General features: G+C 71.9%; 57 protein-coding genes and 3 pseudogenes (1 of these 60 cut by a window edge). 37 read left to right on the top strand and 23 right to left on the bottom strand.

All coding sequences use genetic code 11. From position 1 onward, the window contains the following. On the bottom strand, window positions 1-1,069 hold the 5' portion of the coding sequence (locus tag RNL97_RS03510; protein ID WP_030580534.1) for an ATP-dependent DNA ligase. It extends 467 nt beyond the left edge of the window; 1,069 of the gene's 1,536 nt are visible here — the first part of the coding sequence; its start codon is at window positions 1,067-1,069; its stop codon lies beyond the left edge, outside the window. Between the two features lie 56 nt (window positions 1,070-1,125). Beyond that, window positions 1,126-1,917 carry a metal-dependent hydrolase gene (locus RNL97_RS03515; protein WP_030580531.1) on the bottom strand — a complete coding sequence of 264 codons (792 nt, stop codon included), beginning with the start codon at window positions 1,915-1,917 and terminating at the stop codon, window positions 1,126-1,128. Window positions 1,918-1,995: 78 nt separating this feature from the next. On the opposite strand from RNL97_RS03515, the gene RNL97_RS03520 reads away from it, so the two are divergent. Further along, window positions 1,996-4,569 carry a DEAD/DEAH box helicase gene (locus RNL97_RS03520; protein ID WP_313750360.1) on the top strand — a complete coding sequence of 858 codons (2,574 nt, stop codon included), beginning with the start codon at window positions 1,996-1,998 and terminating at the stop codon, window positions 4,567-4,569. Window positions 4,570-4,603: 34 nt separating this feature from the next. Beyond that, window positions 4,604-5,476: an acyl-CoA thioesterase gene (locus tag RNL97_RS03525; RefSeq protein ID WP_030580525.1), complete on the top strand. Its 873-nt coding sequence runs from the start codon at window positions 4,604-4,606 to the stop codon at window positions 5,474-5,476. A 13-nt stretch (window positions 5,477-5,489) separates the two neighbouring features. On the opposite strand, the gene RNL97_RS03530 is transcribed toward RNL97_RS03525, so the two are convergent. After that, window positions 5,490-5,744, bottom strand: coding sequence for a DUF6011 domain-containing protein (locus RNL97_RS03530; RefSeq protein WP_243313300.1), 255 nt, complete (start codon window positions 5,742-5,744; stop codon window positions 5,490-5,492). 167 nt (window positions 5,745-5,911) lie between these two features. Between RNL97_RS03530 and RNL97_RS03535 the strand changes: the two genes are divergently transcribed. The 6 genes from RNL97_RS03535 (at window position 5,912) to RNL97_RS03560 (ending at window position 11,634) form a co-directional block, all read left to right on the top strand. Then, window positions 5,912-6,877, top strand: coding sequence for a DUF389 domain-containing protein (locus tag RNL97_RS03535; RefSeq protein ID WP_030580519.1), 966 nt, complete (start codon window positions 5,912-5,914; stop codon window positions 6,875-6,877). Between the two features lie 22 nt (window positions 6,878-6,899). Next, window positions 6,900-8,363: a DUF2252 domain-containing protein gene (locus RNL97_RS03540; RefSeq protein ID WP_030580516.1), complete on the top strand. Its 1,464-nt coding sequence runs from the start codon at window positions 6,900-6,902 to the stop codon at window positions 8,361-8,363. 186 nt (window positions 8,364-8,549) lie between these two features. Continuing rightward, window positions 8,550-9,893, top strand: coding sequence for a chloride channel protein (locus RNL97_RS03545; RefSeq protein ID WP_313750361.1), 1,344 nt, complete (start codon window positions 8,550-8,552; stop codon window positions 9,891-9,893). A gap of 34 nt (window positions 9,894-9,927) precedes the next feature. Continuing rightward, entirely contained in the window at window positions 9,928-10,506 is a 579-nt protein-coding gene (locus RNL97_RS03550; protein WP_030580510.1) for a helix-turn-helix domain-containing protein, read from the top strand. 64 nt (window positions 10,507-10,570) lie between these two features. After that, window positions 10,571-11,095, top strand: coding sequence for a GNAT family N-acetyltransferase (locus RNL97_RS03555; protein WP_030580507.1), 525 nt, complete (start codon window positions 10,571-10,573; stop codon window positions 11,093-11,095). A 50-nt stretch (window positions 11,096-11,145) separates the two neighbouring features. Continuing rightward, window positions 11,146-11,634, top strand: coding sequence for a glutathione peroxidase (locus tag RNL97_RS03560; protein WP_030580504.1), 489 nt, complete (start codon window positions 11,146-11,148; stop codon window positions 11,632-11,634). 64 nt (window positions 11,635-11,698) lie between these two features. Here RNL97_RS03560 and RNL97_RS03565 read toward each other — a convergent pair whose 3' ends face one another. Further along, a complete protein-coding gene (locus tag RNL97_RS03565; protein ID WP_243313305.1) occupies window positions 11,699-12,925 on the bottom strand; it encodes an acyl-CoA dehydrogenase family protein in 1,227 nt (408 codons plus the stop codon). Window positions 12,926-13,109: 184 nt separating this feature from the next. On the opposite strand from RNL97_RS03565, the gene RNL97_RS03570 reads away from it, so the two are divergent. Continuing rightward, window positions 13,110-13,784 carry a TetR/AcrR family transcriptional regulator gene (locus tag RNL97_RS03570; protein WP_030580498.1) on the top strand — a complete coding sequence of 225 codons (675 nt, stop codon included), beginning with the start codon at window positions 13,110-13,112 and terminating at the stop codon, window positions 13,782-13,784. A gap of 27 nt (window positions 13,785-13,811) precedes the next feature. Here RNL97_RS03570 and def read toward each other — a convergent pair whose 3' ends face one another. After that, on the bottom strand, window positions 13,812-14,357 hold the full coding sequence (def, locus tag RNL97_RS03575) for a peptide deformylase (RefSeq protein ID WP_030580495.1): 546 nt from the start codon (window positions 14,355-14,357) through the stop codon (window positions 13,812-13,814). 114 nt (window positions 14,358-14,471) lie between these two features. Between def and RNL97_RS03580 the strand changes: the two genes are divergently transcribed. From RNL97_RS03580 to RNL97_RS03610, 7 genes are all read left to right on the top strand, one after another. After that, a complete protein-coding gene (locus RNL97_RS03580) occupies window positions 14,472-15,710 on the top strand; it encodes a MurT ligase domain-containing protein (protein WP_069736161.1) in 1,239 nt (412 codons plus the stop codon). Window positions 15,711-15,744: 34 nt separating this feature from the next. After that, complete coding sequence (locus RNL97_RS03585) at window positions 15,745-16,470, top strand: type 1 glutamine amidotransferase (protein WP_030580489.1); 726 nt, start codon at window positions 15,745-15,747, stop codon at window positions 16,468-16,470. A gap of 211 nt (window positions 16,471-16,681) precedes the next feature. Then, a complete protein-coding gene (locus tag RNL97_RS03590) occupies window positions 16,682-17,707 on the top strand; it encodes a 6-phosphofructokinase (RefSeq protein ID WP_030580487.1) in 1,026 nt (341 codons plus the stop codon). 113 nt (window positions 17,708-17,820) lie between these two features. Next, window positions 17,821-18,771, top strand: a complete 951-nt coding sequence (locus RNL97_RS03595) for a cytochrome c oxidase assembly protein (protein WP_030580484.1) — start codon at window positions 17,821-17,823, stop codon at window positions 18,769-18,771. 66 nt (window positions 18,772-18,837) lie between these two features. Then, window positions 18,838-18,996, top strand: coding sequence for a hypothetical protein (locus RNL97_RS03600; RefSeq protein WP_032765283.1), 159 nt, complete (start codon window positions 18,838-18,840; stop codon window positions 18,994-18,996). A 174-nt stretch (window positions 18,997-19,170) separates the two neighbouring features. Beyond that, the gene (locus RNL97_RS03605; protein ID WP_030580481.1) at window positions 19,171-19,887 is read left to right on the top strand and encodes a lysophospholipid acyltransferase family protein; all 717 of its coding nucleotides are present in this window, start codon (window positions 19,171-19,173) and stop codon (window positions 19,885-19,887) included. 64 nt (window positions 19,888-19,951) lie between these two features. Beyond that, complete coding sequence (locus RNL97_RS03610; RefSeq protein ID WP_313750362.1) at window positions 19,952-21,004, top strand: NAD-dependent epimerase/dehydratase family protein; 1,053 nt, start codon at window positions 19,952-19,954, stop codon at window positions 21,002-21,004. Window positions 21,005-21,034: 30 nt separating this feature from the next. Here the strand turns inward: RNL97_RS03610 and RNL97_RS03615 are convergent, their stop codons facing one another. From RNL97_RS03615 to RNL97_RS03650, 8 genes are all read right to left on the bottom strand, one after another. Continuing rightward, window positions 21,035-22,618, bottom strand: coding sequence for an alpha/beta hydrolase (locus RNL97_RS03615; RefSeq protein WP_313750363.1), 1,584 nt, complete (start codon window positions 22,616-22,618; stop codon window positions 21,035-21,037). 151 nt (window positions 22,619-22,769) lie between these two features. Continuing rightward, window positions 22,770-23,555 carry an urease accessory protein UreD gene (locus RNL97_RS03620; RefSeq protein ID WP_243313307.1) on the bottom strand — a complete coding sequence of 262 codons (786 nt, stop codon included), beginning with the start codon at window positions 23,553-23,555 and terminating at the stop codon, window positions 22,770-22,772. Then, window positions 23,552-24,229: an urease accessory protein UreG gene (gene ureG / locus RNL97_RS03625; RefSeq protein WP_313750364.1), complete on the bottom strand. Its 678-nt coding sequence runs from the start codon at window positions 24,227-24,229 to the stop codon at window positions 23,552-23,554. Before ureG ends, RNL97_RS03620 begins: the two co-directional genes overlap by 4 nt. 59 nt (window positions 24,230-24,288) lie before the next feature. After that, a complete protein-coding gene (locus RNL97_RS03630; protein WP_313750365.1) occupies window positions 24,289-24,951 on the bottom strand; it encodes an urease accessory protein UreF in 663 nt (220 codons plus the stop codon). 15 nt (window positions 24,952-24,966) lie between these two features. After that, window positions 24,967-26,688 (bottom strand): urease subunit alpha, encoded by a 1,722-nt coding sequence (locus RNL97_RS03635; RefSeq protein ID WP_313750366.1) that lies wholly within the window; start codon window positions 26,686-26,688, stop codon window positions 24,967-24,969. Continuing rightward, window positions 26,681-26,992, bottom strand: a complete 312-nt coding sequence (locus RNL97_RS03640) for an urease subunit beta (RefSeq protein ID WP_030588539.1) — start codon at window positions 26,990-26,992, stop codon at window positions 26,681-26,683. Before RNL97_RS03640 ends, RNL97_RS03635 begins: the two co-directional genes overlap by 8 nt. A 15-nt stretch (window positions 26,993-27,007) precedes the next feature. Continuing rightward, window positions 27,008-27,310, bottom strand: a complete 303-nt coding sequence (locus RNL97_RS03645; protein ID WP_243313313.1) for an urease subunit gamma — start codon at window positions 27,308-27,310, stop codon at window positions 27,008-27,010. 138 nt (window positions 27,311-27,448) lie between these two features. Then, window positions 27,449-28,069 carry a TetR/AcrR family transcriptional regulator gene (locus tag RNL97_RS03650; RefSeq protein ID WP_030588533.1) on the bottom strand — a complete coding sequence of 207 codons (621 nt, stop codon included), beginning with the start codon at window positions 28,067-28,069 and terminating at the stop codon, window positions 27,449-27,451. Window positions 28,070-28,193: 124 nt separating this feature from the next. Here RNL97_RS03650 and RNL97_RS03655 point away from each other — a divergent pair, with 124 nt between their 5' ends. Next, window positions 28,194-29,168, top strand: a complete 975-nt coding sequence (locus RNL97_RS03655) for a hypothetical protein (protein ID WP_030588530.1) — start codon at window positions 28,194-28,196, stop codon at window positions 29,166-29,168. Between the two features lie 102 nt (window positions 29,169-29,270). Here RNL97_RS03655 and RNL97_RS03660 read toward each other — a convergent pair whose 3' ends face one another. Next, window positions 29,271-29,567, bottom strand: coding sequence for a type II toxin-antitoxin system Phd/YefM family antitoxin (locus tag RNL97_RS03660; RefSeq protein ID WP_030588527.1), 297 nt, complete (start codon window positions 29,565-29,567; stop codon window positions 29,271-29,273). Between the two features lie 92 nt (window positions 29,568-29,659). On the opposite strand from RNL97_RS03660, the gene RNL97_RS03665 reads away from it, so the two are divergent. The 3 genes from RNL97_RS03665 to RNL97_RS03675 all read left to right on the top strand — a co-directional run bounded on the left by RNL97_RS03665 (window position 29,660) and on the right by RNL97_RS03675 (window position 31,635). Next, window positions 29,660-30,265: an ATP-dependent Clp protease proteolytic subunit gene (locus RNL97_RS03665; protein WP_313750367.1), complete on the top strand. Its 606-nt coding sequence runs from the start codon at window positions 29,660-29,662 to the stop codon at window positions 30,263-30,265. A 50-nt stretch (window positions 30,266-30,315) separates the two neighbouring features. Beyond that, window positions 30,316-30,621 (top strand): hypothetical protein, encoded by a 306-nt coding sequence (locus RNL97_RS03670; protein ID WP_030588521.1) that lies wholly within the window; start codon window positions 30,316-30,318, stop codon window positions 30,619-30,621. Window positions 30,622-31,161: 540 nt separating this feature from the next. Further along, window positions 31,162-31,635: a C40 family peptidase gene (locus RNL97_RS03675; protein ID WP_030588518.1), complete on the top strand. Its 474-nt coding sequence runs from the start codon at window positions 31,162-31,164 to the stop codon at window positions 31,633-31,635. Window positions 31,636-31,689: 54 nt separating this feature from the next. Here the strand turns inward: RNL97_RS03675 and RNL97_RS03680 are convergent, their stop codons facing one another. Beyond that, window positions 31,690-32,361, bottom strand: coding sequence for a LysE family translocator (locus RNL97_RS03680; RefSeq protein WP_030588516.1), 672 nt, complete (start codon window positions 32,359-32,361; stop codon window positions 31,690-31,692). A 74-nt stretch (window positions 32,362-32,435) separates the two neighbouring features. On the opposite strand from RNL97_RS03680, the gene RNL97_RS03685 reads away from it, so the two are divergent. Next, window positions 32,436-33,377, top strand: a complete 942-nt coding sequence (locus RNL97_RS03685; RefSeq protein ID WP_243313316.1) for a LysR family transcriptional regulator — start codon at window positions 32,436-32,438, stop codon at window positions 33,375-33,377. Between the two features lie 131 nt (window positions 33,378-33,508). Here RNL97_RS03685 and RNL97_RS03690 read toward each other — a convergent pair whose 3' ends face one another. Further along, the gene (locus RNL97_RS03690; protein WP_030588511.1) at window positions 33,509-33,940 is read right to left on the bottom strand and encodes an ATP-binding protein; all 432 of its coding nucleotides are present in this window, start codon (window positions 33,938-33,940) and stop codon (window positions 33,509-33,511) included. Between the two features lie 237 nt (window positions 33,941-34,177). Here RNL97_RS03690 and RNL97_RS03695 point away from each other — a divergent pair, with 237 nt between their 5' ends. Together RNL97_RS03695 and RNL97_RS03700 are read left to right on the top strand one after the other, a co-directional pair. Continuing rightward, window positions 34,178-35,044 (top strand): helix-turn-helix domain-containing protein, encoded by an 867-nt coding sequence (locus RNL97_RS03695; protein ID WP_243313318.1) that lies wholly within the window; start codon window positions 34,178-34,180, stop codon window positions 35,042-35,044. A gap of 10 nt (window positions 35,045-35,054) precedes the next feature. Next, on the top strand, window positions 35,055-35,321 hold the full coding sequence (locus RNL97_RS03700; RefSeq protein WP_078652117.1) for a DUF397 domain-containing protein: 267 nt from the start codon (window positions 35,055-35,057) through the stop codon (window positions 35,319-35,321). On the opposite strand, the gene RNL97_RS03705 is transcribed toward RNL97_RS03700, so the two are convergent. After that, window positions 35,314-36,474 carry an 8-amino-7-oxononanoate synthase gene (locus RNL97_RS03705; protein ID WP_243313319.1) on the bottom strand — a complete coding sequence of 387 codons (1,161 nt, stop codon included), beginning with the start codon at window positions 36,472-36,474 and terminating at the stop codon, window positions 35,314-35,316. The genes RNL97_RS03700 and RNL97_RS03705 overlap by 8 nt on opposite strands. Before the next feature lie 148 nt (window positions 36,475-36,622). Here RNL97_RS03705 and bioB point away from each other — a divergent pair, with 148 nt between their 5' ends. From bioB to bioD, 3 genes are read left to right on the top strand one after another with little or no spacing between them, the layout of a single operon-like run. Then, window positions 36,623-37,891 (top strand): biotin synthase BioB, encoded by a 1,269-nt coding sequence (gene bioB / locus RNL97_RS03710; protein ID WP_313750368.1) that lies wholly within the window; start codon window positions 36,623-36,625, stop codon window positions 37,889-37,891. Beyond that, window positions 37,884-39,245: an adenosylmethionine--8-amino-7-oxononanoate transaminase gene (locus RNL97_RS03715; protein ID WP_030588499.1), complete on the top strand. Its 1,362-nt coding sequence runs from the start codon at window positions 37,884-37,886 to the stop codon at window positions 39,243-39,245. The genes bioB and RNL97_RS03715 overlap by 8 nt, the downstream gene beginning before the upstream one ends. A gap of 6 nt (window positions 39,246-39,251) precedes the next feature. Beyond that, window positions 39,252-39,950 (top strand): dethiobiotin synthase, encoded by a 699-nt coding sequence (gene bioD / locus RNL97_RS03720; protein WP_030588497.1) that lies wholly within the window; start codon window positions 39,252-39,254, stop codon window positions 39,948-39,950. Window positions 39,951-40,235: 285 nt separating this feature from the next. On the opposite strand, the gene RNL97_RS03725 is transcribed toward bioD, so the two are convergent. Then, on the bottom strand, window positions 40,236-41,636 hold the full coding sequence (locus RNL97_RS03725) for an NAD(P)-binding domain-containing protein (RefSeq protein WP_030588494.1): 1,401 nt from the start codon (window positions 41,634-41,636) through the stop codon (window positions 40,236-40,238). 108 nt (window positions 41,637-41,744) lie between these two features. On the opposite strand from RNL97_RS03725, the gene RNL97_RS03730 reads away from it, so the two are divergent. The 3 genes from RNL97_RS03730 (at window position 41,745) to RNL97_RS03740 (ending at window position 43,227) form a co-directional block, all read left to right on the top strand. Next, a complete protein-coding gene (locus RNL97_RS03730; RefSeq protein ID WP_313750369.1) occupies window positions 41,745-41,951 on the top strand; it encodes a hypothetical protein in 207 nt (68 codons plus the stop codon). A gap of 366 nt (window positions 41,952-42,317) precedes the next feature. After that, the gene (locus RNL97_RS03735; protein ID WP_030588490.1) at window positions 42,318-42,692 is read left to right on the top strand and encodes an ArsR/SmtB family transcription factor; all 375 of its coding nucleotides are present in this window, start codon (window positions 42,318-42,320) and stop codon (window positions 42,690-42,692) included. Window positions 42,693-42,741: 49 nt separating this feature from the next. Next, window positions 42,742-43,227 carry a GNAT family N-acetyltransferase gene (locus tag RNL97_RS03740; RefSeq protein WP_313751603.1) on the top strand — a complete coding sequence of 162 codons (486 nt, stop codon included), beginning with the start codon at window positions 42,742-42,744 and terminating at the stop codon, window positions 43,225-43,227. Window positions 43,228-43,287: 60 nt separating this feature from the next. Here the strand turns inward: RNL97_RS03740 and RNL97_RS03745 are convergent. The 3 genes and pseudogenes from RNL97_RS03745 to RNL97_RS03755 form a co-directional block, all read right to left on the bottom strand. Further along, window positions 43,288-43,823: pseudogene (locus RNL97_RS03745) on the bottom strand (FAD-dependent oxidoreductase); the annotation flags it as partial. After that, window positions 43,820-44,932 (bottom strand): ACR3 family arsenite efflux transporter, encoded by a 1,113-nt coding sequence (gene arsB, locus RNL97_RS03750; protein ID WP_313750370.1) that lies wholly within the window; start codon window positions 44,930-44,932, stop codon window positions 43,820-43,822. The gene arsB and the pseudogene RNL97_RS03745, both read right to left, overlap by 4 nt. After that, the gene (locus tag RNL97_RS03755; protein WP_313750371.1) at window positions 44,929-45,237 is read right to left on the bottom strand and encodes an ArsR/SmtB family transcription factor; all 309 of its coding nucleotides are present in this window, start codon (window positions 45,235-45,237) and stop codon (window positions 44,929-44,931) included. Before RNL97_RS03755 ends, arsB begins: the two co-directional genes overlap by 4 nt. 95 nt (window positions 45,238-45,332) lie before the next feature. On the opposite strand from RNL97_RS03755, the gene RNL97_RS03760 reads away from it, so the two are divergent. The 4 genes and pseudogenes from RNL97_RS03760 to RNL97_RS03775 all read left to right on the top strand — a co-directional run bounded on the left by RNL97_RS03760 (window position 45,333) and on the right by RNL97_RS03775 (window position 49,621). Continuing rightward, window positions 45,333-45,755 carry an arsenate reductase ArsC gene (locus RNL97_RS03760; RefSeq protein ID WP_313750372.1) on the top strand — a complete coding sequence of 141 codons (423 nt, stop codon included), beginning with the start codon at window positions 45,333-45,335 and terminating at the stop codon, window positions 45,753-45,755. Continuing rightward, window positions 45,752-46,097, top strand: a pseudogene (locus RNL97_RS03765) (NAD(P)/FAD-dependent oxidoreductase); the annotation flags it as partial. The gene RNL97_RS03760 and the pseudogene RNL97_RS03765, both read left to right, overlap by 4 nt. A gap of 356 nt (window positions 46,098-46,453) precedes the next feature. Then, window positions 46,454-46,894 (top strand): hypothetical protein, encoded by a 441-nt coding sequence (locus RNL97_RS03770; RefSeq protein ID WP_030588471.1) that lies wholly within the window; start codon window positions 46,454-46,456, stop codon window positions 46,892-46,894. Between the two features lie 9 nt (window positions 46,895-46,903). After that, window positions 46,904-49,621, top strand: coding sequence for an ATP-binding protein (locus RNL97_RS03775; RefSeq protein ID WP_313750373.1), 2,718 nt, complete (start codon window positions 46,904-46,906; stop codon window positions 49,619-49,621). A gap of 101 nt (window positions 49,622-49,722) precedes the next feature. On the opposite strand, the gene RNL97_RS03780 is transcribed toward RNL97_RS03775, so the two are convergent. Continuing rightward, window positions 49,723-50,331, bottom strand: a complete 609-nt coding sequence (locus RNL97_RS03780; protein WP_030588465.1) for an ABATE domain-containing protein — start codon at window positions 50,329-50,331, stop codon at window positions 49,723-49,725. A 93-nt stretch (window positions 50,332-50,424) separates the two neighbouring features. Here RNL97_RS03780 and RNL97_RS03785 point away from each other — a divergent pair, with 93 nt between their 5' ends. Continuing rightward, window positions 50,425-51,213, top strand: coding sequence for an MBL fold metallo-hydrolase (locus RNL97_RS03785; protein ID WP_030588462.1), 789 nt, complete (start codon window positions 50,425-50,427; stop codon window positions 51,211-51,213). A 193-nt stretch (window positions 51,214-51,406) separates the two neighbouring features. Beyond that, a pseudogene (locus RNL97_RS03790) lies at window positions 51,407-51,652 on the top strand (ester cyclase); the annotation flags it as partial. Here the strand turns inward: RNL97_RS03790 and RNL97_RS33035 are convergent. Next, window positions 51,551-51,859: a LexA family protein gene (locus tag RNL97_RS33035; RefSeq protein ID WP_390334293.1), complete on the bottom strand. Its 309-nt coding sequence runs from the start codon at window positions 51,857-51,859 to the stop codon at window positions 51,551-51,553. The pseudogene RNL97_RS03790 and the gene RNL97_RS33035 overlap by 102 nt on opposite strands. A gap of 330 nt (window positions 51,860-52,189) precedes the next feature. Between RNL97_RS33035 and RNL97_RS03800 the strand changes: the two genes are divergently transcribed. Both RNL97_RS03800 and RNL97_RS03805 read left to right on the top strand, forming a co-directional pair. After that, the gene (locus tag RNL97_RS03800) at window positions 52,190-52,525 is read left to right on the top strand and encodes an ArsR/SmtB family transcription factor (protein ID WP_030588457.1); all 336 of its coding nucleotides are present in this window, start codon (window positions 52,190-52,192) and stop codon (window positions 52,523-52,525) included. Further along, complete coding sequence (locus RNL97_RS03805) at window positions 52,525-53,253, top strand: cation efflux transmembrane domain-containing protein (RefSeq protein WP_032766209.1); 729 nt, start codon at window positions 52,525-52,527, stop codon at window positions 53,251-53,253. Before RNL97_RS03800 ends, RNL97_RS03805 begins: the two co-directional genes overlap by 1 nt. Window positions 53,254-53,354: the final 101 nt, after the last annotated feature.

The following is a 53,354-nucleotide window of genomic DNA, read 5'->3' on the forward strand; positions in this document are numbered from 1 at the left end:
CCAAGGTGTCGGCGAGGAACGCGTCGGCCGCCGCGCGGGCCTGCTGGTCCTCCGCGTCGGGGACGAGGGTGCGACGGACCCGAAGGTGCTCGGGGAGGAGCCGGGCCAGGGCCGCGTGGCGGTCGGTGAAGGGCAGGTCGAGCAGGTCCTCGTCGTCGACGAGGAGCGCGTCGAAGAAGACCGGGACGACGGGCACGTGCGCCGCCGCCTCCGCCACGTCCCGCCGTGAGCCCACCCGGGAGGCGGTCTCCTGGAAGGGCCGGGGCCTGCCGTCCTCCCCCAGGGCGATCACCTCGCCGTCCAGGATGAGGCGGCCGGCCGGAAGGGCGCCGACGGCGGCGGTCAGCTCGGGCAGCCGGTCGGTGATGTCGTCGAGGGTCCGGGTGTAGGCGCGGATCCGGTCGCCGTCCCGGTGGACCTGCACCCGGATGCCGTCGAGCTTCTCCTCGACCGCGCACGCCCCCAGTTTGTCGAGGGCTTCGCCGACCGAGGCGGCGGTGTGCGCCAGCATCGGCTGGACGGGCCGCCCGACCGTGAGCCGGAAGGCGGCGAGCGCCTCCGGTCCGTCCGCGAGGAGGGCCCCGGCGACCTCCTGGAGCGATCCGGCGAGCATCACGGCGCGCCGGACGTCGGCGGGCGGGGCATCGGCGGCGCGGGCCAGGGCGTCGGCGGCGACGGCGTCCAGGGCTCCCTGGCGTACCTCACCGGTGAGCAGGGCCCGCAGGAAGCGCTGTTCGTCCTCGGTGGCGGCGGCGAACAGGGCGCGCAGGTGCTCCTTGCGCCGGGCCTGGGAGCCGGGGCCCGAGACGGCGGCGAGGGCGGTCAGCCGGGCGTCGACGCCGGTGACGGTGAGGGTGGGTTCCGCCGCGGGCTCCACCGGGTCGCCGAGGGACCGCCATCCCACCCCGATCCGGCCCTGGGGCAGCCGTCCGGCGAGGTACGGGATGACGACGGGGACGTCCTCGGGACCGGCGTCCCGGAAGAGACCGGCGAGGAGGGCCACCTTCGTGGACCGGGCGGAGGTGGCGGCGACCTCCAGGGAGACCTGGGCGAGCTCGGCGAGCAACATGCGCCCATGGTGCTACGGGGCGGAGCGCGCCGCCCGCCCGCCGCGCGCCCGGTACGTCATATGTAGTTGAGGGCGGCGGCCCCGCCCACTCCCCCGAGGACCATGAAGGCGGGCATCAGCAGCTTGATCTCGACCCAGCTGCCGGCCCGGAAGCGCATGAACTTCGGCGGACCGAGCGGGTACCACCGCTTGCCGCCGATCGGGAGGGGCCACAGGATCGGGCAGCCGGAGATGGTCAGGGCGTCGCCGATGTCGTGGACCAGCGCTCCCAGCACGATGGGCAGGCCGAGCCACATGTACTCCTGGCCGGGGGCGTCGAACAGCCAGCCGGCCCCGTTGCCGGGCTGGTCGAGGACGCCCGCCAGGATCCAGGCGCTGGTCGCGCCGAGCAGCCAGACGAGCACGTCGCTGGAGACCCGGGCCGCCCGCCAGAGCAGGCCCTCCACGGCGAGCACCAAGTGGACGAAGAGGACCGCGAGGACCGCCCAACGCCCGCCGCTGACCGCGGCGAAGGAGCAGCCCGCGCCCATCAGGACGGCGAAGAACCAGGTGTGGGTGAGGGTGCGGTGGCCGCCGCTGCGGCGGGGGTCGGCGGTGCTCTTGGTCGCCTTGTAGACGGCGTAGGAGATCTTGTCGGTGATCTCGCAGAGGCCCTTGGACAGGGGGCCGAAAGCGCGCGAGATGGTCGCGGACTTGTGGTCGAGGTCGGGGGCGAGCGCGGCTCCCGCGCAGATCAGCGCCCCGACGACGAGGACGGGCCAGGGCATCGTGTGGCCCGCGGCGGCGGCCGCCGCGCCCACCCCCAGCCAGGCCGCTGCCCCTGACAGAGAGTGTGCCGGTCCCATCATGGCCTTTTCCCGCCCCCAGTGGTTCGTGCGCCCATCGCCGGTGCGGCGCGGGCAGGTTGAGACCGCAGCGTATCGCCCATGATCTTGGTCGCGTCGGCCGGTTCCCTCATCCGGGCGGAAGACAGGCAAGATGGGGCCGTGACCCTCATCGACCAGCTTCCCCAGACCGCCGACCCGGACGCCCTCTTCGAGGCCTTCTCCTCATGGACCGAGAGCCAGGGCATCACGATGTACCCGGCTCAGGAGGAGGCGCTGATGGAGGTGGTCTCCGGGTCGAACGTGATCCTGTCCACCCCGACCGGCTCGGGCAAGAGCCTCGTGGCGGCGGGCGCGCACTTCACGGCGCTGGCCCAGGACAAGGTCACCTTCTACACGGCTCCGATCAAGGCGCTGGTGTCGGAGAAGTTCTTCGACCTGTGCAAGCTCTTCGGCACCGAGAACGTCGGCATGCTGACCGGCGACGCCTCGGTCAACGCGGACGCCCCGGTGATCTGCTGCACGGCCGAGGTGCTGGCCTCCATCGCGCTGCGCGACGGGAAGTACGCCGACATCGGCCAGGTCGTGATGGACGAGTTCCACTTCTACGCCGAGCAGGACCGGGGCTGGGCCTGGCAGATTCCGCTGCTGGAGCTGCCGCAGGCGCAGTTCGTGCTGATGTCGGCGACGCTCGGCGACGTCTCGATGTTCGAGAAGGACCTGACCCGCCGTACCGGCCGCCCCACCTCGGTGGTGCGCTCGGCGACCCGCCCGGTGCCGCTGAGCTACGAGTACCGCTTCACGCCGATCACCGAGACGCTCACCGAACTGCTGGACACCCGGCAGTCGCCGGTCTACATCGTGCACTTCACGCAGGCGGCGGCCGTCGAGCGGGCGCAGTCGCTGATGAGCATCAACATGTGCACCAAGGAGGAGAAGGAGAAGATCGCCGATCTGATCGGCAGCTTCCGCTTCACCACCAAGTTCGGCCAGAACCTCTCCCGTTACGTGCGCCACGGCATCGGGGTGCACCACGCGGGGATGCTGCCGAAGTACCGCCGCCTGGTGGAGAAGCTGGCCCAGGCGGGTCTGCTGAAGGTGATCTGCGGGACGGACACGCTCGGCGTCGGCGTCAACGTCCCCATCCGTACGGTGCTGTTCACGGCGCTCACCAAGTACGACGGGAACCGGGTGCGGACCCTGCGGGCGCGGGAGTTCCACCAGATCGCGGGCCGGGCCGGGCGGGCCGGGTTCGACACGGCCGGGTTCGTCGTGGCGCAGGCCCCCGAGCACGTCATCGAGAACGAGAAGGCGCTGAAGAAGGCGGGCGACGACCCGAAGAAGAAGCGCAAGGTGGTCCGCAAGAAGGCCCCGGAGGGCTTCGTCGCCTGGTCGGAGTCGACGTTCGACAAGCTGATCCAGTCCGAGCCGGAGCCGTTGACCTCGCGCTTCCGCGTCACCCACACCATGCTCCTCGCGGTCATCGCGCGCCCGGGCAACGCGTTCGAGGCGATGCGGCACCTGCTGGAGGACAACCACGAGCCGCGCCGGGCGCAGCTGCGGCACATCCGGCGGGCCATCGCCATCTACCGCTCACTGCTGGACGGCGGGGTGGTGGAGCAGTTGGACACTCCGGACGCCGAGGGCCGGATCGTGCGGCTGACGGTCGACCTCCAGCAGGACTTCGCGCTGAACCAGCCGCTGTCCACGTTCGCGCTGGCCGCGTTCGACCTGCTGGACGCCGAATCGCCGTCGTACGCGCTGGACATGGTCTCCGTCGTCGAGTCGACGCTGGACGATCCCCGGCAGATCCTGGCCGCCCAGCAGAACAAGGCGCGCGGCGAGGCGGTGGGGCAGATGAAGGCGGACGGGGTCGAGTACGAGGAGCGGATGGAGCGGCTCCAGGAGGTCACCTACCCCAAGCCGCTGAGCGAGCTGCTGTGGCACGCGTACGACGTGTACCGCACAAGCCACCCGTGGGTGAACGACCATCCGGTGTCGCCGAAGTCGGTGATCCGGGACATGTACGAGCGCGCCATGACCTTCACGGAGTTCACCTCGCACTACGAGCTGGCCCGGACCGAGGGCATCGTGCTGCGGTATCTGGCGAGCGCGTACAAGGCGCTGGAGCACACGATCCCGGACGACGTGAAGTCGGAGGATCTCCAGGACCTCATCTCCTGGCTGGGCGAGATGGTGCGTCAGGTGGACTCCAGTCTGCTCGACGAGTGGGAGCAGCTGGCCAACCCCGAGGTGGAGACCGCCGAGGAGGCCCAGGAGAAGGCGGACGAGGTCAAGCCGGTCACGGCGAACCCGCGCGCCTTCCGGGTGCTGGTGCGCAACGCGATGTTCCGCCGGGTGGAGCTGGCCGCGCTGGACCGGGCCGGTGACCTGGGCGAGCTGGACGGCGAGTCCGGGTGGGACGAGGACGCGTGGGGCGAGGCCCTGGACGCGTACTGGGACGCGCACGAGGAGATCGGGACCGGTCCGGACGCGCGGGGCCCGAAGCTGCTGAAGATCGAGGAGGACCCGGCGCACGGGCTGTGGCGGGTCTGGCAGGCGTTCGCCGACCCGGCGGGCGATCACGACTGGGGCATCAAGGCCGAGGTGGACCTCGCGGCGTCCGACGAGGAGGGCCGGGCGGTCGTCCGGGTCACCGAGGTCGGCCAGCTGTGAACCGGCCCCTGACGCGTAACGGGAGAGGTACGGCATGACGAATCCGGCCGAGCGCTTGGTCGACCTGCTCGACCTGGAGCGGATCGAGGTCAACATCTTCCGCGGCCGCAGCCCCGACGAGTCCCTGCAGCGGGTCTTCGGCGGGCAGGTCGCGGGCCAGGCGCTGGTGGCGGCGGGCCGGACCACCGACGGGGAGCGGCCGGTGCACTCGCTGCACGCCTACTTCCTGCGGCCGGGGCGTCCCGGGGTGCCGATCGTCTACCAGGTGGAGCGGGTCCGCGACGGCCGGTCCTTCACCACCCGCCGGGTGACGGCGGTCCAGGAGGGCCGGACGATCTTCAACCTGACGGCGTCCTTCCACCGCCCCGAGGAGGCGGGCTTCGAACACCAGCTGCCGCCCGCCCGGATCGTCCCGGACCCGGAGGAGCTGCCGACGGTCGCCGAGGAGGTGCGCGAGCATCTGGGCGCGCTGCCGGAGGCGCTGGAGCGGATGGCCCGCCGCCAGCCCTTCGACATCCGTTACGTCGACCGGCTGCGCTGGACGAAGGACGAGATCCAGGACGCCGATCCGCGCAGCGCGGTGTGGATGCGGGCGGTGGGCCCGCTGGGCGACGACCCGCTGGTGCACACCTGCGCGCTGACGTACGCGAGCGACATGACGCTGCTGGACGCGGTCCGCATCCCGGTGGAACCGCTGTGGGGTCCGCGCGGCTTCGACATGGCGTCCCTGGACCATGCCATGTGGTTCCACCGGCCGTTCCGGGCGGACGAGTGGTTCCTGTACGACCAGGAGTCGCCGATCGCGACGGGCGGGCGGGGCCTGGCGCGGGGCCGGATCTACGACCGTGCGGGGCAGCTACTGGTGTCGGTGGTGCAGGAGGGGCTGTTCCGGCGGCTGGAGCAGTAGCCCCCCTCCCGGTTCATGTGCCGGGCAGCGGGTCCTGGTCGACCTCGTGGCGGCGGGTGCGGATGTCCGGCGGCGCCGGATGCAGCTTGGCGTCGCAGGACGGGCCGAGGCCGGCCCGCCGCGAGTCGGCCCCGGTCAGGGGCCGGCCGCAGAGACGGCAGCGGACGAGGCGGCGGCCCTCCGGCGTCCCCTCGTCGGCGGTTGACTCCTCGCGGACCGCTTCGTCGGCCCCGGGCAGCGGTTCGGGAAAGGCATCGGGTGTGTCCACCCCTCGATGATCCCAGCCCGGGCGGGCCGCCGCCCGCGGCCCAGGGCTTCCCGGCCGGGGCGCCCGGTTTGCCGAACCGTGCCGGGGCCGCGTTACTGGAGTGAGCCCCTGGCCGCCTGCCGGGCACAGCTCCGTGCGACGGGGCCGGGAGCCGCGGAGGTGCCGGGATGGACATGATCCACATCCGCGCGGTGAGCCCGCCGGACCTGACCGACGAGGTCGTCGGCCTGCTCTCGGCGGACCCTTGCGTGCTCAACCTGATCGTCCAGCGCGACGCCGCCCGCCGCCCCGACGGCGACGCCATCGCCTGCGACGTGCTGACGGGGGCGGCCAACGACGTGCTGCGCCGGCTGCGCGCCGTCCGCCTCGACCGGCGGGGCTCCCTCGTCATCGAACCCGTCGACATGGCCTTCTCCGGCGCGGCCACCGAAGGCGGGCAGCGCGAGCTGGGGCCGCTGAGCCGGGCGCCGGTCTGGGAACAGGTGGAGGCACGCATCAGGTCCGGGGGCCGGTACCCGCCGAGCTTCTACCTCTACCTGGTCATCGCGGGACTGATCGGTTCGGTCGGCATCGTCACCAACTCGCAGATCCTGATCGTCGGTGCGATGGTCGTCGGGCCGGAGTACGGCGCCATCGTCAGCGTGGCGCTGGGGATCGACCGGCGCCTCCCGCCCATGGTGCGCAGCGGGCTGACCGCCCTGGGCGTCGGATTCCTCCTCACCATCGTGGTCACCTTCCTCTTCGCCCTCCTCATCCGGGGTTTCGGGCTGGAGTCGGAGGCGTTCGACCGGGGGCTGCGGCCCGTCTCCAATCTCATCAACACGCCGAACTTCTTCTCCGTCGCCGTCGCGACCCTGGCCGGGACCGTCGGGATCGTGTCGCTCACCGAGGCCAGGACGAGCGCCCTGCTCGGGGTGTTCATCTCCGTGACGACGATCCCGGCCGCCGCGGACATCGCCGTCTCCACGGCGTTCACCAGCTGGTCCGATGTCCGGGGCTCGGCCATCCAGCTCGTCGTCAACATCCTCGTGCTGATCGCGGTGGGCACGGCCACGCTCAAGGCCCAGCGCGCGATCTGGCAACGGATCCGCCGACGGCGCGACCGCGACCGCGAGATCGCCGAAGAGGCCTGAGGAACACCGGAAGGGGCCCTCCATGGACCAGGAAGCCGAGGCGCCGCTGCGCGCCGCACCGCACGCGACGCCGGCCGAACGCGCGGCGCTGGGCAAGGCCGCCCGCCGGAAGGCACCCCGGTCGAGCCATGCGGAGTTCACCGCGTCGCCGCACCGGCCCGATCCGCTGACCGTCCTCGAGACGCAGTCGGCGGAGCGGGTTCCCGAGCTGGTCCCGATCCGCTATGCCCGGATGACCGAGTCCCCGTTCCGCTTCTACCGGGGCGCGGCAGCGGTGATGGCCGCCGACCTGGCCGGCACCCCGGTCTCCGGGATCCGGGCGCAGTTGTGCGGGGACGCCCATCTGCTGAACTTCCGGCTGCTGGCCTCTCCCGAGCGGAATCTGCTCTTCGACATCAACGACTTCGACGAGACGCTGCCGGGGCCCTGGGAGTGGGACGTCAAACGGCTCGCGGCGAGCCTCGTCATCGCGGGGCGGGCGAACGGCTTCAGCCACCGGGAGCGGGCCGGGATCGTCCGAGCCGCCGTCCGCTCGTACCGGGCGGCGATGGCCCGGTTCGCGGGCATGCGCAATCTGGAGGTCTGGTACGCGCGGACGGACGCCGAGCGGCTGCGCGCGGTGGCCGCGGAGCAGCTGGGCGGACGGGGGCGCAGGAATGTCGACCGGGCGTTGGGGAAGGCCCGGTCCCGGGACAGTCTGCAGGCGTTCGGGAAGCTCGCCGGGGTGGTCGACGGGCGGCTGCGGATCGCGGCGGACCCGCCGATGGTCGTCCCGCTGACCGACCTGGCGCCCGGGGTGGACCGGGATGCGGTGTTCCGGCAGTTCGGCGGCATGCTGGCGGGGTACGCGCGCAGCCTGCCGTCCGACCGGCGCAGCCTCCTGGAGGACTTCGCGCTGGTGGACGTGGCCCGGAAGGTCGTCGGTGTGGGCAGCGTCGGCACCCGGTGCTGGATCGTCCTGCTGCTCGGCCGGGACGGCGGGGATCCGCTGCTGCTCCAGGCCAAGGAGGCCGGTCCCTCGGTGCTGGCCGAGTACACCGGGGCGAGCCGGTACGCGAACCAGGGGGAACGGGTGGTCGCGGGGCAGCGCCTGATGCAGGCGGCCGGTGACATCTTCCTCGGCTGGGAGCGGGCCGACGGCCTCGACGGCCGGAGCCGGGACTTCTATGTGCGCCAGTTGCGCGACTGGAAGGGCATCGCCGAACCGGAGTCGATGGTGCCGAAGGGGATGCGGGTGTTCGGCGAGGTCTGCGGGTCCACGCTGGCCCGCGCGCATGCCAGGTCCGGGGACCGGATCGCCATCGCCGGCTATCTGGGCGGGAAGGATGTCTTCGACCGGGCGATCGCCACGTTCGCGGAGTCGTACGCGGACCGCAACGAGCTGGATCACCGGGCGCTGGTCGACGCGGTGGCGGCGGGGCGGCTGCCCGCGGCCGGCGTGAACGGCGCCTCCGGTGCGGACGGTCTTCCGGGGCCGGGCGGCTGACCTTTCGCACCGGAGGGTGTGTCCTGGGCGGCGGAGGGCGGCGCGGTCGGCTGCCGCGTGGTATCCCGGCGTGAAGCCGTGGGGGTGTGCGCCCCTGTCCGATGTCCGGCGGCCGGAGGTGTGCCCGTGCCCGGCGGCCGGGGGATGCCGCTTTCCCGACCGTCGTCACGCCGAGGAGCCGAGACCATGCCGACCACGCCTCCGGACATCCCCGCCGCCGAGCCGGAGGACCCGTACGCGGCGGTCCGTACGAGGAAGTACGCGGTGCTGCTGCTGATGGCGGCCGTTCTCGGGGTGCCGGTCTCCGCGATCGCGTTCGGCTTCCTGGCGCTGGTCTCGGAGCTCCAGTCGCTGACGTACACGGAGCTGCCGAAGGCGCTGGGGTTCGCGGCGACCCCGTCGTGGTGGCCCGTTCCGCTGCTCGGGGTCGCCGGGCTCCTGGTCGGGCTCGTCGTGCGCCGGCTGCCGGGCGGGGGCGGCCACCGCCCGGCGGAGGGGCTGGTGTCCACCGGCGCCCCGCCCGCGGCGGATCTGCCCGGGATCGTGCTCGCGGCGCTCGTCTCGCTGGGCGTGGGCGCGGTGCTGGGTCCGGAGGCGCCCCTGATCGCGCTGGGCGGCGGGCTGGCGGTCTGGGCGGCGGGCCGCGTCAAGCGGGACCTGCCACCGGATGCGCGGGCCCTGGTCGGGGCGTCCGGGAGCTTCGCCGCGGTGAGCGCCCTGCTGGGGTCCCCGCTGCTGGGCGCGTTCCTGCTGATGGAGGTGGCGGGTCTGGCCGGGCCGATGCTGGGCGTGGTCCTGGTGCCCGGGCTGCTCTCGGCGGGGATCGGCGCGCTGATGTTCACGGGGCTCGGTTCCTGGACGGGGCTGGGCACGTACTCCCTGGCGCTGGGCGAGGTGCCGTCGGCGGCCACCCCGGATGCCGCCGGGTTCGGATGGGCGCTGGTCCTCGGGGGCGCGGCGGCGTTCACGGGCGCGGGCATCCGCCGGCTGTCGCTGGCCCTCCAGGAACGCGTGGAGCGGCGGACGGTGGTGGCCACGGCGGTGATGGGCCTGGTCGTCGGAGCGCTGGCACTGGTGTACGCCGAGACGTCGGGCAAGGACGGTTCCGAGGTGCTGTACTCGGGCGAGCACGAACTGGGCCACCTCCTGTCCGCGGGCGCGGAGTACTCGGTCGGCGCGCTCGTGCTGCTCATCGTCTGCAAGTCGCTCGCCTACTGCGCCTCGTTGAGCTGCTTCCGGGGCGGCCCGGTCTTCCCCGCGATGTTCGTGGGCGCGGTGGGCGGTATCGCGCTGTCCCATCTGCCGGGGCTGCATCTCACGGCGGGTTTCGCGATGGGCGTCGGGGCCATGTGTGTGGCGATGCTGCGGCTGCCGATGACCTCGGTGCTCCTGGCGACGCTTCTGCTGGGCAGGGAGGGGCTCACCGTGATGCCTCTGGTGATCGTGTCGGTGGTGGTCGCGTACGTGGTCACTCTCCGGCTGACGCCCGCGCCGGTGGACCGGGACGGGGCACGGACCGGGGCCACCTAGAATCTCTTCCCTGATCAGGGATACGATCCCGAATATGGGAGATGTGATCGAGGAGCCGGACCCCCTGGGCGTCCGGCTCGCCGTGCGACTGGCGGACCTGCGCACCGAGCACGGCTGGTCCCTGGACGAGCTGGCCCGCCGCAGCGGGGTGAGCCGGTCGACGCTTTCGCGGCTGGAGCGCTGCGAGGTGAGCCCGACCGCCGCACTGCTCGGGCGGCTGTGCACGGTCTACGGCCGGACGATGTCCCGCCTCCTGATGGAGGTGGAGGCCGAGCCCCCGCCCCTGGTGCCCGCGGCGCGGCAGACGGTCTGGCGCGACGAGGCGGCCGGGTTCGTCCGGCGGTCGGTCTCGCCGCCGCATCCCGGGCTGCGCGCCGAGGTCGTCGAGTCCGTCCTCGAACCGGGTGCGTCGATCGCCTACGAGAACGCGCCGGTGCCCGGTGTCGAGCAGCACATCTGGGTAGGGGAAGGCACGGTGGAGGTGACGGTCGCCGAGGTGGCGCACACCGTGCGCACCGGGGACTGCCTCCGCTTCAGGCTGCACGGCCCGTCCCGCTTCCGCTGCGCGGGACCGGAGCGGGCCCGCTACGCCCTGGTGATCGTCCTGCCCTGACTCCGGCTCCGTGCCTCTTTCCGTTCCGCGCCCGTCGACCGTTCCACGCGAAAGGACCCCGCCCATGACCGAGATCGTCCACGTGTCCGCCCCCGAGCTGGTCACGTACGCCGACGACCTGGCCGGCCTGCTGGTCGAGACCGTCGAGGAGGGGTCCTCGGTGGGCTTCCTGGCCCCGTTGGACCGGGAGGCGGCCGCCATCTGGTGGCGGGAGCGGGCCGCCGCCGTGGAGGCCGGGAGCATCGGCATCTGGATCGCCCGCGAGGGCGGCCGGGTCTCCGGGACGATCGCCCTGGTCCGCGCGCCGCTGCCGAACGCCCGCCACCGCGCGGAGGTCGCCAAGCTGATGGTCCGCCCCTCCGCGCGCGGCCAGGGGCTCGGCGGAGCCCTGCTCGCGGCGGTGGAGGCGTACGCGGCGACCGAGGGCATCACGCTGCTGATCCTGGACACCGAGAGCGGCAGTCTGGCCGAGCAGGTCTACTGCGGGGCGGGGTGGACGAAGGTCGGGAGCGTGCCGGGATACGCGGCCGATCCGGCGGGCAGTCTCAAGCCGACGACCTTCTACTACAAGGAGCTCGCCGCTCCGTGAGCGGCGGACGGCACAATGAGCGGCACCACGCAAGGAACAGGGAGAGCTTCATGACGCTGCACGACATTCCGCTGCGCACCCTCGCAGGCGAGCCGACCACGCTGGGCGCGTACAGCGGCCGGACCGTCCTGGTGGTGAACGTGGCCTCCAAGTGCGGGCTCACCCCGCAGTACGAGGGCCTGGAGCGGCTGCAGCAGAACTACGGGGACCGCGGCCTGACCGTGCTCGGCGTCCCGTGCAACCAGTTCGCCGGGCAGGAGCCGGGCAGTGCCGAGGAGATCCAGACGTTCTGCTCGACGACGTACGGGGTGAGCTTCCCGCTGCTGGAGAAGATCGACGTCAACGGTGGCGACCGGCACCCGCTGTACGCGGAGCTGACGCAGCTGGCGGACGCGGACGGGGAGGCCGGGGACGTCCAGTGGAACTTCGAGAAGTTCGTGATCTCGCCGGCCGGTGAGCCGGTGGCCCGGATCCGCCCGCGCTCGGAGCCCGAGTCCACGGAGGTCGTGGCGGCGATCGAGGCGCACCTGCCGGGCTGAGCCCTCGGGAAGGGGCGGCCGGGGAGGTGTCCCCGGCCGCCCCTTCCGTACGTCCGCTTCTCCGCTAGCGGATCGGCATGCCCGAGAGCGTGCGGGCGATCACCAGGCGCTGGATCTCGCTGGTGCCCTCGAAGATGGTGTAGATGGCCGCGTCGCGGTGCATGCGCTCGACCGGGTACTCGCGGGTGAAGCCGTTGCCGCCGAGGATCTGGATCGCCTGCGCGGTGACGTCCCGGGCGGTCTCGCTCGCGTAGAGCTTCGACATGGAGCCCTCGGCCGAGGTGAACGGCTTGCCGGTGGTGGCCATCCAGGAGGCTCGCCAGACCAGCAGCCGGGCCGCGTCGATGCGGGTGCGCATGTCGGCGAGCTGGAAGGCGATGCCCTGGTTGTCGATGATCGGGCGGCCGAACTGGCTGCGGGTCTTCGCGTAGTCGAGGGCGACCTCGTAGGCGGCGCGGGCGGTGCCGACGGCCATCGCGCCGACGGCCGGGCGGGAGGCCTCGAAGGTGGCCATCGCCGCGTTCTTGAGCCGCTCGCCGCCCGCCTTGGCGCGCTCCCGGGCGCGGGCGAGGCGCTCGTCGAGCTTCTCCTTGCCGCCGAGCAGGCAGTGCCCGGGGACGCGGACGTCATCCAGGACCACCTCGGCGGTGTGGGAGGCGCGGATGCCGTGCTTCTTGAACTTCTGGCCCTGGGAGAGCCCGGGGGTGTTCGGCGGCACGATGAAGGAGGCGTGGCCCTTGGAGCCGATGTCGGGGTCGACGACGGCGACGACCACGTGGACGCCTGCTATGCCGCCGTTGGTCGCCCAGGTCTTGGTGCCGTTGAGGACCCACTCGTCCTTGGCCTCGTCGTAGACGGCCCGGGTGCGCATCGAGGCGACGTCGGAGCCGGCGTCGGGCTCGGAGGAGCAGAAGGCGGCGACCTTCACATCGTCGGCGTCGCCGTACATCTGCGGGATCCAGGTGCCGATCTGCTCCTCGGTACCGTTGGCGAGGACGCCGACGGCCGCCAGGCCCGTACCGACGATCGACAGGGCGATGCCGGCGTCGCCCCAGAAGAGCTCCTCCATAGCCATGGGGATGCCCAGACCCGTAGGGTCGAAGAACTGCTGGGCGTAGAAGTCCAGGGAGTAGATGCCGACCTTGGCCGCTTCCTGGATGACGGGCCAGGGCGTTTCCTCACGCTCGTCCCACTCGGCGGCGGCGGGGCGGATGACATCCGCCGCGAAGCCGTGGAGCCACTCCTTGACCTGCTTCTGGTCGTCGTTGAGCTCAAGCGTGAACTCGGCCATGTTTCCCTCCAGGCACTGCGGCGAAAACCACGCGTTACTCGCGGTAACCACAGTCTGTTACCGGCAAGTAGGTACTGTCAACCGTCATGGAGCCGATCCGGCGCCCGCCCCCTGGAGTGTTACGTTGCGCGGGCGTGCAGGAGCGGTGCGACGACATCGCGTGGCCAGGGGTGGGAGAGACGACATGGAGACCGCACGAAGCTCCGAGCGACAGCGGACCGCGGCCGAGCGCCGTCGCCGCGAGTTGCTGGAAGCGGCGGACCGGGTGGTGCTCAGGGACGGCCCGCAGGCCTCGATGAACGCCATCGCCGCCGAGGCCGGAATCACCAAGCCGATCCTCTACCGCCACTTCGGGGACAAGGGCGGCCTCTACCGCGCCCTGGCCAAGCGCCACACCGACGCGCTGCTCGGCGCGTTGCGCGCCGCCCTGGACGCGCCCGCCGAGCGGCGTGCGCGGGTGGAGTCCACGCTCGACACCTATCTCGCCGCGATCGAGGCCCGCCCGCAGGTCTACCGCTTCCTGATGCACCCCGCCGACGGAGCGGCCGACACCGCCGACCCCTCCCCCTCCGCCGAGCAGGGCTTCGACGTCGGCCGGCACTCCGCACCGCTGCTGCGCCGCCTCGGTGAGGAACTGGGCCAGGTGATCGCCGAGCGGGTCGACCTGGGACCGGACAGCGAGCAGATGGCCCGCATCTGGGGCCACGGGATCGTCGGCATGATGCACGCGGCGGGCGACTGGTGGCTCGCCGACCGGCCCTGCTCCCGCCAGCGGCTGGTCAGCAGCCTCGCCGATCTGCTGTGGGGGCGGCTGGCGGAGGCGGGCGACCGCGACGTCAAGGGCGGGCCGGGGTTCTGAGGTCCCGGGACACCGGTCCCGGCGGGCTCAGCCCCGCCGTGCCCAGGACGCCCTGCGCGCGGCGCGCAGCACCCGGGAGCGCCGCAGTCCGGTCAGCCGGTCGGGGTAGACGGTGCCCTCCAGGTGGTCGCACTCGTGCTGGAGGCACCGGGCGAACCATCCCGTCCCGGCGATCCGGACCGGCTCGCCGGTCATCGTCAGTCCCTCGACGACCGCGTGGTCGAAGCGTTCCGTGCCCGCTTCCAGCCCTGGAAGTGACAGACAGCCCTCCGGTCCGCGTACGGTGAGTCCGTCCGCCTCGACCAGTTCGGGATTGACCACGTGTCCCAGATGGCGGACATCGTCGTCGTCCGGGCAGTCGTAGACGAACACCTTGAGCGGGACGCCGATCTGGTTGGCGGCGAGCCCGACACCCTGTGCGGCGTACATCGTGGCGAACATGTCCTCGACCAGCTTCGCGAGCGACGGACCGAAGTCCGTGACGTCCTCGCAGGGCCGGTGGAGCAACGGGTCGCCGAGCAGACTCATCTCACGGACGAGTCCGGAACTGCCGGGGATCGGGCGGTTTCGCATGGCGGCAAGGGTACGTTCCGCCGGGGCCGGTCAGTTCCCGTGGTGCCGCGGTGCGGTCGATGCGGCGGACATCGATAGGCTGGGCGCGGACCGATGCAAGGAGGATCTAGGACGATGGCAGGCAACACGGAGCCGTTGTCGCCGCGGGCCAAACTGGCCGTGACGGCGGGCAAGGCCGCGGCGGCGGTGTCACGCGCCGCGGGGCGGGGCAGCGGATCGGTGATCGGCGGCCGGGTGGCGCTCAAACTCGACCCCGACCTGCTGGGGCGGCTGGCGCAGCACCTGGACGTGATCCTCGTGTCGGCGACGAACGGCAAGACGACCACCACCCGGCTGATCGCCGAGGCGCTGCGGGCCGCCGGGCCCGTCGTGTCGAACGCGCTCGGGGCGAACATGCCCGCGGGCATCACCTCGGCGCTGGCGGGCGGCTCGGACGCGAAGTTCGGTGTGATCGAGGTCGACGAGAAGTATCTGGCGGGGGTGGCCCGGGACACCACGCCCAAGGCCATCGCGCTGCTCAACCTCTCCCGCGACCAGCTGGACCGCGCGGCGGAGACGCGGATGATGGCCGAGCACTGGCGCGAGGGCCTGTCCGGCTCGAAGGCCGTGATCATCGCCAACGCGGACGACCCGCTGGTCGTCTGGGCGGCCTCCTCCTCGTCCAACGTGGTGTGGGTGGCGGCCGGTCAGGCGTGGAAGGACGACGCCTGGTCCTGCCCGTCCTGCGGCGGTGTGATGCAGCGCCCCGGCGACGACTGGTTCTGCGGGCAGTGCGGCTTCCGCCGCCCCGCCCCGAGCTGGGCGCTGAACGGCGACTACGTCCTGGACCCGCACGGTTCGGCGTGGCCGATCCACCTCCAGCTGCCCGGCCGCGCCAACAAGGCGAACGCCGCCAGCTCGGCCGCCGTGGCCGCCGTCTTCGGTGTGCCGCCGCAGGTCGCGCTGGAGCGGATGTACCAGGTGCAGGCGGTCGCCGGACGCTACGACGTCGTCACCTTCCAGAACCGTGAGCTGCGGCTCCTGCTGGCGAAGAACCCGGCCGGCTGGCTGGAGACGTTCTCGCTGATCGACCCGCCGCCCACGCCGGTGATCCTCTCGGTGAACGCCCGCGGCGCGGACGGCACGGACACCTCCTGGCTGTGGGACGTGGACTACACCCAGCTGGCCGGGCACCCGATCTTCGTGCTCGGCGACCGGAAGCTGGACCTCGCGGTCCGTCTCGAAGTGGCCGGTCTCGACTTCCGGGTCTGCGAGAACCTGGACGAGGCCGTGCAGTACGCCCCGCCCGGCCGCATCGAGGTCATCGCCAACTACACCGCCTTCCAGGATCTGCGCCGCCGTGTCGGCAACTGACCCCGGCCCCGGCCATCTCCGGAGAGGACGAAGTATGAACAACGGTCTGCGTCTGGTCTGGGTCTACCCCGACCTGCTGAGCACCTACGGCGACCAGGGCAACGCCCTGGTCGTGGAGCGGCGCGCCCGGCAGCGCGGCCTGGACGTGCAGCGTGTCGACGTGCGCAGCGACCAGCCGGTGCCGACGTCCGGCGACATCTATCTGATCGGCGGCGGGGAGGACAGGCCGCAGCGCCTCGCGGCGGAGCGGCTGCGCCGTGACGGCGGGCTGGCCCGGGCCGCGTCCAACGGCGCGATCATCTTCTCGGTCTGCGCGGGCTACCAGATCCTCGGCCACGAGTTCGTCAACGACCTCGGTGAGCGCGAGCAGGGTCTCGGTCTGCTCGACGTGGTATCCACCCGCGGCGAGGGCGCGCGGTGCGTCGGCGACGTACTGGCGGACATCGACCCGCAGCTCGGGCTGGAGCCGCTGACCGGGTTCGAGAACCACCAGGGCGTCACCCATCTCGGCCCGACGGCACGGCCGTTCGCCCGGGTGCAGTTCGGCCGGGGCAACGGCACCGGGGACGGCACGGAGGGCGCGTACAACGACACGGTCTTCGGGACGTACATGCACGGCCCGGTGATGGCCCGCAACCCGCAGATCGCCGATCTGCTGCTGAAGCTGGCCCTCGACGTGAACGCGCTGCCGCCGACCGACGACCGCTGGTACGAGGCGCTGCGCGCCGAGCGCATCTCGGCCGCGACCCAGCCCGCCTGAGGCGCATTCCGCTCGCATGAGCAAAGCCCTCCTGAGGGGGCTTGTGCTCGGTTGAGCGACAGCCCGCCTGAAGAGTTTTCCGCTCGGTTGAGCGAAGTCCAGCAGGCGGACGGCCGGTTCGGTCCCGCCACCCTGCGCCGGTAGGGTGGCGGGGATCCAACCGGACGGCGTGGTCCGGTCGTCGACTTATACGTTGCAAAGGTTCCGGGCCATGCGCATTGGCGTACTCACCTCCGGCGGCGACTGCCCCGGCCTCAATGCCGTCATCCGTTCCGTCGTGCACCGCGCGGTGGTGGACCACGGCGACGAGGTCATCGGCTTCCACGACGGCTGGAAGGGCCTGCTGGAGGCGGACTACCGCAAGCTCGACCTCGACGCGGTGGGCGGCATCCTGGCCCGCGGCGGCACTATCCTCGGCTCCTCCCGCGTCCAGCCCGCCCATCTGCGCGACGGGGTGGAGCGCGCCCGCGGCCATGTCGCGGACCTCGGCCTGGACGCCATCATCCCGATCGGCGGCGAGGGCACGCTGAAGGCGGCCAACCTCCTCTCCGAGGCCGGGCTGCCCATCGTCGGGGTCCCCAAGACCATCGACAACGACATCGCCTCCACCGACGTCACCTTCGGCTTCGACACCGCCGTCGGTGTCGCGACCGAGGCGCTGGACCGGTTGAAGACCACCGCCGAGTCGCACCAGAGGGTGCTGATCGTCGAGGTCATGGGCCGTCACACCGGCTGGATCGCCCTGCACTCGGGCATGGCCGCCGGCGCCCACGCGATCGTGGTGCCCGAGCGCCCCTTCGACATCGACGAGCTGACCGAGCTGGTCGGCAAGCGGTTCTCGGCGGGCAAGAAGTTCGCCATCGTGGTGGTCGCCGAGGGCGCCAAGCCGCGGGAGGGCTCCATGCAGTTCGAGCAGGGCGTCAAGGACGTCTACGGCCACGAGCGGTTCGCCGGGGTGGCCACGCAGCTCTCCGGCGAGCTGGAGCAGCGGCTCGGCAAGGAGGCCCGCCCGGTCATCCTCGGCCACGTCCAGCGCGGCGGCACGCCGACCGCCTACGACCGCGTCCTCGCGACCCGGTTCGGCTGGCACGCGGTGGAGGCGGCGCACCGGGGCGAGTTCGGGATGCTGACGGCGCTGCGCGGCACCGACATCGTGATGGTCCCCCTGGCGGAGGCGGTCGAGACGCTGAAGACGGTCCCGGCAGAGCGGTACGCCGAGGCGGAGTGCGTGCTGTAGGAACACGTCGTCCCGGAACTGCCCCCCGGCCGCAACCGCGGCCGGGGGGCAGTTCTACTCTGGACCGGACAACCGGCACGAAACGGGGACGTGTCCCCATCGGGAGTGAACAGATGGATCACAGCGGGCACGGCATGAACATGGATCTGCCGCCGTTCACGCTGGGACGGGGGCTGGAGCTCTCCGTCGAACCGTTCTTCCTGACCGGCTGCGTCCTGGCGCTCGCCCTGTACGGGTACGGCGTGGTGCGGCTGCGTCGGCGCGGGGACGGCTGGCCGGTGAGCCGGATCGTGTTCTTCACGGTGGGCGTGCTCAGCATCGCCCTGGTGATGTGCACCAAGCTCAACGACTACGGCATGGTCATGTTCAGCGTGCACATGGTGCAGCACATGGTGATCAGCATGCTGTCGCCCATCCTGCTGCTGCTCGGCGCCCCGGTGACGCTGGCGCTGCGCGCGCTGCCGCCGGCCGGCCGGGGCCGCACCGGGCCGCGCGAACTGCTGCTGAAGCTGCTGCACAGCCGGTACATGAAGATCATCACGCATCCGGTGTTCACGATCCCGCTGTTCATCGCGAGCCTCTACGCGCTCTACTTCACGCCGATCTTCGACTTCCTGATGGGCTCCAAGCCGGGCCACATCGGGATGATGGTGCACTTCCTCGCGGTCGGCCTGGTCTTCTTCTGGCCGATCATGGGCGTGGACCCGGGCCCGCACCGCCCCGGTTACGTGATGCGGATGCTGGAGCTGTTCGCCGGGATGCCGTTCCACGCGTTCTTCGGGATCGCGCTGATGATGGCGTCGACGCCGATGGTGAAGACGTACGAGAACCCGCCCGCCTCGCTGGGCATCGACGCCCTGAGCGACCAGAACTGGGCGGGCGGGATCGCCTGGGCGTTCAGCGAGATCCCCTCGGTGCTGGTGCTGATCGCGCTGGTCTACCAGTGGTACAACTCCGAACAGCGTGCCGCCCGGCGCTCGGACCGGGCCGCCGACCGCGACGGCGACAAGGAGCTGGCGGCGTACAACGCCTATCTCGCGTCCTTGCAGGCGCGCGGGCAGTAGCGCGGAGAGCGCATACGGGGTGACCATGGGGACAACGGCCGCGCGGCCGACGAGGAGCGTGCGCGCATGTCCGGATCGACGAAGACCATGGGGTACATGACCGTCGGGGCGCTGGTCGCGGTGACCGCGTACACGGTGGCGCTGGGAAGCAGCGGCTGGCTCTGGTTCGGCTGGGTGGTGCTGGGACTGTGCACCATCGGCATGCTGGCCACGCGGGACACCTGAGACGTCGCGGCGGATGGCCACGCCTGGCGGACCCGGAGGCGGGTACGCGTCGGGAGACCGGTTCTCTACGGTCGCATGGTGGTGCCGGGTCCCTGCGGGTAGGGTCCCGGCACCACCATGACCTGGTGGTACGCAGTCCTGAGTCGGCCCGGCAGAGCGAGGTGCACCCACAAGGTGTTTTATTACGTCCTGAAGTATGTCGTTCTGGGACCAGTTCTGCGGCTCTTGTTCCGCCCCCGGATCGAGGGCCTGGAGAGCATCCCGGAGGACGGAGCGGCGATCGTCGCGGGCAACCACCTCTCCTTCTCGGACCATTTCCTGATGCCGGCCATCCTCAAGCGCCGCATCACCTTCCTGGCGAAGGCCGAATACTTCACGGGTCCGGGGATCAAGGGCCGGCTCACGGCCGCCTTCTTCCGCAGCGCGGGCCAGATCCCGGTGGACCGGTCCGGCAAGGACGCCGGGCAGGCGGCGATCCGCGAGGGGCTCGGCGTGCTGGACAAGGGCGAGCTGCTGGGGATCTACCCGGAGGGCACCCGCTCGCACGACGGCCGTCTCTACAAGGGCAAGGTCGGGGTCGCGGTGATGGCGATCACCGCGCAGGTGCCGGTGATCCCGTGCGCGATGGTGGGCACCTTCGAGATCCAGCCGCCCGGCCAGGTCGTGCCCAAGATCAAGCGGGTCGCGATCCGCTTCGGCGAACCGCTCGACTTCTCCCGCTACGCGGGCATGGAGAACCAGAAGGCGGCGATCCGGGCGGTGACGGACGAGATCATGTACGCGATCCTCGAACTCTCCGGCCAGGAGTACGTGGACGAGTACGCGGCCAAGGTGAAGGCGGCCGAGCAGGCTGCCGCGCCGCCGAGGAAGTTCCCGAAGCTGCGACGCTGAGGGCGAATTCGCCACCGGCAGAGCGGTCTCGTCCGGGAGGCACCGCTCCCCTAGCGTCGGTCGCATGAGCAACGGACACGCATGGGTGCTGGGAGCGACGGGCCAGATCGGACGGGCAGCGGTCCGCGCGCTGGCCGCAGACGGCTGGGAGGTCACCGCGGTCTCACGCGGCGGGGGGCGGGACGAGGGGTGGGACCCCGGGGTCCGGGCGGTGGCGCTCGACCGCGACGAGGAGGGGGCGCTGGAGAAGGCGTTGGGCGACGGCTGTGACGTGCTGGTCGACATGGTCGCGTTCGACGGCGCGCACGCCCGGCAGTTGGCCGGGCTGGCCGGCCGGATCGGCTCGGCGGTCGTGATCTCCAGCGGTGCAGTGTACGAGGACGGGCAGGGCCGCAGCTTCGACACCCAGGCCGAACCGGACGGCTTCCCGCGCTATCCCGTGCCCTTGCCCGAGACCCAGCGCACGGTGGCTCCGGGGAACGCCACGTACGGCACGCGGAAGATCCTGCTGGAGCGGGAGTTGCTGGCGGCGGGCGGGGCGCTGCCGGTGACACTGCTGCGCGCGGGCGCGGTCCACGGCCCGTACTGCCGCACACCGCGCGAGCTGTACCTCGTGAAACGGCTGCTGGACGGGCGGCGGCGCCGGGTCCTCGCGTACGGCGGGAAGAGCCGCTTCCACCCGGTGCATGTGTCCAACGCGGCGGAGCTGATCCGGCTGGCCGCGCACCACCCGGGATCGCGCGTGCTGAACGCGGCGGATCCCGAGGCGCCCACGGTCGCGGAGATCGCGTCGGCGATCGACGCGGTGCTCGGGCGGGAGACGGAGACGGTGCTGATCGACGGACCGGCGCCCGAGGGGCATGTGGGCGAGACACCGTGGAGCGGTGCCCATCCCGTGGTCTACGACATGACGGCGGCCGGGGAGCAGCTCGGCTACCGGCCGGTGACGGGGTACGCGGAGTCGCTGCCGGAGACGGTCGAGTGGCTCGCCGGGGAGCTGGCGGGGCGCGACTGGCGGGAGGCGTTCCCGAAGATGCTCACGAACTACGGCGAGGGCCTCTTCGACTACGCGGCGGAGGACGCCTGGCTGGCGGCGTACGACCGGGACCGCCGCTGAGCGGGCCCGGCCGTACGCCCCCCGAGAGACTTACGGCTTCGGCGTGGCGTGCGGGGTGCACGTCACGTCGCGCCGGTCGGTCTTCCCGGTGAGCAGATAGGTGTCCACCCGCTCGTTGACGCAGGGGTTGACCAGTCCGGTGACGCCGTGGGACCCGGCGTCCTTCTCGGTGATGAGCCGGGAGCCCTTGAACCGCTTGTGCAGCTCGACCGCGCCCGCGTACGGGGTGGCGGCGTCCCGGGTGGACTGCACGATGAGGACCGGCGGCAGGCCCTTGCGGGTCTTCACGTCCAGCGGGGTCTGCTGCTTGGCGGGCCAGGTGGCGCAGGGCAGGTTCATCCAGGCGTTGGCCCACGTCATGAACGGGTACTTCTCGTGCAGCCGGGTGTTGTCCCGGTCCCAGGTGCGCCAGTCGGTGGGCCACCGGGCGTCGGCGCACTCGACGGCGCTGTAGACCGCGTTGCCGTTCTCGGAGGCGGCGTTGCCCGCGATGTCGCTCATGTCGGGGGCGGCGGCGTCGATCAGCGCCTGGGTGTCACCGGCCCGGTAGGCGCTCCAGGTCTTGGCGGTGGGGGCCCAGGCGGAGTCGTAGTACGGGGCGCCCTGGAAGAAGCCGATGAGTTCGGCGGGCCCGACGACGCCGCCGATGGGCTTCTTCTTCGCGGCGGCCCGCAGCTCCAGCCAGGCCTTCTCGACCTTCTGCGGGGTCTCGCCGATGCCGTAGACGGAGTCGTGCTCGGCGACCCACGCCTTCCAGTCGTCCCAGCGGGTCTGGAAGGCGATGTCCTGGTTGAGGTTTGCCCGGTACCAGATGTTCTTCCGCGACGGGTCGACCACGCTGTCGACGACCATGCGCCGGACGTGGGTCGGGAAGAGCGTGCCGTAGACGGCGCCCAGGTAGGTGCCGTAGGAGACGCCGAGGAAGTTGAGCTTCTTCTCCCCGAGCGCGGCCCGGATGACGTCCAGGTCGCGTGCCGTGTTCGGCGTCGTCATGTGCGGCAGCATCTCGCCGCTGCGCTCGCCGCACCCCTCGGCGTACTCGCGGGCCAGCTTGCGCTGGGCGCGCTTGTCGGCCTCGCTGTCGGGGACCGGGTCGGCCTGGGGGGCCTTGACGAACTCCTGCGGGTCGACGCAGGAGATCGGGGCCGAGTGGCCGACGCCGCGCGGGTCGAAGCCGACGAAGTCGTACGCCTTCGCGGTCTTCGTCCAGAGCGGGTTCTTGGCGGTGATCCGGGTGGGGAAGCGCATCCCCGAACCGCCGGGCCCACCCGGGTTGTAGAGCAGGGCGCCCTGCCGCTCGCGCTTCGTGCCGGTACTGACGTGCCGGTCGACGGCGAGCTTGATCTTCTTGCCGTTCGGCCTGGCGTAGTCGAGCGGCACGGTCACCCAGCCGCACTGGATGGGAGCGGTCAGGCCCCAGTCCTCCGGGCAGTCCTTCCAGTCGATCCCGGTCTTCGCCGCCCGCTGCGCCGCGACGGCGACCCCGCGCGCCTCGGCGTCGCCCCGGCCGTGGTGAGGGCCGTCGGCGCTCGCCGCGGGCGCGGCCATCGCCCCCGCTATGAGCGTGCCCGCGACGAGAGCCCCGGCCGAGCCGAGCACTGTCGTACGTCTCACGTGAATCCCCCTTCATCCGATCCGCCGCCGGGGGCGGCGTGGTCATCGGTGCGTCGCGGGGATCCTTTCGCCTACGGGGCACCTGGGGCCAGGGCGTACACCTGTTTCTTTACCGAACCCATAACCGGTGAAGGAAGTTCGCTGAGCGGACTCAGCCGAAGCCTTCCTCGTCGAGTCCGTCCAGCAGTTCGCGCATCGCGTGGTCCAGGGTCCGGCGCAGCAGGCGGGCGTCGGCGGCCACGGCGGTGACCAGGACGGCGGGGCCGGCCAACGGGGTGAGGGCGGCGGTGGGGCCGAGGAGGCGGGCGGGGAGCGGGGTGTCGTCGAAGGACGGGTCGGCGAGGAGGAGTTGGCCGACGGCCCGGTGGCCGGCGAGGACGGCGGGGCCGTCCCAGCCGTCGGGGGCGTCGGGTCCGTAGGCCAGTTGCTGGTCGAGGAGGGGGCGGCCCGCGCGGTGGACGGTGAGGCGGGTGGTGAGGGCGCCGGTGGGTTCGCCGTGGCGGCCGAGGATCTGTTCCTCGCGCAGCAGAAGGCGTGCGGTGGGGGCGAGTTGGACCCGGGTGGTCTGGCGCAGACGGCTGCCGTGGGCGGAGACGAGCTGTTCGGGCAGCCAGTGCAGGGCCGCCCCCTCCCCCACGGTCAGGTCCACGGTGTACGTGGACGGGCCGGTGTCCGCCCGGGGGCCCGGGAGGGCGACGGTGGCCGCCGCCGCGTCGACGGTGAGGCGGGCGCCCTCGGCGACCTCGGCCGCGATGGCGAGGCGGTCGCCGTTCAGCGGGGCGCTCATCGCGCCGACCACGGTGACCCGGGCGTACGGGGAGTGCGGCGAACGGGTGCGGCGCAGGGCGAGCGGGCCGCCGCTCTCCAGGACGGGCAGGGCGGTTCCGCCCCGCCCGTCGGGCTCGGCGCGGAGCCGGGCCCGCGCGTGGACGCTCACGCGGTCCAGGCGGCGAGCTGTGCGCGCACCCAGTCGGCGACCGGTCCGACGCCCTCGGCCGAGGTCAGAGAGGTGAAGGCGACGGGGAGGTCGCCGCGCTGCTTCTTGGCGTCCAGGGCCATCCGCTCCAGGTCGGAGCCGACGTAGGGGGCGAGGTCGGTCTTGTTGACGACGAGGAGGTCGGCGGTGGTGACGCCGGGGCCGCCCTTGCGCGGGATGTCGTCGCCGCCCGCCACGTCGATGATGAAGATCTGCGCGTCGACCAGCCCCTTGGAGAAGGTGGCGGTGAGGTTGTCGCCGCCGGACTCCACCAGGATCAGGTCGAGGGGGCCGGCCGTCTCCTCCAGCTCCTCGACCGCTTCGAGGTTGGCGGAGATGTCGTCGCGGATCGCCGTGTGCGGGCAGGCGCCGGTCTCCACGGCCTGGATCCGCTCGGGCGGCAGGACCGCTTGCCGGAGCAGGAAGTCGGCGTCCTCGCGGGTGTAGATGTCGTTGGTGACCACGGCGATGGACACTTCGGCGCGCAGTTCCCGGCACAGGGCGGCGACGGTCGCCGTCTTGCCGGAGCCGACGGGGCCGCCCAGCCCGATGCGCAGCGCGCGGCGGGTGCCGTCGGGGCGGGTGGCGTCGGCGCTGACGGCGGCGGGGCCGTCGTGGGTGTGTCCGAGGTGCATGGGGGCTCCCTGTGGTGGTCGAGCGGGTGGCTACGAGGCTGTGGTGGCCGAGCGGGGGGCTACGAGGCGAAGAGGCGTACCGGCCAGGTGGCGTGCGCCTCGGCGGTGATGTCGAGGAGCGGGGCCGAGGCGGCGGGCAGGGCGTCGATGCCCTGCCGGGCTGCCTCGGCGGCCTGTTCCGCGACCCGGTCCAGCTCGGGGGCGAGCCGGGCGAGGACGGCGGTGGCGTGGAAGGGGTCGAGGGAGAGGAGCCGGACGATGGCGGTGGCGGGCGCGCTGACGGTCTCGTACGCGACACAGTGCGCGGCGTCCTCGGGGCCGAGGCCAGCCGACCGCGCGGTGAGCCCGAGGACGACGGGCTGGTGGGCGCCGCGCGGCCGGGCCGCGGCGAGCGCGTCCAGTTCGGGGCTGGGCCAGGTGGCGCGGGCGGCCCGCACCATCTGCCGGCCCAGCTTCCGGGCGGTGGCCCGCAGGGCGGGCGAGGGCGTACGGGCGTCGGCGGCCTCGTCGAGGGCGAGCGGGTCGAGGCCGTGGGCCGCCGCCGCGGCGAGGGCCGCGGCGGTGAGACCCGCGGTGTGCAGACGGCCCCGGCAGAAGGCGGCGAGGGAGTCGGCGTCCTGGACGCGGCCCTCGGCGACGGCCGGTTCGGCGCCACCGGAGTGGGCGTGGCCTCCGGCGGGGAACCGGCCGTCGGCGAGGACGAGGAGAGCGGCGCGTGACATGGCGGCGGCCGCCCCTCAGAAGAGGAAGTAGCGCTGGGCCATGGGCAGTTCCGCCGCCGGGGCCGGTTCGACCGGATCGCCGTCGATGGTGACGGCGAAGCTGTCGGGGTCGACCTCGACGCGGGGCACGGCGTCGTTCTCCCGCATGTCCGCCTTGGTGACCCCCCGGGTGCTGGTGATCGGCGTGAACCGCTTCTCCAGGGCGATCCGTTCGGGCAGCCCGTCCTCGATCGCGGCAGCGGAGACGAAGTTGAACGAGCCGCGCGCGGCCGCCCGGCCCAGCGCGCCGAACATCGGCCGGGGCATCACCGGCTGGGGCGTCGGGATGGAGGCGTTGGCGTCGCCCATCTGCGCGTACGCGATCTGGCCGCCCTTGATGACGGTCTGCGGCTTCACGCCGAAGAACGCCGGGTCCCAGAGCACGAGGTCGGCGAGCTTCCCGGTCTCCACGGAGCCGATCTCGCCGCCCATGCCTTGGGCGACGGCCGGGTTGATGGTGTATTTGGCGACATAGCGACGGACCCGGTGGTTGTCGGCCCGGCCGTCCCCGGGCAGGGCTCCGCGCCGCTTCTTCATCACATGGGCGGTCTGCCAGGTCCGCAGGACCACCTCGCCGATACGTCCCATGGCCTGGGAGTCCGAGGAGATGATCGAGATGGCGCCGAGGTCGTGGAGGATGTCCTCGGCCGCGATGGTGGAGGGCCGGATCCGGGACTCGGCGAACGCCAGGTCCTCGGGGACGGCGGGGTTGAGGTGGTGGCACACCATCAGCATGTCGAGGTGCTCCTCGATGGTGTTGACGGTGTGCGGCCGGGTGGGGTTGGTCGAGCTGGGCAGGACGTACGGCTCGGAGACCACGCTGATGATGTCGGGCGCGTGCCCGCCGCCCGCCCCCTCGGTGTGGTACGCGTGGATCGTCCGGCCGGCGATGGCGGCGAGGGTGTCGGCGACGAACCCGGCCTCGTTGAGGGTGTCCGTGTGGATGGCGAGCTGGGCACCGGTCCGCTCGCAGACGGTGAGGCAGGCGTCGATCACGGCGGGCGTGGCGCCCCAGTCCTCGTGGATCTTGAATCCCAGTGCTCCGCCGCGCAGTTGGGAGTACATGGCGTCCTGCGACATCGTGTTGCCCTTGCCGAGCAGTCCGATGTTGACGGGGAAGGTCTCCAGCGCCTCGAACATCCGGGCCAGATGCCAGGGGCCGGGGGTGACGGTGGTGGCCTTGGTGCCTTCGGCGGGGCCGGTGCCGCCGCCCACGAGGGTGGTGATGCCGCTGGAGAGCGCCTGTTCGACGAGGGTGGGCGAGATGAAGTGGACGTGGGCGTCGACCGCCCCGGCCGTGAGCAGCTTCCCGTTGCCCGCGATGACCTCGGTCTCCGGGCCGATCACCAGGTCGGGGTGGACGCCGTCCATGGTGTCCGGGTTCCCTGCCTTGCCGATGCCGGTGATCCGGCCGTCCCGGATGCCGATGTCGGCCTTGACGATGCCCCAGTGGTCGATGACGACGGCCCCCGTGATGACGGTGTCGGGCGCGCCTTCGGCCCGGGTGGTGCGAGCCTGGCCCATGGACTCGCGGATCACCTTGCCGCCGCCGAACACCGCCTCGTCGCCCGCGTGTCCGGGGCCGCCGGAGCGGTCCTCCTCGATCTCGACGAGCAGATCGGTGTCGGCGAGCCGGATCCGGTCGCCGGTGGTGGGGCCGAACAGGTCGGCGTACACGGCACGCTTGAGGTCAGGCATCGAGGGCACCTCCGGTTTCGCCGCGCAGGCCGGGGACGACGCGGCGGCCGGTGAGGGGGACGAGTTCGACGTCGGCGGGGATGCCGGGTTCGAAGCGGACCGCCGTGCCGGCGGCGATGTTCAGCCGCAGGCCGTGGGCGGCGGCGCGGTCGAAGCGCAGCCCGGGGTTGGCCTCGGCGAAGTGGTAGTGGGAGCCGACCTGGACGGGGCGGTCGGCGGCGTTGAGGACGGTGAGACGGGTGACCGCCCGCCCCTCGTTGATGGGGATGTCCCCGTCCCCGTACAGGATCTCTCCGGGAATCATCGGCGCGCTCCCCCGTCAGACGATCGGGTCGTGGACGGTGACGAGCTTCGTGCCGTCGGGGAAGGTGGCCTCGACCTGGACGTCGTGGAGCATCTCGGGGATGCCTTCCATGACCTCGCCCCGGGTGAGCAACGTGCGCCCCGATGCCATGAGTTCGGCGACGGTGCGGCCGTCCCGGGCGCCCTCCAGCAGATGGGCGGTGATCAGGGCGACGGCCTCGGGGTGATTGAGCCGCAGCCCGCGTGCACGGCGCTTCTCTGCCACGTCCGCGGCCACATGGATGAGCAGGCGCTCCTGCTCGTGCGGGGTCAGTTGCACGCTTCCACCTCATCGTCTTCCGCCCGGCTCCTGGCTCCGGACGCAGCGGGACCCTATCCCCGTTCAACAACTCGTTGAACGCGAACGACGGCCTCGCGGCCAGGCATTGCACGTTAGGGCGGAAGTTTTTCCATTGCGTTAACTGATCTTTTGCGGGGTGATGGACATCAGACCGCGCAACCCGTTCTCCACCACCTCGGGGCGTACGTCCCCGAAGAGCGCCTCCTGGACGAGGAAGCCCTGCGCCGCCGCGATCATGGTGCGCGCCACGTCGTCGCCGGACACATCGCCCTCCAGGACCCCGGCGGAACGGTAGGCGTCGACGAGCTTCGCCCAGGCGACGCGCATGGTGGCGTACCCCTCGTCGAGAAGCGCGGCGAGCCGTCCGTCGCGCAGCGTCTCGGACCAGAGCTGGACCACGAGCGCGGCGAAGGTGCGGCGCTCCAGCCCGTGCACCTGCCCAGAGAGCACCCCTGCGAGCACCCGGCCGAGCAGCGCGTCCGGGGTGGGCGGCGGCATCATGCGGGCGGCGTCCTCGAAGGCGCCGCGGATGACGGCGAAGGTCTCCTCGGTGATGGCCGCGATGATGTCCTCCTTGCCGGAGAAGTAGCGGTAGACCGCTCCGGCGGAGAGCCCCACCTCCTTCAGGACGTCCTGCATGGACGTGGCGTGGAATCCGTTGCGGGCGAAGCAGCGTGCCGCGCCGTCGAGGATCTGACGGCGTCGGGCGTCGAGGTGTTCCTGGGATACGCGGGCCATGGCCTCAATCTAAAACGAACGTTCCTTCTTGACAATCGAACGAGGGGTGCCGACAGTGGGAGCACCGGAAAACGAACGATCATTCTTTTTGAGTTCCCGCCCGTCGCACGAATCGAGGCCGCCCATGTCCACCGCACCCAACCGCCGCGCGGTAGCGGTGATCCTGCTGATCCCCCTGGTGGTGACCCTCGCCCTCTGGGCCTTCGCCTGGCCCGCCGCCCGGATCGCGCCGCGCCACCTGCCGGTCGGCGTGGCGGGCGCGGCACCGGCCGCCCAGCAGCTGGAGCAGCGGTTCGAGCAGCGCGACGGCGCCTTCGAGGTGCACCGTTACGCCGACGAGGGCGCCGCCCGCGCCGCGATCGAGGACCGGGTCGTATACGGAGCCGTCATCGCCACCGCGCAGGGGCCGCACCTGCTCACCGCGTCGGCGGCGAGCCCCGTCGTCTCCCAGCTGCTGCGCGAGGCCGTGACCGCGTCCGCCCCGGCGGGCACGCGGGTCCAGGTCACCGATGTGGTCGCCGCACCGCCCGGGGACCCGCGCGGCAGCGCGCTCGGCGCGAGCGTCCTGCCCCTGGCCCTGGCGGGAATGGCGGCCGGAGCCGTCGTCACCTTCATGGGGCTGCGCGGGGCGCGCGGCGTGTCGACCCTGCTGGCGGCGTCCACGCTGGTGGGGCTCGCCGCCACGGCCGTGGCGCACAGCTGGCTCGGCGTGATCTCGGGCGACTGGTGGACGGAGGCGGGAGTGCTCGCGCTCACCGTGCTGGCCATCGGTTCGGGGGTGGCGGGGCTCGCCGCCCTGTTCGGTTCGCGCGGCATCGGGCTCGGCGCCCTTCTGATGGTCCTGCTGGGCAATTCCTTCTCCGGTGTCACCAGCGCACCGCAGATGCTGCCCGAGCCCGTCGGGGCGATCGGCCAGTGGCTCCCGCCGGGCGCGGGCGGTTCCCTGCTCCGCTCGGTCGCCTTCTTCGACGGGAGCGCGGCGGTCGGGCCCCTCCTGACGCTCTCGCTGTGGTCCGCCCTCGGACTGGCGGCGGTACTTCTCGCCCGGCGGACGCCGAAGCCCGCCGAGCCGGCCCGGGAGCCGGCCCTGACCGGCTGAGCACCGGGTCCGGACAGCACAGAGCCGGGTGCCCCTCATCGAGGAGGGGCACCCGGCTCTGTGCTGTCGCGGTCCGGGCGCGGGCTCCGTCCGGTCGGAGCGTCAGGCGTCCCGGCCGTCGCCGTTGCCGTCGCGGGGGCGGTGCTCGGCGGCGATACCGAACCTGCGCCGTTCGCCCTGAGCGGAGGGCGCGGAGTTGATCGAGGAGACCGAGCTGATCACCTGCTCCTCGGCGGCAGCCTCCTCCGCTTCGAGTCGTTGCAGGTCAGCGGCGGATACCAGCGCGATGAGGGGCTTGCCGTGCCGTGTCACCACGACGCGCTCACCGCCGTAGACGACGCGGTTGATCAGTTCGGCGAGCTCCGCCCGTGCTTGCGTCACCGGAATCTCGTAGGCCATAGTCACCATCATAACCTTCTGTACGTCCTGTACATTTTTTACGGATGGCTGGACGCCCAGACGGAGGGTCAGCTCCAGGAGAGAGGCACGCCATGATCCGCCCCGCCGCCCGCTACGTCCTTCCCGAGTTCACCGAGCGCACCGCCACAGGAACCCGGACGCAGGACCCGTACTCCAAGCTGCTGTCCGAGCGGATCGTCTTCCTCGGAAGCCCGATCGACGACACCGCGGCGAGCGACCTCGTCGCCCAGCTCATGTATCTGGAGCACGCCGATCCGGACCGGCCCCTGTCGCTGTACATCAACTCCCCCGGTGGTTCGTTCCAGGCGATGGCGGCGGTCTACGACACGATGCGCTACCTCACCTGCGACGTGGAGACCTTCTGCCTGGGGCAGGCGGGCTCCTACGCGGCGGCCCTGCTCGCGGCCGGGGCGAAGGGGCGGCGACATGCACTGCCCGGCGCGCGGGTAGTCATCCAGCAGCCCGCCGTGGAGGAGCCGATGCGGGGCCAGCCGTCCGACCTGGAGATCCACGCGCGCGAACTGGTGCGCACCCGCGAGATGTTCGCGGCCATGCCGGTCCGGCACACGGGCCGGACCGCGGAGCAGATCACCGCCGACATCGAGCGCGACACCATCCTCGACGCGAAGGCCGCCCTCGCCTACGGGCTGGTCGACCACGTCGTGGAGAACCGCTGACCGACCCGGCCGCCGTACGACCGGCGCCGACGACGCGAGGGGAAACGCCGATGGAGCCACCCGAGTTCCCGCCCCTGCCCGCCCTGACCCGCGCCGAGGGCGAGTTCGTCGACTGCTATCTGGCCGTGCTCGACCAGATCGGCCGGATCAACCCGGCGCACGGCGGCGACACCTACAGCGCGCTGCGGGCCGCCCAGGCCCTGGCCTCCGGGGCGGCGGCCCTGCGCGACGCCCTGGCCCTGATGCACGAGCGAGGCGAGTCGCGGCTCCACGCCGCCACCCTGGCGCGGGCCCTGCGCGTCCTGGACGGGGAGCGCCGGGCGGGGCGGGTCGCGATGCCTCCGCCGGTGAACTGACCCGCCCCGCGCACCGGAGCGCATTACGGGAGCGGACCGGCCTGCCAGCCGCACGACACGCCCGATCCCGCGATCAATTCTCCTCGCTCGTTCGGCGTAGGCGCTCACCCGCGCGAGCGACGGCCCAACTTGCGTTCGGAGCGCGGCCCGCACTCGAAATGCGTCCTTTCGTCCCTGGTGCGAGGGTGTGCGCCGGGCTCGTCGGCGAGCGCGAATCCGGCCTGTCCACCTGAATGGATCAGTGGTGAGGAGACTCACAAATCGCCGTTTCAACTCGGAAATCCGGCACGGAGTGCGTCAAGATCCCTGGGACGACAAGCCCCCGCCGCCGCGGCGGGGCGGTCCGGGCGGACGCCGAGTCCTGCCGCCGCCCGGATGACTGGTCGACAGGAGTGGATCGGCAGGAGTGGAGGACCCGAGCACAACGGGCCGACCGGGAGACCGGGAAGCCCTCGGGGTGAAGCCGCGACGCGGCCGGGCAACTTCGCCAGCCCGAACCCGACAGGTCATCCTTCACAGGCGGCTGACGAAGGGTTGCGCATGTCTGCGCAGGTTCATGTCCCGTCTCTGTTCGCCCGGGTCGGTACGGCTTCGGCGCTCACCCTGGCCGTGACGTCCTCGATGCTGGCGCCCGGTCTGGTGAGCGATGCCGAGGCCGCCACCGCCCACTCGACGAAGGCCCTGAAGGTCGCCGCGTCGAAGAAGGGGTCTCCCTACAAGTACGGAGCGGCGGGCCCCAGCCGCTTCGACTGTTCGGGGCTGACGCTCTACTCGTTCAAGAAGGCCGGCAAGAAGCTTCCCCGCACGGCACAGCAGCAGTACAACAAGACCCGCCATATCGCGAAGTCGCAGCGCAAACGCGGCGACCTCGTCTTCTTCCATTCGGGGCGCAGCGTCTACCACGTGGGCATCTACGCCGGGGCCGGGAAGATCTGGCACTCCCCCAAATCGGGGGACGTGGTGCGACTGGCGAAAATCTGGTCCAAGAGCGTCTGGTACGGACGGGTCCGCTGACCCACCGACCGGACGCTCTTTCCTTGCGGGCACCACCCCTGCCGCGGGCCGCTCTCAGCGCAGCAGCGGGCCGGTGACCAGGGCGAGTCCCAGTCCGGTGAGCGCCACCCCGCTGCCGCCCTCGATGGCGCGGGCGGTACGCGGGCGGCGCAGCCACCGGCCCAGCCGGTCCACGAGCAGGGCGACGGCCGGGAACCAGATCAGCGCCAGCACCACCACCACGGCCGCGAGCAGCAGGGTCCTGGGCAGCGGCGGCCGGCCTTCGGGCACGAACTGCGGCAGCAGGCTGAGGAAGAGGACCGGGGCCTTCGGGTTGAGCGCGTTGGTCAGGAACCCCTGGCGCAGCGCGCGTCCGAGCTCCCTGGGCGCGGGCCGCTCCGGCGTACCGGAAGGCGTGCCCGAAGCCGCACCCGCAGACGTGGCCGAGCCGTCCCGCGCCGGCCGGCGGCGGATCGCGTACAGCGCGCTGAGCCCGAGGTAGAGGACGTACGCGCCGCCGAGCAGCTGGACGGTGCGGAACAGCACGGGCATCGTCACCAGCACCGCGGCGAGTCCGGCGACCGCGAGCGCGGTGTGCACCAGCAGTCCCCCGGCGACGCCGAACGCCGAGGCCAGGCCCGCGGTGCGCGAGGCCAGGGCGTTGCGTACGACGACGGTGAAGTCGGCGCCGGGCAACGCGACCATGCCGGCGGCGACCCCGGTGAAGGCGATCAGTTGTGCGTCCATGAGGTCCACCTTGGACCTGCGGAGCCTTTAGCGTGTACTTGCAATCTTCTGGGTCTGCCTAAAGGAACGCTTTCATGTACGACCCGACACGGCTCGCGGCGCTCGTGGCCGTCGCGGAAGCCGGATCGATCACCCGGGCCGCCGGCCGCCTCGGCTACACCGCGCCCGCTCTCTCGCAGCAGCTGGCCAAGCTGGAGCGGGAGGCGGGGGCGGCGCTGCTGGTGCGCCACCATCGCGGGGCGCGGCTGACGGCGGCGGGCGAGCTGCTGGCGGGCCGGGCCCGGCGGGTGCTGGACGAACTGGACCAGGCCCGGCACGAGCTGGCGCAACTGGCCGGGCTCTCGGGCGGCAGGCTGCGGGTGGGGACGTTCACGACGGCCGGGATCCATCTGCTGCCGCCCGTCCTGAGCGCCTTCCGGCGGGCCCACCCCGAGGTCGAGCTGACCGTCGCCGACCACGAACCGCCCGGCGGGATCGCCGCCGTGGCCGCGGGCGAGGTGGACCTGGCCCTCACGCACGCCTACGAACCGGGAGCGGTCGGGCCGCCGCCGGCGGGCGTGCTCGTCGACCCCCTCCTGGTCGAGGAGCTGGTACTGGTCACGTCGGTGGGGCACCGGCTCGCCGAGGGCACCGGGCGGCTGCCGGTCGGCGAGCTGGCGGGGCGGCCGCTGATCAGCAGTGCGCCCACCCATCCGCCCCGGCGCGGGGTCGAGGACGCGCTCGCCGAGGCGGGGGCGACGCCTGCGGTGGTCTGCGAATCGCCCGGGTACGCGCTGGTGTGCGCGCTGGTCAGTGCGGGGCTCGGCGTGGCGGTGGTGCCGGAGATGGTCGCCTCGATGGCGCCGGCCCCGCTGTCCGTCCGGCGGCTGGAGCCCGCGTCGTTCCGCCGGACCATCTCGGTGGTGCACCGGGGCGACCGGTCGAGCGCGGCCGCCGCGACGCTGCTCGCGCTGCTGCGCAGCGGCTTCGGCCGCGGGGGCACGGCTCCGGGGCCGAACCGGACCCCGGCGGGCTGATCCTCTGCGGCCGGCACTCCGGGGGGCCGCTCCGGCCGGGCGGATCACCCCGCCGGAGCCCGCGCCGACCGGGCAGCCCGCCGGGTCCCGGCCCGGACGGTCGGCCCGTCGGGGTCCCGGCCCCGACAGAGTCAGCTCTGGACCGCGGCGACCCACGGGAGCGCGATCCAGACCGTCTTGCCGCCCTCGGCGGTCGGCGTGACCTGGAGCCGGCCACCGCGCTCCTTGGCCAGCATCCGGATGATGACCATGCCCCGGCCGTTGTCCTGCCGTACGGCGGCGGGCAACCGCTGGGGCCACCGGGGGTGACTGTCCGTGACGCCGAGATACAGCTCCTCGTCGCGTTCGAGGCGCAGGTCCACGGTGAAGGTGGGCGACTGGCCGAACGTGTGCTGCACGGCGTTGGTGGCCAGCTCCGAGACGATCAGCCGGATGGTGTCGGCGAACTCGCTGTCGTCGGACAGGCCCCATTCGGCCAGGGTCCTGGCGACATGTCTGCGGGCCGAGGAGACCGAGACCGGATCGCTCGGCAGAGTGACGGTTGCTTCCTGATGGTCCGCCATGGCGATACCGCCCCTTTCCCGCCCCGGGCCGCGCGGCGGTCGGCCGGGATTGTGCTTCGCGCCAGATTGCCATTGATGCAGCTCCCTGTAACGAGGTTCGGCCAAGATATGCATATATCTGTCGCTCGAAGCGGTGAATTCGGGACCCGTACAGCGCGGACGGACGGCACACTGGCCCCTCTGCGGGCCGGTCCCCGGCGACGGCCCGGCCCCTGCCGACAGCGGAAGGAGACCGGCATGCTGCACGGCCCCGTCGTCCGGCGGCGCAAGCTCGGTGAGGAGCTGCGGAGCCTGCGCCACGCCTCCGGAATGACCAGCCGGGAGGCGGCGCGGCTGCTCGGCTGGCACCAGTCGAAGGTGAGCCGCATCGAGACCGGCGCCAGCGGGGTGGCCCCGGGCGACGTGGCCCGGCTGCTGGACGTCTACGCCGTGCGCGACCCCCAGTTGCGCTCCCTGCTCGAAGTCCTCGCGGGGCAGGCGGGCGGCGGCGGTTCCGGCTGGTGGCACGCCTACCGGGGGCTGATCCCGCCGCAGTACCGCGACTTCATCAGCCTGGAGTCGCAGGCCAGGACGGTCCGGACGCTGGAGACCTCGGTGGTGCCGGGGCTGCTCCAGACCGCCGGGTACGCCCGTGCCGTGACCCGCGCTTCGCTGGACGGCGTACCGGACGGCCGGCTCGACTCCCTGGTCGAGGTCCGGCTGACCCGCCAGCGGGTGCTGCGCGCCAGCCCGCCGCTGCGGTTCACGGCGGTGCTGGACGAGGCGGTGCTCCGTCGCGAGGTGGGCGGGCCCGAAGTGATGCGGGATCAGCTGCAGCATCTGACCCAGGTGTCGCAACTGCCGCATGTTGAAATGCAGTTGCTGCCGTTCTCGGTGGGCGGATACGTCGGACTCACCGGCCCTTTCGTTATCTTCTCCTTTCCGAACATTTCTGATCTGGATGTGGTCGTTCTTGACCACTTGACGAGTAGCCTCTATCTGGAGCGGAGAGAAGACCTTGAGGCGTACAGCTCGGCCTTCCGCACCTTGCAGGCGCACGCGCTGTCGCCCGAACGCTCGCTGGACCTCATCACCGAGATCGGACGTAGCTTCAGACGCAGCTGAGGGGGCCGCCATGTCAGACCGACACGCACTGCCCGACGCACCGCCGCCATCGATGCCACCGCCGTCCACGGCGCCGTCCGCCCCGCGGTGGCGGCGCAGCAGCCGGTCGACCGGGATGAACAACTGCGTGGAGACCGCGCGGCTTCGCGGCGCACTCCTGGCCGTACGCGACTCGAAGGACGTGGACCGGCCGCCGCTGCGGTTCTCGGCGGCGGCCTGGACCGCCTTCGTGGACGGGCTCGGCCCGCGCGGAACCGGTCCACAGCACATCAGCTGACGCCGACGTCCGCCTGCCGGGGAGCGGTGGCGGCGATCGTGGCCACCGCGGTCGTGATCTGCTCCTCGGTCAGGTCGGCGCGCGCGGTCAGCCGCAGCCGGGAGATGCCGTCCGGGACCGACGGCGGGCGGAAGCAGCCCACCGCCATGCCGGCCGTGCGGCAGTCGGCCGCCCAGCGCACCGCCGCGTCCGCCGAAGGCGCCCGGACGGAGACGACGGCCGCGTCGGGCCGGACCGCCTCCAGCCCGGCGGCGGTGAGCCGCGTGTACAGCGCGGTGGCCACCTCCCGGGCGCGGGCGGCCCGTTCGGGCTCCCGGCGCAGCACCCCGAGGGCGCCGAGCGCGCCGCCGACGGCCGCCGGGGCGAGCCCGGTGTCGAAGATGAACGTACGGGCCGTGTTGACCAGGTGGTCGATGACCCGGGCGGGCCCCAGGACCGCTCCGCCCTGGCTGCCCAGCGACTTGGACAGGGTGAGGGTGGCCACGATCCCTTCGCCGCCCGCCAGTCCGGCCCCCGCGAGCGCTCCTCGTCCGCCCTCGCCCAGGACGCCGAGGCCGTGGGCGTCGTCGACCAGCAGGGCGGCGTTCGCGGAGCGGCAGACCCCGGCCAGGGCCGGAAGCGGGGCGGCGTCCCCGTCGACGGAGAAGACCGAGTCGGTGACCGCGAGGGCCCGGCCGTCCTGTGCCCCGAGGGCCTTGGCGACCGCGTCCGGGTCGGCGTGGGGGACGACGGCGGTCTCGGCACGGGAGAGCCGGCAGCCGTCCACGATCGAGGCGTGGTTGCCCGCGTCGGAGACGATGAGCGAGCCGCGCCCGGACAGCGCGGTGAGCGCGGCGAGGTTGGCCGCGTACCCGGAGGAGAGCACGAGCGCCGCCTCGAAACCGCAGAACGCGGCCAGCTCCCGTTCGAGTTCGGCGTGCAGGGCGGTGGAGCCGGTGACCAGCCGGGAGCCGGTGGCCCCCGCTCCCCAGCGGCGGGCGGCGTCGGCCGCGGCGGCGGTGGCCTCCGGGTGCCGGGTGAGGCCCAGGTAGTCGTTGCTCGCGAGGTCCAGCAGCTTTGGCTCGGCGTCGCGCGGACGCAGCGTGCGTACGAGTCCGGCGGCAGCCCGGTGGCGGGCCTCGGCGTCGATCCAGTCGAACGGGGCGAAGGACATGGGGCGGGTCCCTGTCTTTGTAGGCAGCCCACAGACCCTAGCCGGGTGCGCAGCAGGTCAGGGTGTGGCAATACACACACCCCCGCCCGGCTCTCCTGTCTGGTTCCTCCTTGGCTGGAGGCGGTGCCGTAGGCCAGGATCGTCTTTCATGGACCTGCTGAACACGCTGGTGGACAAGGGGCTGCGGCGCGAACTGCCGACCCGCGAAGAAGCGCTCGCCGTACTGGCGACCTCCGACGACGAGCTGCTCGACGTGGTTGCCGCCGCCGGGAAGGTGCGCCGTCAGTGGTTCGGGCGACGCGTCAAGCTCAACTATCTGGTCAACCTCAAGTCCGGGCTCTGCCCCGAGGACTGCTCCTACTGCTCGCAGCGGCTCGGCTCGAAGGCCGGAATCCTCAAGTACACCTGGCTGAAGCCGGAGGAGGCGTCCAGGGCCGCCGCCGCCGGGGTCGCGGGCGGCGCGAAGCGGGTCTGTCTGGTGGCGAGCGGACGCGGCCCCACGGACCGGGACGTGGACCGGGTCACCAAGACCATCGAGGCCATCAAGGAGGAGAACGAGGGCATCGAGGTCTGCGCCTGCCTCGGCCTGCTCTCCGACGGCCAGGCCGACCGGCTGCGTTCGGCGGGCGCCGACGCGTACAACCACAACCTGAACACGTCCGAGGAGACGTACGGGGCGATCACCACCACCCACACGTACGCGGACCGGGTGGAGACCGTGCAGCAGGCCCAGGCAGCCGGGCTCTCGGCGTGTTCCGGGCTGATCGCCGGAATGGGCGAGAGCGACAAGGACCTGGTCGACGTGGTGTTCGCGCTGCGCGACCTGGACCCGGACTCGGTGCCGGTGAACTTCCTGATCCCGTTCGAGGGCACGCCGCTCGCCAAGGAGTGGAACCTCACCCCGCAGCGCTGCCTGCGCATTCTGGCGATGGTCCGGTTCGTCTGCCCGGACGTCGAGGTGCGGCTCGCGGGCGGCCGTGAGGTGCATCTGCGCTCGATGCAGCCGCTGGCGCTGCACCTCGTCAACTCGATCTTCCTGGGCGACTATCTGACGAGTGAGGGCCAGGCCGGTCAGGCCGACCTGGACATGATCGCGGACGCCGGTTTCGAGGTGGAGGGCGCGGGCACGACGACGCTGCCGCGCCACCGGGCGGACGCGCTGGCCGGCGGCTGCGGTACGTCGGCGGAGCCGGCCGGGTGCGGAACGCAGGAGTCCGCGGGCTGCGGTTCGCACGGGGACGGCAGCGGCTGCGGACCGTGCGGTGGCCACGGGGCGCAGGAGCGGGAACCGGTGGCGGTCGCCCGCACGGACGCCGACGTTCCGGCCGGGCGTACGGAGGCGAACGGCGCGCCGCGTACGGATCTGGTGGCGGTGCGCCGGCGCGGCGCGGGGACGGATCTCGCCCCCAATGCCTGAGCCGTACGCCCCCGCGCTCCCCCGGCCCGCCGCGCACTCCCGGTCCGCCGCGCCGAAGCCGTACGCCCCCGACGAACTGCGGGCGCTCGACCGCGCGCACGTCTGGCACCCGTACGGTCCGATGCCGGGCCGCCAGGAGCCGCTGATCGTGGAGTCGGCCTCCGGGGTACGGCTCCGGCTCGCCGAACCCGTCGAGGGGCGGCGCGAGTTGGTGGACGGCATGTCGTCCTGGTGGTCGGCGGTGCACGGCTACAACCACCCGGTCCTCAACGAGGCAGCACGCGGCCAGCTGGACCGGATGAGCCATGTGATGTTCGGCGGGCTCACCCACGAGCCCGCCGTCCGGCTGGCGACCCGGCTGGTGGAGATCACCCCCGAGCCGCTCCAGCACGTCTTCCTGGCCGACTCCGGTTCGGTGTCGGTCGAGGTCGCGGTCAAGATGTGCCTGCAGTACTGGCGTTCGGCGGGCCGTCCGGAGAAGCGGCGGCTGCTGACCTGGCGCGGGGGCTACCACGGGGACACCTGGCAGCCGATGTCCGTGTGCGACCCGGAGGGCGGGATGCACGAGCTGTGGTCGGGCTCCCTTCCCCGGCAGGTCTTCGCCGAGGCCCCGCCGGACGGTTTCGACGCGGAGCCGGATTCCGGGTACGTCACGCATCTGCGGGAGGTGATCGCCGCGCACGCGGAGGAGTTGGCGGCGGTCATCGTGGAGCCGGTCGTGCAGGGGGCCGGCGGGATGCGGTTCCACTCCCCCGCCTATCTGCGGGTGCTGCGCGAGGCGTGCGACGAGCACGACGTACTGCTGGTCCTCGACGAGATCGCGACCGGTTTCGGGCGTACGGGCAAGCTGTTCGCCGCCGGGCATGCCGGGATCTCGCCGGATGTCATGTGCGTCGGGAAGGCGTTGACCGGCGGCTATCTCACGATGGCGGCGACGCTGTGCACCACCCGGGTGGCCGAGGGCATCTCCAGCGGAGAGGTGCCGGTACTGGCGCACGGGCCGACGTTCATGGGCAACCCGCTGGCCGCCTCGGTGGCCTCGGCCTCGGTGGACCTGCTGCTCGGGCAGGACTGGGAGGGCGAGGTTGCGCGGATCGGCGCGGGGCTGCGCTCCGGGCTCGCTCCCGCCGCGGACCTCGCCGGCGTGGTGGACGTACGCGTCCTCGGGGCGATCGGGGTCGTCCAGCTCGACCACGAGGTGGACATGGCGGCGGCGACCCGCGCGGCCGTGCGTGAGGGCGTGTGGCTGCGGCCGTTCCGCGATCTCGTCTACACGATGCCGCCGTACGTCACGGGCGACGAGGACGTGGCCCGGATCTGCCGGGCCGTGTGCGCCGTGGCACGGGAGGGCTGAAGCGATATGTCGGCGATTCTGGTGGTGTCCGGTACGGGCACGGAGATCGGCAAGACCGTGGTGACCGCCGCGGTGGCGGCCGCCGCGCGGGGACGCCGGGTCGCGGTCCTCAAACCCGCGCAGACCGGGCTCGCGCCCGGGGAGCCGGGTGACGCGGCCGAGGTCGCCCGCCTGGCGGGAAGCCATGTGACGGCGGTCGAACTGGCCCGGTTCCCGGAGCCGTTGGCCCCGGCCACGGCCGCCCGGCGGGCAGGTCTTGTCCCCGTGCGGCCGTTCGAGGTCGCCGAGGCGGCTCAGAAGCTGGCCACCGAGCACGATCTCGTGCTGGTGGAGGGTGCGGGCGGGCTGCTCGTGCGGTTCGACGACGAGGGCGGCACCCTCGCGGACGCGGCCCGGCTGCTGTCCGCGCCGGTGCTGGTGGTGGCCCCCGCGGGGCTGGGCACGCTGAACGCCACCGCGTTGACGGCCGAGGCGCTGCGGAGCCGGGGGCTTGGCTGCCGGGGTGTGGTGATCGGCAGCATGCCGGCGGAGCCGGACCTCGCGTCCCGGTGCAACATCGAGGACCTGCCGGTGGCGGCCGGTGCGCCGCTGCTGGGCGCGGTACCGGCCGGTGCGGGTGCCCTGCCGGGAGCGGACTTCGCGGCGGGCGCGGCGCGGTGGCTCGCTCCGGAGCTGGGCGGGAGCTGGGCGCCGGGACGGCACTGAGGCCCCGGACCGGACGTCCGGGGGCTATCCGGAGGCGTTCCGGGGGAGAATCGTCGGCCCGGCCCTGGTGCCGGAGGACAGGGCGGTCACCGGCACCAGGGGCCGGGCCGTACTCCAGGAGACCCGGACCTGTCCCCCGCACCCATAGGGCGCGGTCTGGCCCCGACCTTGTCCGCCACAAGCCGGGCCGAGGGGTCTGCTCGGAGCGTACGAACTCGGGCGGGGCCGAGCCGGGGCCCTCCTCGGTCAGCAGATGGACCAGTTCCTCGGGGGTACCCAGGTTGGTCAAGAGCTGCAGCAGCCGCCTGCCGGGGCCTCTTCGGCAGCCGCCCCGACCGCAGCGGGGGCGCCGAGCTGGACGAGCTGCGGGTTGGGCACGCAGCAGCCGTTGTCGGGTTCCTTGGTGTCGGAGGTGTCGAAAAGGCCGGCGCCGCCGCAGACTCCTGTCTCGGGGAGGGTGAGTTCCACGCGGTCAGCGGAGGCGAGGTCGCCGGCGATCGCGGCGGCTACCGAGCGGACCTGCTCGTAGCCGGTCATCGCCAGAAACGTCGGGGCGCGGCCGTAGGACTTCATCCCGACCAGGTACACACCGGGTTCGGGGTGGGCGAGTTCGCGGTGGCCGTGCGGGTAGACGGTGCCGCAGGAGTGCTGGTTGGGGTCGATCAGCGGCGCGAGCCCGACCGGGGCCTGGAGGCGCTCGTCAAGGCCCAGGCGCAACTCGCCGAGGAAGGACAGGTCGGGGCGGAAGCCGGTCAGCACGATCATCTCGTCGACAGCGTCCAGGCGGCGCCCGTCCTCACCGACGAGGACCAGGCGGCCGTCGGCGTCGCGCTCGACCGCTTCGGTGCGAAAGCCGGTCACGGCGTCCGCGTGGCCGTCGTTGACGGCGGCCTTCGCCGCCAGGCCCAGGGCGCCGCGGGCGGGCAGCTGGTCGGCTTCGCCGCCGCCGAAGGTGGAGCCGGAGATGCCCCGCCGCAGGATCCATACGCCCTTCGTGCCCCTGCCGTCCTTGGACTTGGCGAGGTCGGCCAGGTAGGCGAGTGCGGTGAACGCGGAGGCGCCGGATCCGATCACGGCGGTGCGCGTGCCCGCGTAGCGGGAGCGGATGGCGGGGTCCTTCAGGTCCGGGACGCGGTAGGTGATCCGGCCGGTCGCCGCACGCTCGCCCAGGGCGGCCAGGCCGCTGCCGCCGGCCGGGCTGGGCGTGGCCCACGTGCCGGAAGCGTCGATGACGGAGCGGGCGGAGACGCGCTCCTCGCGGCCGTCGGCGTGGGTGAGGTGCACGACGAAGGGCTGCTGCTCACGGTCGGCGTCGACGATGCGGTCGCGGCCGGCGCGCGAGACGCCGGTGACCGTCGCACCGAGGCGGACCCGGTCGCCAAGGACGTCGGCGAGCGGCTGCAGGTACTGCTCGGCCCAGTCGCCGCCGGAGGGCCAGGTGGCCGGGTCGGGACGGGTCCACCCGGTGGGAGCGAGGAGCTTCTCGGCAACCGGGTCGACGACCTCGCCCCAGGTGGAGAACAGCCGCACGTGCGCCCACTCGCGCACCGCGGCGCCGGCCTTCCGGCCGGCTTCCAGGACCAGGGGCTCGATGCCCTGGTCGAGCAGGTGGGCGGCGGCGGCCAGGCCGACGGGGCCGGCTCCGATCACGACGACGGGCAGCTCGGGGGTGGCGGGCGCGTTCACGGCGACTCCTTGCGTGGTTCGACATCTGTCGATGGCTTGCGTGGATCAGCATGACACCCATATTGACGAACGTCAACATAGACATGCATCGAATCTAGGCGTTGGTTCATGGAGCACACCGACGTCGCCGTCATCGGTGCCGGCCGGTCCGGACTCGCCACCGCCCCCGCGCTGCTGTGCCGCGGGCTGCGGCCGGTGGCGCTGGAGGCGTCCGACCGTACGGCCGCATCGCGGACGCGCGACTACGACAGCCTCACCTGGCGCGCCCGCCGGCGCAGCCCGCCCTCGACGACGGCCGCTACCGTGCCGCCCTGACCGCCGGACGACCCGACCGGCGACCGCTGCCCACCGGCGCCGACGGGACCGAGCTCATCCGGCCGGACGGACAGCGGGAGGAGGTCGACGCGGTCATGCTCGCCACCGGCTACCGCCCCGGCCTGTCCTACCTCACCGACTCCGGCGGCGCCCTGGACGCCGACGGGAGCCCCCGGCACCGCGAGGGCCTGGCTCCCGAGGCGCCGGGCCGCCGTTCGTCAGGCCGGAATGGCAGCGCAGCCTCTCGTCGAACTCACTGCGCGGTGTTGGCCGGACGCGGAGCGGATCGCCCGGCGCGTGGCTGCCCGCCTCGTATGCCTGTGCCAACCCGCCCGAGGCTGGTTCGACGTGTGCCAACATAGACGCATGTCGAATGCGAAGGTGCTGCCGCTGCTCGAACCCGCCGATGGCCAGGGTGTGGCGCCGTGCTGCCCGCCGCTGGCAGAGCGCCCCATGAGCGCCGCCGAGGCCGAAACCGCGGCGCGGATGTTCAAGGCGCTCGGCGACCCGGTGCGGCTGCGGCTCTTCTCCGCCGTCGCCTCGCACGAGGGCGGGGAGGCGTGCGTGTGCGACATCTCCGACGTCGGCGTCTCCCAGCCCACCGTCTCTCACCACCTGAAGAAGCTCAAGGAGGCCGGTCTGCTCACCTCCGAGCGGCGCGGCACCTGGGTGTACTACCGGGTCGAGCCCTCGGTGCTCGCCGCGATGGGCCAGTTGCTGGCCATGCCGGCCGCGGACTGACGACCGGACGAACAGAAGGGCGGGTGCGGTGAGCGGGGCGCTGAGTGCGATGGTCGTGTCACTGGCGGCGGAGAACGCCGAGCAGGTGCTGGCGATCTACCAGGCCGGGGTCGACGAAGGGAACGCCACCTTCGAGACCACCGCCCCGGCGTGGGAAGCGTTCGATGCGGCGAAGCTGCCCGCGCACCGCTTCGCCGCCGTCGACGGGAACGGGAAGGTGCTGGGGTGGGTCGCGGCGAGCCGGGTTTCGGACCGGTGCTCGTACGCGGGGGTGGTCGAGCACTCCGTCTACGTCCACCCCGCAGCCCGCGGTCGCGGCGTCGCTTCCACCCTTCTCGAGGCGCTGATCAAATCGACAGAGCAGGCCGGGATCTGGACCATCCAGTCAGGGGTCTTCCCCGAGAACACCGCCAGCCTCGCCGTGCATGAGCGGGCCGGTTTCCGGGTCATCGGCACGCGGGAGCGGATCGGGCGCCATCACGGCGTCTGGCGTGATGTCGTCCTTCTCGAGCGCCGCAGCCCGGCCATCGCCTGACCGTCAGCTCAGCTGTGCGATCTCGCGTGCGGCATCACGGGCGGGGCGACCGACACCGATGAGTGTGGCTGACGCCGGGCCGGTCCAGTCTCCCCCGCCGACCACGATGACGTGCTGGTCGGCGAAGTCGGCCGGGGAGCGGTAGTTCACCGTGTGGAGCTGTCGCCCGACGAAGATGTCGCGGCCGGGGACGGCGGGAAGGAAGGGCCGTGTCCAGGTGCCGGTGGCGCTGATGACCGCCCGGGCTCGCCAGGTGCCCGCGTCGGCCTCGACCAGGAGCCTCGCGCCGTCGCGGCGCACGCGCGGGTGTCATGCTGGACCGGCAGGTCGTAGCGCTTCTCGCAGTCGGTGAGGTAGTCCACCACGTGCCCGGCTTCCGGGTACGTCCCGCCCCGCCGGGCGGGCATGAGCCGCCCGGGCAGCGAGGAACAGGCGGCCGGGAGAACAGGCGCAGCGAGTCCCACATGCCAGGACCCGCCCGACGTCGACTCCGCGTCCAGGATGACGGAGTCGAGGCCGCGCCGACGCAGGTGGTACCCGGCGGCGAGACCCGACTGGCCGCCGCCGAGCACCACCACATCCATGTGCTGCGTCACGGGGCCGTCGTCACCGCACCGGGGGCGAACCTCTTGCGCCAGGCGAGCGCGACGTAGACCAGGCCGATCAGCACCGGGACTTCGATGAGCGGGCCGACGACTCCGGACAAGGCCTGGCCGGAGGTGACGCCGAAGGTGGCGATGGCGACCGCAATGGCCAGCTCGAAGTTGTTGCCGGCTGCGGTGAACGAAAGCGTCGTGGTGCGGTCGTACGCCAGGCCCAGGCCCTTGCCGAGCAGGAACGTGCCGAAGAACATGACGGCGAAGTAGACCAGCAGCGGCAGCGCGATCCGGACGACGTCCAACGGCTGCGAGGTGATGGTCTTCCCTTGCAGGGCGAAGAGGATGACGATGGTGAACAGCAGCCCGTACAGGGCCCAGGGGCCGATCTTCGGCAGGAACCTGGCCTCGTAATTCTCGCGGCCCATCTTCTGCTCGCCGATGCGGCGGGTGAGGAACCCGGCCAGCAGCGGGATGCCGAGGAAGATGACGACGTTCAGCGCGATGTGCCAGACGGACACATCGAGGCCCTGGCCGTCGCCGAGGTTCATCCACCGGGGCAACAGGTCGAGGTAGAACCAGCCCAGCAGGCCGAACGCGAACACCTGGAACACCGAGTTCAGTGCGACGAGGACGGCGGCGGCCTCGCGGTCGCCGCAGGCGAGGTCGTTCCAGATGATGACCATGGCGATGCAGCGGGCCAGGCCGACGATGATCAGACCGGTGCGGTACTCGGGCAGGTCCGGCAGGAAGATCCACGCCAGGGCGAACATCACCGCCGGGCCGATGATCCAGTTGATGACCAGCGAGGAGACCAGCAGCTTGCGGTCACCGGTCACGCGGTCGAGGCGGTCGTAGCGGACCTTCGCCAGGACCGGGTACATCATGACCAGCAGGCCGAGCGCGATCGGCAGGGAGATCCCGCCGATCTCGATCTTCGCGAGCGCATCGTTCATCCCCGGGACCAGACGGCCCAGGCCCAGGCCCACGGCCATGGCGAGCAGGATCCACACCGCGAGGTATCGGTCGAGGGTGGAGAGCTTCTTGACGATCGAGTCGTCCCCGCCGCCGGCCGGAGCGGGGGCGGTGGTGGGCTCAGTGAAGGTCACGGGCAGGCCCTCTTGTTCTCGGCGGCGGTGCGGGCGGAGGCGGCCAGCGCGGCGAACTGCTCGGAGAGTCCGGCCAGGACCTCGGGCTTGAGCTTGTAGTAGGTGAAGCGGCCGCAGGGCTCGGTATCCACGATCCCGGCCTCGCGCAGCACTTTCATGTGGTTGGACAGGTTGGTCTGCTTGGCTCCGGTCTCCTCGACCAGGTGCGTCGTGCACAGCGTCTCGCGCGCCAGCAGGGTCACGATCTGAAGGCGGAGCGGATCGCCCAGCACCCGGATCACATCAGGATCGACTGAAGTCAGCATGGACTGATACTTTCACATCACCGCCCGCTGATACCAGCGGGGGCTGAAGTCATTGGCGGCCGGGTTCCGCCATGCGACGAGAGAGAACGATCATCATGACCGACAAGCCGTCCGTCCTGTTCGTCTGCGTCCACAACGCCGGCCGCTCCCAGATGGCCGCCGCGTGGCTGACCCACCTGGCCGGCGACCGGGTGGAGGTCCGCTCCGCCGGCTCCAACCCGGGCGATCAGGTCAATCCGGCCGCCGTCGAGGCCATGGCTGAGGTCGGCATCGACATCTCCGAGGAGACGCCGAAGATCCTGACCGTCGACGCGGTCCGCGAGTCGGACGTCTGCATCACCATGGGCTGCGGCGACACCTGCCCCGTCTTCCCCGGCAAGCGGTACCTGGACTGGAAGCTGGAGGATCCGGCCGGCCAGGGCGTCGAGGCCGTACGACCGATCCGCGACGAGATCAAGATCCTCGTCGAGGGCCTGATCGCCGACATCGCCCCCACCACGCAGGGGGTGACGACGTGAGCGAGATACGCAAGGTCGTCATCATCAGCTCCGGCCCCGCCGGCTACACCGCCGCCCTGTACACCGCCCGGGCCCACCTCGGGCCCCTGCTCCTCGGCAGCAGCATCTTCGTCGGCGGACCCCTGACGACGACGACCGAGGTCGAGAACTTCCCCCGCTTCCCCGAGGGCGTCGACGGCCCGGACCTCATGGAGAACATGCGGGCCCAGGCCGAGAGTTCGGCGCCGAACTGAACGACGACGACACCGTCGAAGCCGACCTCACCGGTGACCTCAAGCTCCTCACCGACTCCGCGAGTGCCGTCCACCGCACGCCAGGACGGTGATCATCGCCACCGGCTCCGGCTAGCGGGGACGGGGCCCACGGCCGGGTGAGGCCAACACCGGAGAGCAGCACCCGACCGGCAATGCGAGGAGAGTCGCAGGCGAGCGCCGCCGCGCCGCCCGGGAGACGCCCCCCACCACGGCCGGCTCGCGCAGTCATTCATCTCATGGAACACCTCACCGATCCAGGACGCGCCACCTGTGACAGGACCGCTGGTGACCACGTCGGCGGGGGGGGGGCCGACGTGTGGCGGCGCGGGCACGAGCGCACCGGGTGCGGAGCAGGCCCCTTCTGCGGTTCTGCGGACTCGCACATATGTGCCGTGGGGTCGAACTAGGCTGAGGTCCCTATCTGCTGGATGCGGGGGGAATGCCATGTTGGTCGAAGGGCTCATCGCTGTTGCGGCTGCCGGAGGTAGCGCGGTGGTGCAGGCGGCGGGAACGGACGCGTGGAACGGGATCCGGGGCGGCCTTGCCCGCCTCTTCGGCCGTGGCGAGCCCGGACGCGAGCAGGCCGAGCTGGAGCGCCTGGACCAGACGAGGTCAGTGCTTGAGGCAGCCGGCGATGGTGAGGAGTCGCACCGGGTGCAGATCGCGCAGGTTGCGCGGTGGCAGACGCGTCTGGAGACGCTTCTGGAAGAGCTGCCTGCCGCGGAGCAGCAGTTGGTGGTGGCCGAGTTGCGGGCGCTGGTAGCCCAGGCCGAGGCCGCCAAGCCGGTGGAGACCGCACATAACGACTTCAGTCAGGCCTCGTTCACGAATAGTCAGGTGCTGGGCAGCGGGACGATGACGGTCACGAACAACTACGACAAGTAGGACACGGCTGTGGGGGGCAAGAACAGCGCCAAACACAAGGGCAAGAAGAGCGGGAAGCCTCAGCAAAGCCGGGCGCGGGCGGCTGAGGCAGCGGGGAACGATTTTCGCAGTGCGGATTTCACGAGCAGTTACGTGCTCGGGCACGGCACCATGAACACCTACCTGCAGCAGTACGCGCCCGTGCCCACGGCGCTGGACGCGCTGCCGCAGCCGCCCGTCGGGTTCACCGGCCGTGAGGACGACTTGGCGCACATCCTCGGCGTGCTGGATCCCGATCGTTCTGGCGAAGGGCCCGCAGTGGCCGTGCTGTCGGGCTGGGGCGGCGTCGGGAAGACCACCCTCGCCTGCACCGCAGGGCATGCCGCGCAGAGACGGGGCTGGTTCACCGGTGTGCTGCTGGTCGACCTTCGCGGTTACGACCGCCAGCCGGCGCAGGCCGAGGAGGCACTCGAGGCGCTCCTGCGGTCGCTCGGTGTGCCGCACGAGCACCTTCCGCCGCCGGGAGCGGGGCGGGAAGCGCTGTACCGGTCCCAGCTCAATGCGCGGCAGGAAAAGGGGCAGCGACTGCTGGTGGTGGCCGACAACGCCTCGGCGGTCGCTCAGGTGCAGCCGCTGATGCCGCCCGGTCATCACGGCATGCTCGTCACGTCCCGGCACCGCCTCACCGGGCTGGGCCGTATGCGGACGGTCAACCGCCTCCAGCCGGAAGACGCCGTGACCCTGCTCGAGGCAGCCCTGAGGAACAACGATCCGGACGACCCGCGGATCGGGGAGGACCCGAAAGCTGCCGAGCGGCTGGCATCAGCGTGTGGCTATCTGCCGCTGGCCCTGCAGATCACCGCGGCCCTGCTGGCCCAGGACCCCGAGCAGCCGCTGTCCGAACGCGCCGACGCCCTCGGCGGCGCGGAAGGCATCCTGGACGGCCTGGACGACGGTGAACGCAGCCTGCGGACCACGTTCGACCAGTCCCTGGAACGTCTCACCCCGCAAGAGCGGGATCTGTTCCGCTTGCTCGCTCTCAATCCCGGCCCCGACATCTCCACCCCCGCTGCGGCCGTCCTGGCCGACCAGCCCCGGCCGGCCACCGAACGGCTCCTCGCGCGGCTCGCCGCCAGCCACCTCATCGAACGAACCGCGACGGCCCGTGGCAGGTGGCAGATGCATGACCTCCTGCGCGCCTACGCCAACGAACAGGCCACGGCCGCCATGGACCGCGGCCGCGCCCCGCGCCGCCGCTACGACCAGGCACACGACCGGCTCATCCACCACTACGTCCAGCACGCCGAAGCAGCCAACACCCATCTCGCCCCTCCTGGCAGTCCTGTCTCCGCCCGGTTCACCGATCGGGACCAGGCGCTGGACTGGTTCGACGCCGAACGCGAAAATCTCATGGCCACCGCCCACACGAGCCCCCAAGCCGCCTTGCAGTTGAGCTCCGCACTCGGCGCCTACCTGAAATGGCGACGCCACCTCCGAGACAACGTCGTAGTCAACGCTCTCGCGCTCGACGCCTGCACCAAGCTCAACAACACCCGGAACAAGGCCACGGTCTGGAACAACCTCGGTGGCGCGCTCCTTGAGTTCCGACGTTTCGAGGACGCCGTGCACGCTCTCGAAACCGCCCGCGACCTCTACCAGCAGGCCGGCAACACCAAACGCGAAGCCACCGCCTGGAACAACCTCGGCGGTGCGCTCCAGGAACTACGCCGCTTCGACGACGCCCTCCACGCTCTGGAAACCGCGCGCGACCTCTACCAGCAGACCCGCGACACCAACGGCGTAGCCGATGCCTGGAACAACCTCGGCACCGCGCTCCAGGAACTACGCCGCTTCGACGACGCCCTCCACGCTCTCGAAACCGCGCGCGACCTCTACCAGCAGACCGGCGACACCCACGGCGAAGCCGGTGCATGGGACAACCTCGGCAACGCCTATGGGGACCTGCGCCGCTTCGAGGACGCCCTCCACGCTCGGGAAACCGCGCGCGACCTCTACCAGCAGGCCGGTGACACCCACGGCGAAGCCGATGCCTGGAACAACCTCGGCACCGCGCTCCAGAAACTACGCCGCTTCGACGACGCCCTCCACGCCCACCAAACCGCCCGCCACCTCCACCAACAGACCGACAACACCCAAGGCGAAGCCGATGCCTGGAACAACCTCGGCACCGCGCTCCAGGAACTACGCCGCTTCGACGACGCCCTCCACGCCCACCAAACCGCCCGCCACCTCCACCAACAGACCGACAACACCCAAGGCGAAGCCACCGCCTGGAACAACCTCGGCACCGCGCTCCAGGAACTACGCCGCTTCGACGACGCCCTCCACGCTCTGGAAACCGCGCGCGACCTCTACCAGCGAACCGGCGACACCCAAGGCGAAGCCATCGCCTGGAACAACCTCGGCACCACGTACCGGGGCCTGGGCCGCGCTGATGAGGCTGTCGTAGCGGGGAAGCAGGCTGCTGCGATGCTGGCCACGACGAGAGACTGGTTCCGCGCGGGAGAGGCGTGGGGCGAGCTGGCAACCACATTGGCCGCCGCCGGTGCGGATACGGTTCACGTGCGTGAGGCATGGGAGCAGTCCGCCCAGGCGTACACCCAGGCAGGCGCAAATGAGGAAGCAACCGCTTCCCAAGAGCACGCCAACAGCCCAAAGATCACGGAAGCGCAGCCGCCCGCAGGTACGGACCAGCCTGAAATGGACGTGGCTTCGGAGTCTGGTTGAACCGCGTCAAGCCGGTCTGCGGGCGGTCAATCGCGTCAGTAGCGGTGACCGGGCTCCGCGTGGCCACCGGGCGGTCCGCAAGTGGGCCCTGCGGGTGTGTTTCAGCCCGAGGCGCCGCTGCGCCGGGCGTAGGCGCGGGCGGCACGGACACGGTCGCCGCAGCGTGTGGAGCACCAGTGGCGCCGTCCGTGGGTGCGCAGGAGGAACCGGTCACAGGGGGCTGAACCGCAGGCGGCGAGGATGTCGGCGTCGGGACCGGTGAGCAGGTCGGCGGCGTCGGCGGCGAGGGTCGCCAGTGCGTGGTTGACGGCCTGGTCGGCGGGGTGCGCCTGGACGCGGCGCAGTCCTCGGGCCCCGTCCCAGGCGAGGAGGGGGGCGGTGGACACGGCCGTGAGGGCCTCGTTCACCGCGCGCAGGGATTCCTCGGGTGGGGTGGTGGTGTCGACGCGGGCGGCGAACAGGGCGCGGATGTGGGCGCGCAGTGTGCGCATCCGCTGTGCGCACATCTCGTACAACTGCACGTTTGGGGTGGTCAGGTCGCGGGCGGCGAGCCAGCGCATGGCGGATTCCGGGGCGGCGAGCAGGTCGTAGCTCTGGCCGGCGGGCAGGGTGGCGGCGGTGTCGGCGAAGTCCAGGGAGCGGTACCGGTCGGCACCCGGCGCCGGGGAGAGAGCGGTCGGTGCCACGTCTGTGGCCAGGGTGTCGTCCATACCTCTCATGGTAGCGCTTGCATTTTCCCGTGACACCTGCCTAGCTTGGGATCACGTTAAACATAGGCTTTTTTCGTGAGAAACGGAGACGTTATGTCCCAGCTCAACGCCGGCCAGTTCCCGGTCCGCACGTTCGGCGGTCCGACCGCCCTGTTCGAGTACGGCGGTCTGCGCTTCCTGACCGACCCGACCTTCGACGGCCCCGGCGACTACGCCTCGCCCGGCCCGACCCTGACCAAGACCGCCCCCTCCACCACCACACCCGCCGACCTCGGCCCCGTGGACGTGGTCCTGCTCTCCCACGACGAGCACGCCGACAACCTCGACACCTCCGGCCGCGCCCTGCTCGCCGACGTCCCCCTCACCCTCACCACACCCGGCGGCGGCGAGCGCCTCGGGGCGAAGGCCAAGGGCCTGGCCGACTGGGAGACGGTCGAGCTGGAGCGCCCGGGCGGCGGCACCATCACGGTGACCGGGGTCCCGGCCATCCACGGGCCCGGCGCGCGTGAGGAGGTCGAGCCCTTCACCGGCCAGGTCGTCGGCTTCGTCCTGACGGGCGAGGGCCTGCCGACGGTCTACGTCAGCGGCGACAACGCCTCCCTCGACGCGGTCAGGGAGATCGCCGACCGCTTCGCCCCGATCGACACCGCCCTCCTGTTCGCCGGCGCACCCCGCTTCCCCATGCTCTTCGACGGCCGACCGGTCGTCCTGGACAGCGCCCAGGCCGCCGAAGCCGCCCGGATTCTTGACGCCCGCCGCGTCGTCCCGCTCCACCACGACAGTTGGGCCCACTTCACCGAGGGCCGCGACGAGCTGGAGGCAGCCTTCGCCGCCACGGGCCTGACCGACCGCCTGGACCAGGACTGGGCGCAGCGCGCCTGAATCCGGACCGCAGCTCAGGAACCCGAGGCCTCGCGCCAAGGGCGGTGCCCCCCACACACCGAGCCCCGCCCCTGGGAGCAACCCCTCGCGGCGCCCCCTGCGCCGCGCCAGAACGACAGAGAAGGACCCGACCACCATGTCCACCGGAACCAACACCGGCCTCGTGCACCGCTTCTAACAGGCTCTTCAGCAGGACGACTACGCCACGCTCACCGGCATGTTCCACCCGGACTTCGTCTTTTACCCCCGGATCGACAGCCCCCGGCCCGGTGCAGCAGGGTCCATCGACGCGGAGAAGAAGCACGTCGACGCCTTCCCCGCCATCCACCTGAAGGTCCTAGACACCGTCGCCGAAGGCGACAAGGCCGACGCCTACATCGTGGTCGAAGGAGACCAGGGCGGCGGCGACTACTTCGGCATCCCCGCACGCGGAGCGCACGTACGCTTTTCCATGCGGCCGCCGTACGGGCTGCTCCTCGCGCGGGACGCACGTACTCCAGGCCCGGCCGGTCCGGCTGATCAGGCCCCGGGTTTCGAGCCGGCCGAGCCGGTGGGCGACGGAGCTGGTGCTGGAGAGGCCGACCCGCGCCCCGATCTCCCGGACCGTGGGCCCGCGCCCGTACTCGGTGAGCCACGCCCGGATCACCGCGCCACCTACCGCGCTCTCGCCGCGCCCCGTCCGCGCCCTGCCACCCAGCTGTGCCGCCTGACCGGCGGGGACCGCAGGGTGGAAGCGGCGTGAGGAGGGAGCCCCGTTCCCTGACGGCGCGGCAGGAGGCAGTTATGGCCCAGTTCACGGCGGTTGCTGGACGGGCTCACGGGGCACGCGCCTGCGACCCTTGAGCGCGCGCCATCGAACATTAACGGTCGTCGAGTTCGTGTCGCCGAACAGTGAGCACGCAGGTCAGGACGGGAAGGGGGCTGCAATTATCAGTACATGGATTCCTGAATTCAGGAATCCATGTATCGTCGCCGTGTGCTGACCGTTGCCTCTGACATCGAGGTGCTGGCCCGTTTCGGCCGCGCGCTCGCCGACCCGATCCGCTGCCGCATCCTGCTCGCTCTGCGCGAGGCCCCCGCCTACCCGGCCGACCTCGCCAGCGCACTGGGCGTCTCGCGGACCCGATTGTCGAACCACTTGGCCTGCCTGCGCGACTGCGGCCTGGTTGTCACCGTCCCCGATGGCCGCCGCACCCGCTACGAACTCGCCGACGAACGGCTCGGCCACGCCCTGGACGACCTGCGCACTGCCGTTGTCGCTGTCGAGACCGATCGCAACTGCCCGGACGCGGAGACGAAGGACTGCTGCTGATGACCGCGATATCCCTCTGTCCCTCCCCGGCCCGCCGCGACGCGCTCACCCGCCGGATACGGTTGCTGATCGCGGCCACGATCACCTACAACGTCATCGAGGCGGTCGTCGCCATCACGGCCGGCACGCTGGCCTCCTCCTCGGCGCTGGTCGGCTTCGGCCTCGACTCGGTTGTCGAGGTCTCCTCCGCGGCCGCGGTCGCCTGGCAGTTCTCCGCCCGTGACCACGACGTACGGGAGGCGCGCGAGCAGCGCACCCTGCGGATCATCGCCGTCTCCTTCTTCGCGCTGGCCGCGTATGTCGCCGTCGACGCCGTCCGCGCGCTGACCGGCACCGGGGAAGCGGAGCGGTCGATCCCGGGCATCGTCATCGCCGCCCTGTCGCTCGCGGTGATGCCGTTCCTGTCCGCCGCCCAGCGTCGCGCCGGCCGGGAACTCGGCTCCGCCTCGGCGGTCGCCGACTCCAAGCAGACGCTGCTGTGCACGTACCTGTCCGCCGTGCTTCTGGTCGGCCTGGTCCTCAACGCGACCCTCGGCTGGTCTTGGGCCGACCCGATCGCCGCCCTGGCCATCGCCGCCATCGCGGTCAAGGAAGGCCGCGACGCCTGGCAGGGCAAGGGCTGTTGCGCACCCACCATCGCGGTGACGCCGTCCGCCGGTGTCGAGACGGACGCGTGCGGCAGCCGCCCCGACTGCCGCAACCAACCGGCAGCTGCACGGCGCCGGTGACCGCTGAGGCCACCGCCAGGAGCCGGCACAGCCCGTATGCAACGGGGGCAGGCAGGTGCGACCTCGTCATGTCGTGCCAACCGGCCCTGCCGGCATACGGG

This window comes from Streptomyces parvus (assembly GCF_032121415.1).
GTDB classification, from domain to species: Bacteria; Actinomycetota; Actinomycetes; order Streptomycetales; family Streptomycetaceae; genus Streptomyces; species Streptomyces globisporus_A.

Excerpts from the sequence above, each read along its gene's own strand:
- RNL97_RS03610 (WP_313750362.1), top strand. The coding sequence starts at position 19,952 with ATGAGCAACGGACACGCATGGGTGCTGGGAGCGACGGGCCAGATCGGA.
- RNL97_RS03680 (WP_030588516.1), bottom strand. The coding sequence starts at position 32,361 with ATGGACGCACAACTGATCGCCTTCACCGGGGTCGCCGCCGGCATGGTC.
- RNL97_RS03670 (WP_030588521.1), top strand. The coding sequence starts at position 30,316 with ATGGAGCCACCCGAGTTCCCGCCCCTGCCCGCCCTGACCCGCGCCGAG.
- RNL97_RS03630 (WP_313750365.1), bottom strand. The coding sequence starts at position 24,951 with ATGTCACGCGCCGCTCTCCTCGTCCTCGCCGACGGCCGGTTCCCCGCC.
- RNL97_RS03735 (WP_030588490.1), top strand. The coding sequence starts at position 42,318 with ATGTCGAATGCGAAGGTGCTGCCGCTGCTCGAACCCGCCGATGGCCAG.
- RNL97_RS03665 (WP_313750367.1), top strand. The coding sequence starts at position 29,660 with ATGATCCGCCCCGCCGCCCGCTACGTCCTTCCCGAGTTCACCGAGCGC.
- RNL97_RS03515 (WP_030580531.1), bottom strand. The coding sequence starts at position 1,917 with ATGATGGGACCGGCACACTCTCTGTCAGGGGCAGCGGCCTGGCTGGGG.
- RNL97_RS03545 (WP_313750361.1), top strand. The coding sequence starts at position 8,550 with ATGCCGACCACGCCTCCGGACATCCCCGCCGCCGAGCCGGAGGACCCG.
- RNL97_RS03740 (WP_313751603.1), top strand. The coding sequence starts at position 42,742 with ATGGTCGTGTCACTGGCGGCGGAGAACGCCGAGCAGGTGCTGGCGATC.
- bioD (WP_030588497.1), top strand. The coding sequence starts at position 39,252 with ATGTCGGCGATTCTGGTGGTGTCCGGTACGGGCACGGAGATCGGCAAG.
- RNL97_RS03695 (WP_243313318.1), top strand. The coding sequence starts at position 34,178 with ATGCTGCACGGCCCCGTCGTCCGGCGGCGCAAGCTCGGTGAGGAGCTG.
- RNL97_RS03565 (WP_243313305.1), bottom strand. The coding sequence starts at position 12,925 with ATGGCCGAGTTCACGCTTGAGCTCAACGACGACCAGAAGCAGGTCAAG.
- RNL97_RS03535 (WP_030580519.1), top strand. The coding sequence starts at position 5,912 with ATGGACATGATCCACATCCGCGCGGTGAGCCCGCCGGACCTGACCGAC.
- RNL97_RS03755 (WP_313750371.1), bottom strand. The coding sequence starts at position 45,237 with ATGCTGACTTCAGTCGATCCTGATGTGATCCGGGTGCTGGGCGATCCG.
- RNL97_RS03590 (WP_030580487.1), top strand. The coding sequence starts at position 16,682 with ATGCGCATTGGCGTACTCACCTCCGGCGGCGACTGCCCCGGCCTCAAT.
- RNL97_RS03760 (WP_313750372.1), top strand. The coding sequence starts at position 45,333 with ATGACCGACAAGCCGTCCGTCCTGTTCGTCTGCGTCCACAACGCCGGC.
- RNL97_RS03700 (WP_078652117.1), top strand. The coding sequence starts at position 35,055 with ATGTCAGACCGACACGCACTGCCCGACGCACCGCCGCCATCGATGCCA.
- RNL97_RS03520 (WP_313750360.1), top strand. The coding sequence starts at position 1,996 with ATGATCTTGGTCGCGTCGGCCGGTTCCCTCATCCGGGCGGAAGACAGG.
- RNL97_RS03525 (WP_030580525.1), top strand. The coding sequence starts at position 4,604 with ATGACGAATCCGGCCGAGCGCTTGGTCGACCTGCTCGACCTGGAGCGG.
- RNL97_RS03555 (WP_030580507.1), top strand. The coding sequence starts at position 10,571 with ATGACCGAGATCGTCCACGTGTCCGCCCCCGAGCTGGTCACGTACGCC.
- RNL97_RS03805 (WP_032766209.1), top strand. The coding sequence starts at position 52,525 with ATGACCGCGATATCCCTCTGTCCCTCCCCGGCCCGCCGCGACGCGCTC.
- RNL97_RS03730 (WP_313750369.1), top strand. The coding sequence starts at position 41,745 with ATGGAGCACACCGACGTCGCCGTCATCGGTGCCGGCCGGTCCGGACTC.
- RNL97_RS03705 (WP_243313319.1), bottom strand. The coding sequence starts at position 36,474 with ATGTCCTTCGCCCCGTTCGACTGGATCGACGCCGAGGCCCGCCACCGG.
- RNL97_RS03550 (WP_030580510.1), top strand. The coding sequence starts at position 9,928 with ATGGGAGATGTGATCGAGGAGCCGGACCCCCTGGGCGTCCGGCTCGCC.
- RNL97_RS03655 (WP_030588530.1), top strand. The coding sequence starts at position 28,194 with ATGTCCACCGCACCCAACCGCCGCGCGGTAGCGGTGATCCTGCTGATC.
- RNL97_RS03690 (WP_030588511.1), bottom strand. The coding sequence starts at position 33,940 with ATGGCGGACCATCAGGAAGCAACCGTCACTCTGCCGAGCGATCCGGTC.
- RNL97_RS03780 (WP_030588465.1), bottom strand. The coding sequence starts at position 50,331 with ATGGACGACACCCTGGCCACAGACGTGGCACCGACCGCTCTCTCCCCG.
- RNL97_RS03685 (WP_243313316.1), top strand. The coding sequence starts at position 32,436 with ATGTACGACCCGACACGGCTCGCGGCGCTCGTGGCCGTCGCGGAAGCC.
- RNL97_RS03715 (WP_030588499.1), top strand. The coding sequence starts at position 37,884 with ATGCCTGAGCCGTACGCCCCCGCGCTCCCCCGGCCCGCCGCGCACTCC.
- RNL97_RS03660 (WP_030588527.1), bottom strand. The coding sequence starts at position 29,567 with ATGGCCTACGAGATTCCGGTGACGCAAGCACGGGCGGAGCTCGCCGAA.
- RNL97_RS03585 (WP_030580489.1), top strand. The coding sequence starts at position 15,745 with ATGAACAACGGTCTGCGTCTGGTCTGGGTCTACCCCGACCTGCTGAGC.
- RNL97_RS03770 (WP_030588471.1), top strand. The coding sequence starts at position 46,454 with ATGTTGGTCGAAGGGCTCATCGCTGTTGCGGCTGCCGGAGGTAGCGCG.
- bioB (WP_313750368.1), top strand. The coding sequence starts at position 36,623 with ATGGACCTGCTGAACACGCTGGTGGACAAGGGGCTGCGGCGCGAACTG.
- RNL97_RS03650 (WP_030588533.1), bottom strand. The coding sequence starts at position 28,069 with ATGGCCCGCGTATCCCAGGAACACCTCGACGCCCGACGCCGTCAGATC.
- RNL97_RS03560 (WP_030580504.1), top strand. The coding sequence starts at position 11,146 with ATGACGCTGCACGACATTCCGCTGCGCACCCTCGCAGGCGAGCCGACC.
- RNL97_RS03640 (WP_030588539.1), bottom strand. The coding sequence starts at position 26,992 with ATGATTCCCGGAGAGATCCTGTACGGGGACGGGGACATCCCCATCAAC.
- RNL97_RS03540 (WP_030580516.1), top strand. The coding sequence starts at position 6,900 with ATGGACCAGGAAGCCGAGGCGCCGCTGCGCGCCGCACCGCACGCGACG.
- RNL97_RS03675 (WP_030588518.1), top strand. The coding sequence starts at position 31,162 with ATGTCTGCGCAGGTTCATGTCCCGTCTCTGTTCGCCCGGGTCGGTACG.
- RNL97_RS03595 (WP_030580484.1), top strand. The coding sequence starts at position 17,821 with ATGGATCACAGCGGGCACGGCATGAACATGGATCTGCCGCCGTTCACG.
- RNL97_RS03570 (WP_030580498.1), top strand. The coding sequence starts at position 13,110 with ATGGAGACCGCACGAAGCTCCGAGCGACAGCGGACCGCGGCCGAGCGC.
- def (WP_030580495.1), bottom strand. The coding sequence starts at position 14,357 with ATGCGAAACCGCCCGATCCCCGGCAGTTCCGGACTCGTCCGTGAGATG.
- RNL97_RS03600 (WP_032765283.1), top strand. The coding sequence starts at position 18,838 with ATGTCCGGATCGACGAAGACCATGGGGTACATGACCGTCGGGGCGCTG.
- ureG (WP_313750364.1), bottom strand. The coding sequence starts at position 24,229 with ATGCACCTCGGACACACCCACGACGGCCCCGCCGCCGTCAGCGCCGAC.
- RNL97_RS03580 (WP_069736161.1), top strand. The coding sequence starts at position 14,472 with ATGGCAGGCAACACGGAGCCGTTGTCGCCGCGGGCCAAACTGGCCGTG.
- RNL97_RS03785 (WP_030588462.1), top strand. The coding sequence starts at position 50,425 with ATGTCCCAGCTCAACGCCGGCCAGTTCCCGGTCCGCACGTTCGGCGGT.
- RNL97_RS03635 (WP_313750366.1), bottom strand. The coding sequence starts at position 26,688 with ATGCCTGACCTCAAGCGTGCCGTGTACGCCGACCTGTTCGGCCCCACC.